We start from the raw sequence: 57,671 nt of genomic DNA, 5'->3' as shown, positions 1-57,671 counted from the left end.
CATGTGGAATATGTGAAGCTAAAGGGACGTGTAGACATGATCTGCCGGGCGGCCGCTGATGCGGAAGTGCCGGTGATGATCGACGCCGAGGAGTCGTGGATACAGGATACCATTGATAAGCTGGCGCTCGACATGATGCAGCGCTACAACCGCGATGCCGTGATCGTGTACAATACTTACCAGTTGTATCGTCACGATAAGCTGGTGTCGTTGCAAAAGGATGCGGCGCGGGCAAAATCTTCCGGGTTTATCCTTGGCGCGAAGCTGGTTCGCGGCGCTTACATGGAGAAGGAACGGAAACGCGCCGAAGAACGGGGTTATCCTTCGCCGATCCAGCCGGATAAAGCCTCCACCGATCGGGATTACGACCTTGCACTGCAGTTCTGCCTCGATCATACCGCACAGGTGGCCATTGTGGCCGGTACTCATAACGAAGAAAGCTGCCGTTTACTGTGCCAGTTGATGGCTGAGCGCGGTATTTCGCCGGGAAACAGGCATGTTTTCTTTTCGCAATTGCTCGGCATGAGCGATAACCTGAGCTTTAACCTCGCCGATGCCGGGTACCATGTGGCTAAATATGTTCCATACGGTCCCGTAGAGGCGGTGCTGCCTTACCTGTTCAGGCGTGCGCAGGAAAATACTTCCATTGCCGGTCAAACCGGCAGAGAGCTAGGGCTGATCGTAAAAGAAAAGAAACGCAGGAAGATCTGAGCAGGTAGTTAAACGATCTTATCGGCACTGTCTAACCCGCCTTCGCCGGGAGTATTAAGCTTCTTTAAGAGGTCTTCAGAAATTTCGTCGGCATACACCCCGTAAGCACTCACCAGCACGCCTTTTACGCCATATTTATGTGAAGTGAGGGCGTATACGATCGCGCTGTCGGCAGGGTCGGTCATGCCCTCGAAGCGGTACAGCTCGGTGATCTCGAAGTCGTCGGGATGCAGGGTGATATCTTGCGTGCTGTTGTGCAGCGAATCTTTTGCCAGGTTAAAATCTAACGTATATCCTCTTGATTTAAGATCATTGAGGGCTTCGACCATAGTTTGGTAATTTTTCATAACAACAAGTAATAAGGAATGATGAATAGTTAAGTAATAAGGTTCCGGTGTTTTAGAAGGTGTAACAACGGAGGTAGGTGTTTGTTTATTAAATACCTATCAATTGCTTATGGTTCCTGCTCCAGCAGGCCGCTGCGGTAGAGGAATTTTTCCAGTGAGTCTTCGGCCGTAACCAGGTGCGTATGCAAGCCGAGGCCAACCGCAGCTTTAAGGTGCTGCGGACTATCGTCTATAAACAATGTTTCCGCGGGATCTAGACCGTTTTCCTGTATTACGAGGTTGAAAATGGCCGGATCGGGTTTGCGGAGACGTACCAGGTGAGAGTAATATACCTTTTCGAACAGGACATCATTTGACGTAATATGGTATTCCTGCTGCAGGTAACCGGTAATGTAGTTGAGGTGGATCTCGTTGATGTTGCTGAGCAGGAACGTGCGGTACCGGTGTTTGCATTTCAATACCAGTTCGTGGTTTACGCGGGGCACGCCGATCAGCAGACTGGTCCATGCGTTATCGATGCGTTCGTCTGTTAATTCCGGCTTTCCCGTGATGCGGCGTATGCCGTCACGAAATTCCGCGGAAGAGATGTTGCCTTTTTCGAATTCATCGAACAACGGATCGTGCCCGGCATGTGCAAAGAAGCGGTCTACGTTCTCGATACCAAGCCCGGTGAAAGAATGTTGTGTGCGTTTAAAATCGATCAGGAAAATAACGTTGCCGTAATCGAAAATGATGTTTTTGATAGAGGTCATTGGAGGGGCTAATTTATGAAGTTTTTTGAGGTTTGATGTTGCCCGGTCCGTTGTTAAATGCCTGCTGTCATTGATTTTCCAATCAATGGAACCTTGTTTAGATGAAGTAATCCATAGCCAGTTATTGTACCAAAAAAAAGCTCCGGGTGCCTGTAAACGCACCCGGAGCTTTTTTTAGCTCACTTTGCAAGCTGGGCTCAGATAGTGGTTTCCTTGTTCAATACCCTGACCAGGTTCCTGGCGAGCACCTCGTTCATGGTTTTGGACTCGGCAAGAAATGCTTCGGCAAGTTTCAGATCTTCGCCGGAGAGCGATGATAACAATGCCTTTTTGTTGAGTTTCACTTTATCTGCCTTGCCCTTCTTCACTAAAAAATATTCGGTCTTTTCCGTAAACTTCTGGCTATGGTCGCCGGATGAATTTGCCGCATAATTGTTACTGATCTGCTTATCAGCTTCTGCGGTAACCAACTTGAGCAGGCTGTACTTTTCGGCAGGGTCGGTAGCAGCGCTGCTTAACACTTCAAAGAAATGTATTTCATCTACTGCCGGTTGCCGCGCGAATACATGTGAATCACCTGTTTTCGGATCGATGAGCGTAAATGTTTTAAGCGAAGCGCTATTGATAACGATCGCCTGGTCTTTCCATTTCATGCATAGCTCATGCGACAGTTTGTCGAAGTTGAATTTATACCCGGATGATACCTGCTTACCGTCCATACCGGTAGCAGAGCCGCTCAGCCAGGCATCTGAGTAAAAACGTCCCGTTGCGATCGTGCTGAAGTCGGTCAACTTCGTATTGATCATCTCATTTTGACGGGCCTGCAGTATGGTATTGGTAAAATTACCGGCTATCGTCCCTTGTTGTGAAAATGCGGCCTGGGTGGCGAATAACCCTAAAGCTAATAGATACGTTCTTTTCATGGCTCTAAAATCAAATTATATTGACAATTACTGATTAAAATAAAAGAGAGGTGAATCCTGTTTGTGGTTCACGGTGTATTATTTACATAGCTAACGATCAGATCACTAAGTAAATATAAGCATATGGTAACGATAAAGAAAGCTTCCTGCCTGGAAGCCTTCTTTATCGTACCAATTATCGCGTGAGTATCACTTTTTGGCGCTTAATAAACCCTCGCAGCAGAAAACTGGTATATTTCACTGAAAGTCACTTTGTCAGCTCCATTTACAGTCATCGCATATTTGACGTAGATACGCCTGATCGCCGTGCTTCCGGAACCGGTTACAACGTACTTATTGTCGTTAGTTCCGGACGAAGCGATCAGCCTGGCCCCGACACCGCCGCTTGTTGGTTGCCCGTAATAATTAGTTACCGCGATCACTTTGTCGGTGGCAAGATCAAACTGGAAAACAGGGGCGAAATTAGCATAAGACCCGCCTGTGCTTCCTATGGTGTAATAGTGCAGGTAATCGTTCAGTGTCGGATCGAACAGAACCACTTTATCTGGCGCCAGGGTATTGATATGATACAGTCTTGGATATTCACCGGTTGCTGTTGGATTAGCAGGGTCGGTAAGCTTTGACTGAAGTGTGACGTCGGTGGTTGAGTTTAATGCCAGGTAGTTACCATCATACTTGTTTTTCACCGTGAACGGCATGATGAAAGTAGCAAGGTTAGTTGCGATCGGTTCGCCGCTTGCATCAGTGATAGTCATTGCAAACATGTGCCGTTTCGTCAGATCCAATGTAGACGGCAGGATAGTTACCGGGATGTTAACATTGGTGGTTGTTTTCTGACCGGCAGGAATGGTCACCTTAAGTGAGGGCATAGTATATGAAGCAACGGGCATCAACGTAAACTTCGTTTTAAACAGTGCATTATAATCGTCTACGGCTTTCTGGCTTGGCGCAAAAGTGACTACAACATCCTTATCAAGCGGTTTGTCCCAGGATACGCGAACCGGGAGATCAAACTTATACCCGCCGGTATACTCCGCCGACGTGGAAAGCACAGACGTGGTAGATAAAGTGGCAACCCTTGGCCAGTTAGCATTCGGGATAAGAATAATCTCCTTGATCTGGCTGTAATCCGTATATGCGTCATCTTTGACACATCCCGTCATTATTGTCGAGAAGCATCCGAGTAAAAATATATATCTAAATAATTTCATATCTTTTTGTTTAAATTATTAATAATCAGGATCACGGCATCCACCAGATCTTATCGGTGAACTGATCCCCGCTTGAACGGCCTTTCAATGGTACGTTAGCAGTGTTATAGTTAATCTCTGCCTGCGTAAAGAGCAACCGGTTTGGAATTCCGCCTGAACGGCTGGTGTTCTGCGACAACGGGATGTTCGGGTAACCGTTTCTGCGGTATTCGGTCCACATCTCCATAAAGTCCAGTGCCGATAAACCCAGGTATTTCTGGAAAGCGATGAGCTTCAATTTATCCGATGCGCTGACCCAGCTTACGTTGGTATTTCCGGCAGTAGATTGCTGCGCATAAAAATAATCGAATGCGGTAGCGGTTAAGTTCGCACCGCCGGCCGGGTTCACGTAGTTAACGTTAGGAACCGCTAAAAAGTTAAATGACTCTTTCACGGCATCTTTATACGCCTGCTCAATGGTAGTACCTGCAGGAGGCGCAAGATAGCCACGCTGCATAGCTTCTACCTGTAAGAACTTGCTTTCTACAGAAGTCAGGATCCAGAGATCCATTGCATATCCTTTAACAAATCCCGGCGCACCGCTTGCCGTACTCGCTGAGGTAGCTCCGGCAAGACCTGAGAGGAAACCGTTAGTTTGCGAAGGGTACAATGCATTTACGATAGCCAGGCCATACGTACCACCACGGTAGAGGTTATAATCGGTAGCAACGGTGGTGGCGGTAGCAACCGGTACGGTACCTGTAGTGGGAACGTATATAAAACCGGTGGGGGAATTTGTCAGCGTCGGCTCCGGTTCAGAAACCACGGCGGTGGTAGTTAAACGGGATCTATATAAATAGGGAAGCCGGAGATCCTGGTTTGATTTGAAGTAATTTAAAACGATCGCGTTGGCCCGTGTCTGAGAGGCGGCTGCCGCGCCGGCCAGTGTAAAAGCAAACGTAGTAAAAAACGGGTTGGGTTGCGCCTGGTTGTAACCCGGGTTAACAAACCCGCTTTCGCCGGCACCCAGGAATCCGGATCCCTCAGCTACGATCTTCGCCATCTCGGTGGTAATATAGCTTTGGCGGTCGGACCGGTTAGCCTGGTGCATAAGCAGACGCAGCTTAAGCGTGTTTCCAAACCTGGCCCATTTGGCTTTATCGCCTTTAAACATGATGTCAGCGGTAGTGATACGAATGTTCACACCCACATCAGCCCCTTTGATTTCTGCCATGCCCGCATCAATTTGTTTGATCAGGTCTTCGTAAATGGCTTTGCCGTCATCATATTTTGGTGTAAGGAAAGTAACGCCTTTTAAGGCTTCGGTATAGGGTACGCTTCCGTAGCAATCCACCATGCGCGCATAGTTGAGCGACATCATGATCTTGGCAATACCAGAATAAAAAGTCATGCCAGATGCGGCAGCTTTATCACCCATTACCTTATAGTCATAATTATTGTCCATTATCCCGCTGAAGGCACCGTTACCGAATCCGGTAGTGATGCCATATGACTCTTCTTCTACAGATGGAGCCACGCCGGAGGAGGTAACGAAGAAACCCATCCATCTCCCCAGGTAATCATAGCCCCTGGTCACATCGGTTGATGTGGTGGTCAAAGCAGCCGGCAGGAGCAGGTTAGGTGTGATATTTGCGTCGATAGCGCTATTCGGGTTCGTATTAATGTCGAGGAACGTCTTCTTACAGCCCGTGCCTGAAATGACCAGGACCGCCGCGAAAGATGCCGTTGTTAATAATTTATATAACCTATTTTTCATGTTTCTTTTAAATTAGTGGTGTTACTAGAAGGTAACATTAAGGTTCGCTCCGAATATCCTTGTCGGCGGAGTTTGGGAGATACTGGTCGTACCAGTTGGGTTACCAGTAGTAGTTGAGAATTCCGGATCAGTCCACCAGTTAGCTTTCGACTTGATGATCAAAAGGTTACGGCCGATAAGCGCGAACGTTGCTCTCTTCACATATTTAGTTTTCGCCAATAATTTAGCGGGTACCGAGTAGGCGAGAGTCACTTCTCTCAGCTTCCAGAAGTCTGCAGGAACATAGTAGTTTGTTCCCAGCGTGCGGAAGGTTGAACCCTGCAGGAAAGCGTAATTTGCGTTATTTACAGCGATGTCGGTGTTTGCTACGTAGGTCTTCCCCCCGTCAAGCGTATACGATGAATTGGGGAAAACGAACTTCTGACGGTTGTTGATGGCCGATAAACGGTCGATACCGGTAAAGGTTAATGATGAACCTACGTCATTGTAGATATAATTTCCACCGCGGTATTCGGCGACGGCGCTAAAGCTGAAAGCTTTGTAGTTTACTTCGGTATTCACACCGATAATGTGTTTAGGGTTCACACGGTCGCCGATAATAGTGGTAGCCGCCTTTGATGGAAGTCCTGTTGTCGAATTCACTACCACACGTCCTTCAGGATCGCGTACCCAATCGCTGATACGGTGGGTATAGGCCGGCAAACCGGTGATTACGTACGCGGTATTCCCGATACCCAACTGATCAACACCCTGGTAAAGTGATAATACTTTACTGTCATTGTAAGAGTAAGTGGCGTTCAGGTTCCAGGTAATGCTGTTTGTTCTTACGGGGATGAGCTTTAAGTCAAGGTCAAATCCTTTATTCCAGAATTTCGCGGCGTTTACCTTAGTTGAACCGAAGCCTGTTGCGGTCGAAACCGAGATATCGATTACCTGCTCGTCATTATTGTAGATATAGTAAGACCCTTCGAACCCTGCGCGTCCGTCAAAGAATGAGAGTTCCGTACCGACCTCCATCGATTCAACAATTTCTGGCTTAATATTCGGGTTCAGTAATGAACCGCTCGCGGTATAGCCGGCAAGTGACCCGTATGGGAACGAGCCGGATTGTCCGAACGTATTGTCGAGTGAATAAGCATTGATGTTCACGTTACCTGCTTTGCTCCAGCCTCCGCTGATCTTGGCATAGTTTAAGATCTTGTTGTCTACGATCGAAGGAAGCATTTCAGAAAGGATCAGCGCGCCGTTCACGCCCGGGTAAAAGAACGAGCGGTTTTCCTTTGCCAATCTTGAATCCCAGTCATTTCTGCCTGTAAACTGAATATTGGCAAAGCCTTTATAATTGAGATCGAACTGCCCGTACACCGCATAATTACGGGTTTGGCTGAACGAACTATTCGCACCGGGGATACCTGTTGCGGAGTTGATATTATACAAAGTAGGAATGGCAAGGTTGGAACCAGACACGTCTACCGACTTGTTGTAAGTGTCACGGATCAGGTTACCCACTAATAAGGTGGTTCTGAATTTTCCGAATTTCTTATCCATGTTAGCGATAAGCTCATTCTGAATTTTATTACCATAAGCTGAACCGTCAGCAACGCTTCCGGTTTTATCAGAACTGGCGAAATATGCGTTAGCTTTAGTAATCGCCGAATAGTAGATTGATCCAACCGTGCTGTGATCTGTCGAGTTGTTCAGGGTAAGGCCCGGGCGCTCGGTTAAAGTTAGCCATGAAGCTGGCTTAAACGTCATGGTAATGCCACCTACAAACTTGTCGTTTTTAAAATGAGTGCGCGACCTGTCGAGTGCTTCATAAGGGTTTTCATAGTAATCGTTAAAATAGCGGTCGTGATGTGCCCATGAGGTTGGGTCCTGGTAGTTTTTATAATTACTAAGCGGGATAGATCCGGGGCTATTGATGACCAGGTTATAAACACCAATGCTGGTTGTTTCATCTTTCCTGTTTGTGTATTGAATGTTGCCCGCTATTTTAAATTTACCGATCGTTTTATCCGCATTCAGCCGCAATGAGCGTCTGTAAGTGGCGTCTTTTGGTACGGTACCGGTGGTTTTGATATTTTGGAAGGAGAAAAAGTAGGAGCTGTTGTTATCCCCGGCGGTAAGGGAAAAATCTGTTTGAAGCGTCCTTCCCGTTTCAAAGAAATCCTTTTTTGCCTGTGAGTTATCTGAATAGATGATTTTTTGATAATCGGCACCCGCAACACCGGTTCCTGCCGGCTTTCCGTTTACGTCACGTCCGATACCCACTTCCAGGCCGGTATAGATCGGCCCCCAGCTTTGGTTCTCAATAGGATCATAAGCACCATCACCGAAAACGTCTTCCCCGGAACCGCTGCCGAATTTGGTTTGTAACTCAGGAAAATAAGCTACCGGTTCAAAGTATGCAGTTTGCCCGAACTGGATCTGGGGAGCTTTATTAGGCTTCCCTTTCTTGGTGGTGACCACAAAAACGCCGTTCACACCTTCAGGTCCGTAAAGCGCCGTCGCACTGGCACTCTTGAGAATGGTGACGTCGGCAATGTCATTAGGGTTAATGGAGTTGATATAAGACAGGTCCGTTTGTAAACCATCGATTACGAGTAAGGGCTGATTATTACCTGTAAGAGAACGAATGCCACGGATGTCGATACGCGTACTTGCGTTAACACCGTTATTAACGGTACTTACATTAAGCCCGGAAACCTTACCCACTAAACCATTCTGAAGGTTATTCGGGTGTGCGGCATTGACGTCCTCACCGGAAACTTTTGCTACCGAATAAGCCAGGGCACCCGCTTTACGCTCGATACCCAAAGCGCCAACCACTACTACCTCAGAAAGATTTTTTGCATCAGGTTCCAACGCGATAACGATTGGACCGTCCGTGATATCAACGTCTACCGACTTGTAGCCAAGGGATGTAATTGTTAACACTTTACTGCCTGCAGGAGCTGTGATGATAAATTTCCCTGCGGCATTTGTTTGTGAGCCCTGGCGGGTACCCTTAACTACGACGCTTACGCCAGGCAAACCGATACCATCGGCCTTGTCTGTCACCGTTCCGGTGACTACCCGGTCCTGTGCATACGCGTTAATTCCAATCATGCATAGGAATAGCATGACCATTCGTAAATTTTTTTTCATACGCTAATTTTTAAATTTTGTTTCGGTAGTAAAACTAAATGAAAAATTCGTGAATTTGAAGGCTGTTTTTTAATAGTTTTTAATTTTTCCTCTTTTATTTATTAAAAAGTATAAAATCACTGCCGTTAATGGTAAAAATCACCAGAAAAAATTGGTATACTCCGGTAAAAGAAACATTATATGGTGTTAATGGGCGACTTTGATATTTAATAATCGATTTTGATTTAAAATTTGGCTAATTACCGGTAAATTCAACGATTTGGTGTATATTATACATCCGTATAATGAATTTTCTTATGGGTTAGCGTATTCACCTGAACTTACTAAGGAACGGAGGCGCCGGCCCTCCACCGGCAGCCCAAGACGAAAACCGGCCGCTTCCCCCTTCTTGCTTTAACCTGATTTTGGCGTATCTCTCTTTTATTTTAAAAAAAATCTCATATTCCCTGTAACGAAATTCTGCAACCGCAGTTTCCAGTCATATAAACACATAAGCGACCACTGATTGAATACGCTGACCGACAACTCGATCATGCTTAAAGTAAAAGCCGGCGACCTGGATAAGATCGGGTTGCTTTTCGAGCGGTATAACCGTCCGCTCTACGGCTTCCTGTTCCACATGACCTACCAGCGGGAAACCAGTGAGGACATGGTGCAGCAGGTTTTTTACAAGATGCTGAAGTACCGCCATACCTTTACCGGAAGCGGTGAGGTGAAGCACTGGATGTATTCGATCGCGCGTAATGTGCTGAAAGACCAGGTTAGAAGAAAGAAATTAGCGATGTCTGGCGAAAGTGTGGAAGTTGTGGCAAGTCACGTCGCCGCAGGCTTAACGCCAGAAGAACACCTGGAAAAAAAACAGGCTAAACTCGCTTTACAGAAGGCGATGGCCCGGCTGAGCGAGGATTATCGCGAGGTACTTACGTTAAACAAGTTCCAGGAGCTTAAGTACCACGAGATAGCCGATATCCTGGGCGCCTCGGAAACCGCCATCAGAACGCGTGTACACCGGGCGATGCAGGAACTGAAAAGTATTTATGTACGGATGGAACAATAAACAGGAAAAAGATGAAATGTGCGCAATGTGAAGAACTGTTTACAGACCTGGTAAACCACGAGCTGGCCCCGGCCGAAAAGGAAAAGGTAGAACGGCACCTGGCGGGATGCCCGGATTGTACGCTGGAGCTGGTGTCTTTTAAGCAACTATGGGGCGAGATGGAAGCAGTAGAAACGCCCGTGCCTTCGGCCTACCTGAAGGTAAAATTCCAGGCGATGCTTGAAACCTACAAGGAATCGGTTAAAGAGGAAGAAAATACGGCGTGGGACACGCTGAAAGAACAATGGAAACGGTTATGGAAGGTGCAGCCCCGCTGGCCGATGGCTTATAACCTGGCGGTGATACTGGCCGGTTTTGCGATCACCTGGTGGGTGGCCGTTCCGCAGAAAACGGGCGACCAGGGACAGCAGCTGAAAGTACTCAGCGCCCAGGTTACCGAGCTGAAACAAACCATGATGCTTACCATGCTCGAAAATCCCTCGGCCTCCGAAAGAATGCGCGCGGTGAGTTATACCACCGAACTGAAACAGGCCGATGCCCAGGTGATCGATGCTTTACTGACCACCCTGGATAACGACCCGAACGTGAATGTGCGCCTGAGCACCCTCGATGCGCTCAGCGGCATGGCGGCTTACCCGGAAGTGCGTGAAGGACTGATCCGGTCCATTACCGGGCAGAAGGACCCGCTTATGCAGTCGGCCATTGCCGATGTGATGCTGAAGCTTCAGGAGAAACGCTCGGTAGGATCACTGAAAAAACTATTGCGACAAAAAGACCTCGACCACGGTGTGAGGGAGAAGATCAACCAAACTATCAACAGTTTAATTTAACCCGGTTTAAGATGAAAACAAACAAATGGATCCTGCTTTCGGCGGGATGGAGCCTCTGCTTTGCCCAGGTCACAACTTGTGCCCAGGACTCGAAACAAGAGTTTAAAGAACATATCAGCAAGCAGTTTACGCTGCAGAAGCCCGCTGCGGCAACGGTGCTGGCCATCTACAACATGCATGGAACAGTTAACGTAGAAGGCTATTCCGGCAGCACGGTGAGCATCGAGATCGATAAAACCATCGTGGCAGACAACGCCGAAGAAATGGCTGCCGCGAAAGCGGAGTATAAGCTGGAGTTTGAGCAAAAGGCAGACAGCATCCTTTCTTACAGTACGTCGCCTTATGAAACCCGTCCGCGCCGCAGCCGGAACTGGGACGACGGCCGCCGCAGGATCCGGTATCGCGTGGAACTGGAATATACGGTAAAAGTACCTTTCAACATGAATGTTTGTGCTTCTACGGTAAATAAAGGCTCGATCGGGATCAAAGACGTGTACGGTTCGCTCCAGGCGAACAACGTGAACGGCCCTATCACGGTAGTAAATGCCAAGGGAACCTCCAATATCCGCACCATCAACGGCAACGTTACGGTAAACTACCTCGCCATTCCCACCGAAGCCTCGTCATATTATACCATTAATGGGAAACTGGAGGTTACTTTTCCTTCCTCGCTGGCGGCCAACGTCCAATTCAAAAGCATGAATGGCCAATTCTACACCGATTTCCCGGATACGGAAGTACTGCCAGGTAAAGTGGAGAAATCACAAACCAAAAAGAACGGTGAGACCATGTACAAGCTCTCAAAAAGAACGGAAATAAAAGTAGGCGCAGGTGGCAAGCTCTTCACCTTCGAAACCCTGAACGGTAATATATATCTTAAAAAGTCTTAACTTAAAAATCATGAAAGCAATCAAATTCATACCCATGTTCTTCCTGGCCGGGTGCCTTTCGGGAGCACTTTTCGCGCAAAGCGATGCTAAAGAACAATTGACGGTGCCGTTGAGCGATCCTGCCAAACCCTGCAAACTGGTGGTTAACCTTACCTCGGGCTCTATTAACGTAACCGGTTACGCAGGCAAAGAGATCGTGATCGACGTACAAGGCGATGCGCCCCGGAAAAATGAAAGAACGGCCAATGGCATGAGGCGTTTATCAAGCGGAGGCAGCGTAGACATCACTGCCCGCGAAGAACATAACACGGTAACAGTGGGTTCCGGTATACCGGTAAGCCGCCTGGTGCTGAACATCAAAGTCCCCATATCGGCCACGAATATTAAACTGAGAACGGTAAACGGCGGAACGATCTCCGTGAGCAATATCGGTGGCGATCTCGAGCTCTCCAATACGAACGGGGGCATTAAGGCAGAAAATGTATCGGGTTCTGTGGTTGCCAATACGGTTAATGGCAGCGTCAATGTGTCCTTTAAGTCTGTGGACGGCACGGCACCCATGGCGTTTACCACCCTGAACGGGAATGTGGATGTCACCTTTCCGGCTACCCTTAAAGCAAATTTGAAGTTGAAGTCTGACCGCGGCGACGTATTCAGCGACTTCGACATGGCCACCGACAGCTCACAGCCCAAGTCAACCAAAACCAGCACCAACGGAACTTACCGCATCATGATCGAGGACTGGATCAACGGCAAGATCGGCGGCGGCGGCCCGGAAATGCTGATGAAAAATATGAACGGGAATATCTATATCCGCAAAGCGAAGTAAAAGATATCGCTGCGCCCTACGTGAGCTTCGTGGTTTGATTACCCGCCGCTTTACTGCGGTACATGGGAGCACGGAGCTTTCTTTTGCGTAGTCCGGCATCCTGAGATTCGTGTTTCTGCGAACCTGCTTATCCCAACCAACCACATCATGAAAAAAATAATGGCTGGCCTAACCGCTGTGTGGTACCTCTTTGCTCCTTACGGAGCGAATGCGCAGGGTAAAGCAGATACCAGCAAAACCAGCACCACCAACCTTAAAGAGATCGCCGTTACCGGGCAAAAGTCTTTGATAGAGCAGAAGATCGACCGTACGGTGGTAAACGTAGGCGCACTGATCACCGCCACGGGCGCTACGGCGCTTGAAGTGCTTGAACAATCGCCCGGTGTAATGGTCGACGAAAACGGGAAGATTTCTTTCAAGGGCAGGCCGGGCGTGATGATCCTGATCGACGACAAGCCAACCTATCTTTCCGGCGACGACCTGGTTGCTTACCTCAGGTCGCTTCCGGCTTCGTCGCTTGACAAGATCGAGCTGATGCCAAATCCGCCGGCCAAATACGATGCGGCGGGCAATGCTGGAGTGATCAACATCAAAACAAAAAAATCAAAGGCGAAGGGATTCAACGGCTCGGCGGCTGCGAATGTGGGGAAAGCGAAGTTCTGGCGCACCGGCGAAAGCATGAACCTGAACTACCGCGTAAATAAGGTGAACGTATTTGCAGACATCGCCTATAATAAACAGAACAACTACCGCAAAATGGAGATCAGCCGCAGGTATTTTAACAACAGCGGCAACATATTGTCGGTATACGACGGCGAATCGTTCTTCCAATCCTCTTCCGATAACGGTAATGTAAAGCTCGGGGCAGATTACTATGCATCGGATAAAACCACGCTGGGTATCGTGTTTACCGGCTCCGCCACTTCCGGCCGCACACCTAACCAGACCACTAGTTGGCTGTATGGAAGTGACCGGGTGATAGATTCGACCATCGCGGCGGATAACCTGACCAGGAACAGGTTCCGGAATCTTGGCGTGAACCTCAACTTCGGCCGGCAGCTAAATTCCCGCGGAAGGATGCTTACTGCCGACCTGGATCACCTGAAATACAGGTCGCGGGGCAGCCAGTCGTTCCTGAACAACGCATTTCTGCCTGATAACAGCCTGAAAAGTACCCAGCGGATCACCGATAACTTGCCGGCTGACATTGCGATTTACGCGGTAAAAACAGATTATGTACACCCGTTTACCCGGCGCACTAAAGCAGAAGCCGGGTTAAAAACCAGTTATGTAAATACAGATAATGCGGCTAACTATTTCAATGTCGTGGACAATGTAAGTACACCCGATTATAACCGGACTAACCGGTTTCTTTATAAAGAACATATTCATGCAGGCTACGTTAATGTTAGCAAAGAACTAAAACGGCTGACGCTGCAAGCCGGGCTAAGGGCAGAAAACACGAGGCTGAACGGCCACCAGCCCGGCAATAAGCTGCGTACGGATTCTTCATTCACACAGCATTATACCAGCCTATTTCCCACTGCTTACCTGTCTTTGAAAATGGATAGCAGCGGCCGTCACCTGCTCAACCTCTCTTACAGCCGGCGGATCGGGCGGCCTTATTACAAAGACCTAAACCCTTTTGTGACCATTCTCGACCGGTATTCATATATTTCGGGAAACCCGTTCCTGCGGCCGCAGTTCTCGGCCAACTACGAAATCTCGTACAGCTACAAGAACCTGCTTACAATCACGGCGCTCTTCAATTTCACGAAAGATTACCAGGTAGAAACGATCACGCAAAGCGGCGGCAACTTTATCAGCCAGAACAGGAACCTCGGGCAAAGCGTTTATTACGGCGTTAATGCCACGCTTGCGTTAAAACCGGTGAGGTGGTGGAGTTTAAATATATATAGCGAGGTTTATTACAACGGCGATAAAAGCGTGTTGAACGATAGCTATCTCCACAATCACCAGGTATACTTGCTAAGCACCGTAAACAACCAGTTTAGCCTTGGGCATGGCTGGACGGCAGAACTCTACAGCTTTTACGTCACGCCTAAAACGGACGGCCAGTTTAAACATTTCACCCAGGCCCAGGTAAATACTGGGTTACAAAAAAAAGTGCTCTCGGACAAAGCCTCGCTGAAAATCTCTGTACGTGATGTGTTTTATTCCAACCTGCCGGGAGGCACCATTACCAACGTAAAAAACACGGAGGCTACTTACCATAACGATTTTCATAACCGCGCTTTCACCCTTGGCTTTTCCTGCAATTTCGGCGCTGCCATTAAAAATGCCAGGAAACGCGATACCGGCAGCGCAGGCGCTGAACAAAGCCGGGTAAGGAATTAATTGCCTCCGCCAAAAACGCTTTGATAAATGGCCTTCTGTAACGCATCCGGGGCAAGTAACGGCGTAATGGTAAATGAACGCGTTTTCTCCGCAGCAGCGGGCTGTTCTTTCCAGGCATCATCTATTGCCAAGCCTGCATAAGCGAAATAGGTATGGTAATCAATCTCTTTAACGGTGGTTACATATTCAAAAAAATCGGTTAACGGAACGCCCGCCGCCTTCTCACATTGCCGCCTGAACTCGGCCGGGGTAAACCCGCGTTTCAGTTTCCGGTAATATTGCTGGTATACGGCACGCATCACATCGTCGAGGCTCCTTTTATTATTCGTTTCGTGCCGGATCTTCAGGTCGAGCATCAGGCCAAGTACGGGGCCTTTGTCATAATAAGAGATGGTCTTATTCACTGCATCGCCGGTACGGCCAAAGGGGCCGTCGGACCAGGTTTCCCAACTTGCCTGTGTAACCGATTGGTATAAGCGTCCGGGTTTGGTTTCGTATGCCAGCAGGTTGGTGCGAAGCTGGTTGGTAAACTCATCGGCGGTAGAGAGACCCGCCCGCCGCAGCATGATGTACTCGTAGTACACACTGAGACCTTCGGATACCCATAATGATTCGGTGCGGTTCTCTTTCTGGTAATCAAACGGGCCCAGCTCTATGGGCCTGATCCGCTTTACGTTATAGTGATGAAAATATTCATGGGCCAGGAAACTATATAATTTGAGCCGCCCGGCGGGTGTATTCAGCCCCGTACCGTTAAAGGAGATCGCCGCGGAGTTAAGGTGTTCGATACCTCCGCCGCCGGGACCGATGGCTACGAACGTATAATGCTTGTAAGGGATGTCGCCAATCACCGCAATTCCCGCCTCGAGGATCTTACGGAGGTCGGCCATAAACTGTGCCCGGTCAAAATCACCCGCTTTATACGCGATAAAATTATGCGGAATCCCTTTGATGCGGAATCCGGGAAGCGTTTCCAGTTTCCCCAGGAGGATGGGACTGTCGAACAGGATATCAAAATCGGGAGCGGTGAGCGTGTTAGGATCGGCGGCAAGGTGGTCCATCCCGGTAGCGATATCACTCCACCCTTCCGGCTGCTTAATGGTAACGGTAACCGGCTGTTTTATGCGTTCGGGCAGGTATAGAAAGATGCCCGCGGGTGATAAGAACCCATGTTCCGCATCGAGAAAATTACCTGCCACAAAGTTTCTTGGCGCTTTTATATCGTACTGCAGGGTGATGGATTTCTTACCACCGGTGTTTACTTTCCAGGCATCGGCACCAGGTTGTTCCCACGTAAGCGATGCACCCCGTTCATCAGCGGCGTTAAAGCCGGAAAGGTTTTTCGCATAGTTCATAAGCTGGTAGTAGCCGGGCGTCCATGCAGCCATGCGAAATACCAGCGGGTCCGGAAGGCTTCCTGCCAGGGTTAAGCTTACATGCACATTTTTTGCAGCCGGGTCGAACGACAGCGTGTAATGCCATTGTTGTTTACCGCCTTGCTGTCCAAAAGCAAACGATATACTTAACAATAAACCGGTAAAAAACAGGATAAAAGGATGTTTGGGGGCCATCCCACTAAAATAAGGATTCTGTTTTATTGATGCACGACAAAAATAACGGTCCCTGACATCATACCTAAAACGTAGGAAAGGGATTGATCCGTTCTGCGCGCCTGCAGACGGCCGTGGCCCACCGCTTCCGGGTGAATCCGGAGATTCCTGCCAGGCCCTTTGCTGTGGTGCAGGGCCCGGCAGGAAAATGGCTATTTAATGATCAGCCAAAGGATAAACAATACGGCTACCACTACCGGGATCACCCATTTCATGGCTTTCCCGGCGCCGTCCTCGTCTTGTTCTACCACGGCTTCTTTGGGAGGCGCGGGATCATCGTGATGTGCCTCGTAATCTGTTTCAACGGGTTGCGAGGCCTTCAGCTCTTCGTCAACGCGTTCCGCTCCGGTTTTATGATCGTCGTTCATGGGTCTCTTTTATGATACAACCCGTTTGAAGCCGTTTTGTTGATCGCGTTCGCTGTTTGTCTTGCTTATCTTTTTTAAAAGCGTCTCCGGCTTCTTGTTCTGCAGGCCGTTTTCTGCCTAAGGGCCGCAGTCTCCTTACGAAAAGCGTGCGTAAGTAATCTCCGCCGAAACTATCTGTCTGTGAATCGCCGGCTTAAGCCGGGGAACCATAACACCGAACCTTAAAAACGGCGGCAGGAACATTGGCCTGGGGATGGCACATTTTCAGCGTTAACCGGCTGGTGGTAACGGGTTGGCCGGGCACGATCTCGTTAAACGCCTGGTGGTTGTCTTTTTCATGCAGGATCATGTTGCCGTGCTCATCTAGCAGCTCGTACTCGCGCACGCAAAAGGGCATTATATTTTCCGGGTGACCCATCAGTGAAGACTCCATTGGGTGATCGAAATCGGCATCGAATAAAATGCTGATCTTATTTATTATTTGCGGCGCTGCCCATTCGAACGAAAGCCGGGGCGTTTCTTCATACGCCGCAATCCACGCATTGGGTGCGTTTACCGGGCGGCCGATCCCCGACACTACGTTCGAAGCAGCAAAGCGATGCACCGGCGCCGAAAATTCCATGCCGATGTTGTGCCCCGCCGGCCGCCGTTGCGGGCACCAGAACTCGAAAGTGTCTACGCCATAATCTTCGGTCGGCTCCTGCTTCCCGTTATTGGAAACCGCTTTATTTGAGCCGTTAAATACGGAAAGAATCCCTGATAACCGCAGGTTACTACCTTTCAGCGATACCGCTTCATTTTTCAAAAAGCAGATAAAGGCATATTGATCCACTTCACCCGAAGGATCAAACTCCAGCACGAGCCTTTGTTCGCCGGCCTTTAGCGCATATGATCGTTGCCGGAGGATGACATCGGGCGTATGGTTCCCGGGTTTGCTGCTGATCCGCAAGGTTACTTCCAGCATGGTGTCCCGGCTGGCGCTCACCAGAACCGTGGTCTGCGGCAGCACCCCGTTAAACGGGACCATCTGGGCTGCGGAGATCGTGAGGGGGATCCAGGGACCGTCGAATGGCAGTTGCCGCAGCGTAAAATCTCCCGCGGAGGAAACGATCGCGCTTTGCGCCAGGTCGAGGGGGTCCCGGAGATTCAGCTCCGGGATATATTGCCCTGTTTTAAGTAATTCGCGCTGGAGACGCGTAATATTGACGGGTTCTGACAGCTGCCTCGGCGACAAATTCCCGTGTACGCAAAGTACCGCCGCCAGCCCCACGGCCTGGGCCGCATGTGCGCAGGTAGCCATCACCCTGGTAGAGGCAAATGCCACATGGCTTGCGCTGATAATGCGGCCGGCTAACAAGAGATTACTGATATTGCGGCTGTATAACGACCGGAACGGCACCTGGTATACGCCCTTGGAATGCCATTGGTTACACCCTGGCAGGTCGCTGTAAACACCATCAGAAGGATGCAGGTCGAGCGACCAGCCGCCAAAAGCCACCGCGTCATAATGTATGCGCTGCTCAACCACATCCTGCTGCCGCATCATGTAGTCGCCTTCAAAACGGCGGCTTTCCCGTTTACCTGGGATAGTGCCTACCCACTCGAGCGTAAGTGTCGCTGCTTCGGGAAACCGGCCGGAGTTTTTTATGTAGTTCCAAACACCGTATACCACTTTCCAGAGTTCCCATTTAATGGTTTCGGTTTCGTGTACGGTATCGAGCCTGCCGCCATATTCGAGCCACCAGAGCCGGCATCCTTCCTCGCCGACCTTAAAATTGCGGTGACGCGGGATCTGGGTGATATCCGTTAATGCGTAAGAAGGCGGAACAAACTTCACCGGCTTCCCGGTATCTTTGGTATAAAAGTAAATGGAATGGCCAAGCAATTCGCCGTAAGCCGCCCGGGGGGCGAACTTTTCACCGAACTCCTCCCGGCTCTCGGCGCCCTGCCTGAAAGCGGCACCGGCTAAGAAACCCAGGATCCCATCGCCGGAGGCGTCGCAAAAAATGGGCGCAAGGACGCGGTATGTTGTAGAATTCTGGCTGCAAAAACCTGTTACTGAGCGGATCTTATGCTCAATAACGTCCGCATCGTATACCGAAGTATTGAGCAGCAACGTGATATTCTTTTCGCTGATCACTTTTTCCAGGATCACGGTATCGAATATGAGCGGGTTGCCTTCCGGGTTGCGGTACATATTTTCTACCAGCAGTTCATCTATCACGCCGCCTTCGCGCGCCCAGCGGTTGTTATTACCCATATGCGAGGTAGAGCCAAGCACCCAAAGACGCACCTCGCTCGAGGCGTTACCGCCCAGCACGGGGCGGTCCTGCACGAGCACCACTTTCAAACCCTGGCGTGCCGCCGTAATGGCCGCACAAACCCCCGGGAGCCCGCCGCCCACGATGGCCAGCTCCGTATTAAATTCCACCAATTTTAGCGCGCGCTTTTTGCCGCCTTTACTGTTTAGCATCTTAACCGTCCTGACTTTGTATTAATTTCCTGGTATCTCGTCCGCTTTGCGGGCTTTTCGCGATGCGTGGTAAGGGATATATGCCGATGCCAGTATCAACACGGCGATACCGGTTACCAGCGTTGTGCTTGTAGTTGCCAAAAACGACAGGATGAACAAGAGCAGGGCGATAAATGTGAGCGAAAAGGCGATCACTTTTAGGCCGAACCTGTTTTGTTTTTTTATCTCCGCCGCCTCCCTTGCACTTATCTCCAGCGCATCTTCCTTACGCTGCGCGCGAAGTGCCTGGTAGTGTGTATATTCCGGGCTATAAAGCTGGTTGAAATAAGCATATGCTTCGTAAGCGGCTAACATGAGGAAGGGCAGACCAACTCCCAGCATCATTTCCTGGGCACGGTCGAGCTTCAGATCGAAGATCTGCGGCAGCAATACCTTGAAAAACAGGTTCACCAGCAGGCTTATCAGCGTAATATAAAGGGTAGCCCTCCCGGTAAGCCGCTTAGAAACCAGGGCCCAGATGGGCGGGGCCAGCAGCGGGCCGCCCGTAACGGAGGCGATGCTTAACGTAACCTCCACAATACCGCCGATATAAGGCACCACAAGGGCAATGACGATCATACAGCCCCCAAACACCCAGGAGGAGCCGCGGGCCATTTTCATCAGCTGTGAATCGGATGCCGCGGGGTTAATGGAGCTTTTATAAATGTCGTTGGTAAATACCGCAGATACCACGTTAAGCGCCGTATTGGCCGAAGCCGAGGTAGAAAAATACATGCCGGTAAGCATGAGGCCCATTAGCCCTGCGGGCAGTACCTGTTTGCAGATCATAAGATAAGCATTTTCGGTTTCGAGCCCGGTAAGCCCCGGGTTAATGGTCTGGTAGATCATGGGCGGCAGCATCCACAGTACCGGGCTGACGATGTAGAGCCCCGCGAAAAGAAATGCCACTTTAGAAGCCGATCGCGGCGAGCCGACACTCGTGTAACGCTGTACGAACGTCCAGTTACCGCCGATATAAAAGATATGGTACATGGCAAAGGCGAGGATGAATCCCCAGGAGTATTCGCCGTTTATGACGTGAAAAAAGCCGTCGGGCGCCTTATCGATAAAACCGCTGAAGCCGCCCGCAGCGTTAAATGTAAGGGGGATGATGATCACTACAGCCGCCGTAAGGATCACGAACTGGAGAATATCAGTCACCATTACGGCCCACAATCCGCCAACGGCGGTATAAGCGATCATGAACACGCCGAGCAACAGCGTGGTAGGCACCAGGGGAAACCCCAGTGAGGAGCCAACGAGCCTGGCCACAGAATATAATACCGATGCCTTGATAAAGATAGACACCAGCATAAAAATGTAGATATAACATTTTTGGACGTTAATGCCCAGCCGCTCTTTAATGAACTCGGCGGCGGTAAGATTGCCCGTAGCTTTCCATAACGGTGCGATAAAAAAACCGGTAACGAGGCCTCCGATACACATCGTCCACTGGATGGTGATGGCCACCCACCCGTATTTATAAGCGATGGAGCCCCAGGCCACGAAGGTGCCTGCAGAAAAGAAACTCATAAAGAGCGATAGCCCGCCAATAAACCATGGAACTGCCTCGCCGCCCGCAAAAAAGGATTTGAGGTTTCTGCCGGTCCGCGAAAAAAGGAAGCCGATCAGCATAATAAACACCGAGAAAACAACAATGACCGAGGTATCTGTTAGCGAGCTCACGAGGAATTACCGGGATTAAAACATGATTGGTTAGCAGAATAATTTCAGGCTAATATCTGTGAAACCTTCGGATGACAGGTGGGTACCTGTATTTAAATTTCCCTGGGAACGATCCCAACACCTGGGAACGATCCCAGGGAATAATCACCAGGTCGTTGACTTGGTTTAGCGTAGCAGCGAAGATTGATCCATCCGGTGGGTTTAACACATTCACCGCCGTTCACGTCCGAGAGGGGGCGGCGTATGTTCTTATTTTGCGGCTACGCCGTCTGTCATTTTTATGGGCTCTATATCTCCCGTTTTCGTGAACCGGATCTCTTCTACGGCTGTTTTCCTTGCCCCGCGGTAAGGTCCTTCACCTGTTTTTTCCCAGCGGTGATACACGATGTACCATTTCTTCCCGGAACGGTCGGCGAGAAATGAGTGATGGCCCGGGCCCTTATGTGTCGAATCACTGGCCAGTACCACGCCTTTGTAATCCCACGGTCCGACAGCCGATTTCGAGGTAGCGTAATGTACAGAATAACTGGAGTTGTTCCAGCTTCCGTGGCTATAGGAGAGGTAATAAATGCCGTTCCGCACATGCATAAACGCGCCTTCGGTGAAAGCCGGGGGTTGGGCAACCTCCACTTCGTGATCGATCTCTACCAGGTTGGCCTTTAGCTTGAACACCCGCAGTTTCGCTCCCGCGCTTCCGCCGCAATAGAGGTAGGTATTTTTTGTCCTGGGATCTTTAAACACCATCGGGTCGATGGCCTCGAAGCCGTTGCCGCCGGTAAGCAGCTGTTTGCCTGAATCTTTAAATCCATGTGCGGGGGAGTTAGAAACAGCTACGCCTATCCTGCTTGGGGTAGGGTTCTGAGGTCCCACAGAATAGTACAGGTAATATTTTTTGCCTTTCCTGAACATAGCAGGAGCCCAAAGAGAATGGCTGCGGGCGCTATCATCTTTTATCCATGCAATGTCATCCTGCAGGATCAGCGTTCCGCGATTCTCCCATTTCACCAGGTCGCGGGATGCATAGCCAAAAAAACGGTCTGCACGGCGAAAGACGCCCGTATCTGAAGAGTTGGTAGGGTATACCCAATACTCTTTCCGGATGCGGATGGCATGCGGGTCTGCACCCGTTATAACGGGGTTGGCCGGCGTCTGTGCCAGCAACGCCATAGCGTTAGCCAGCAGCGGCAGAATGATAAACAGGATCTTTTTCATTGAGAGGCAAATGAGATCTTACTACCAATAAATCGTATATAGCGCCGCCAGGATCCCGGAGATCACTAAGGATAACAGGACGAATGACCAGGAGACCTGGAAATCCGCCTTTTCCGGCGGGATAATAGTCGACGTGCTTTTAGTTGGTTTCGCCAGGCTGATGACCACCATCAGGATCACGATAACCACGAAAGTGATTTCCATCCGGTTAAAAAACGGAAGTGCCGGAAAGTTCCCGCCGGTCCAAAGGGGGAGGAATTTCAGGACTACCGAGATTAGGATGGTGGAGATTGCGGCCGTTAGGGCGGCCTGGGCCGATGTTCGTTTCCAGAACAAGCCAAGCAGGAAGATGGCCAGCACGCCAGGCGCAAAAAATCCCACATATTCCTGGATGAACTGGTATGCCTGGTCGAGCGCGCCAAGCTTACGGGCCACAAAACCACCCAGCACCAGCGAAATTACCACCGCCCAGCGCCCGGTAAGCACTACTTTGCGCTCCGAAGCATCCTTGTTAAAATATTTATGATAAATATCCAGGGAGAAGATCGTTGAAATACTGTTTGCCTTACCCGCCAGCGAAGCCACAATGGCTGCAGTGAGCGCGGCAAAGGCAACACCTTTAAGTCCGGCGGGCAGCAGGTTCATGAGGGTAGGGTACGCCTGGTCGGGTTTTACGGAACCGGCCGGTCCCATCATCTCCTGCCGGAACATACCCTTTTCATGCAGCACGAACATCACGATACCTGGCAGCACGGCAATCACGGGGATCAGCAGCTTGAGGAAGGCGGCGAACAGGATACCGGTACGCGCGGTTCTGAGGTCGGCGCCCAGGGCGCGCTGTACGATATACTGGTTGCAGCCCCAGTAAGCCAGGTTATTGATCAGCATTCCGCCGATGAGCACCGAAATGCCGGGCAGCTCCATGTAATGGGGGCTCGATTTATCGAAGATCATGTGTAGATGGTCCGGCGCCTCATCCCGCAGCACGGTGAGCCCTTTAAGGATGTCGTTCCCAAAGCCAAATTGTTCGGCCAGCAGCGAAAGGGCCAGATAAGTAGTCACCAGTCCGCCGATAATGAGCACCAACACTTGGATCACGTCGGTATAGCCGATCACTTTCATCCCGCCGAGGGTAACCACGGCCGAAAAGAGGCACAGGCCTATTACCACCACATCGAAAGAAATCCCGGTAATGGCCGCAATGGCCAGCGCGCCGAGGTAAATGATAGAGCTCAGGTTTACAAACACGTACACCAGCAGCCAGATAATGGCCATGGTGGTACTTACCAGCCCGTTATACCGTTCCGCGAGAAACTGCGGCATAGTATAGATCTTATTTTTGAGATACAGCGGAATGATGAACCACGCTACCAGGATCAGCGTAGCGGCCGCCATCCACTCGTAAGTAGAGATGGCCAGGCCGATGGCGAAACCCGAGCCCGACATCCCGATAAAGTGTTCCGCAGAAATATTCGACGCAATAAGGGAAGCCCCGATGGCCCACCAGGTAAGTGAGCCTTCTGCCAGGAAAAAATCGCGTGAAGTATCGGTTTTCTTCTTTTTGTGATAGATATAATAGCCATAGCCGGCAATTACCAGGAAATAAAAGACAAAAACAATGTAGTCTGCAGTTTGCAGTTGGTTAACATTCATGGTAATTGGTTAGTGCAGGGAGCGAAAATAAAAAAAAATCCCAGCAACGGCTAAGCACTTTCGGCCACCCGGACCACAACCTCTTCTGTAGCCCGGGTATAACGGGCGATCATCAGTACGGAAACCGTAATATTCAGCGCAAATAACGAAAGTCCAACGTACAACAACTTCTGCGCCGGCGGAGTAAATGCAGGGAACTCGTTAAACTCGGAGAGCAGCGCCAGCAACATGTACAGGTTGCCGGCAATAAAGAGCCCCGCAATGGTCAGCCCGGCCGCTTTGTTGTTATAGATGACCTGGAGTACCAATATCGCCAATACCGTGATCGCAAACGGGTTGATGCCGAATGAAAACGGCGGCGTGTACACACTTAACACGGTTAACAAGATCAGGTAATACTCCGGGAAATGGCCGAGGATGGTTTTAAGCGCTTTCATTGTTGCAAACTTTTTGGTTCCCCAATATAACGACTATCAATAAAAATAAATGACCTGTTTATTAAAATGCTATTTTTTTATGCCCTGCTGCGCAAAATAATTAACATGGGGTTTCATAAAGCTGAGCGAGTTGCCGGGGTGTACATGTGCAGCAGCCTGATGCATGCGTGCTGATCCATTAAATGTACAACGGCGCCATCTTCCGCCAGAAATAGGGCCTGTGCGCATCGTCTCCCCAGATATAAAACTCATTGGCGATGCCTTTTTGCCATAGCAGGTTACTCAGGTATTGGTTACCCGGCAGGAAAGGATCGGCTTCGCCAACGGCGAGAATGATGGTCATTTGCTTTAAAGCATCGATCAGGCTGCCGTCCGAAAGATTGGCCAGGTACTGCGCGGGCATATTAAAATATACCTTATCGTTGTGGAACCCGTTCAGCAGGTCCCTGAAATGGCCGGGGGCATCCGTAAGGTCGTACCTTCCGCTAATACCAACTGCCTTTTTAAAAATCCAGGGATATTTCATAGCCAGGTTGATGGCGTGGTAAGCACCCATGCTGCAGCCTGCCGTTTCGAGGTAAGCGCCCCCGTTCTTTTGATGAATAAGCGGCATCACTTCCCCGAGCAGGTACCGCTCATATTGCAGGTGGCGTTCGATACGGACCGACGGAAATACATCATCGTTATAAAAGCTTTCGCGGTCTACGCTATCTACGCAAAAAAGCTGGATCTCGCCGTTCTCTATTTTATATCTTAACGATTCGATTATTCCCCAGTTCTCATAGTCGTAAAACCTCGCCATACGGGTGGGAAAGAACAGTACCGCGCGACCGGCATGACCGAAGATCAACAGTTCCATATCCCGCTGGAGGTTATCGCTAAACCACTTGTGGTATTCCCTGTTCATTTTATTGATATTAGCGAAAAATGGGCAGGCGTTGTTAATTACACATTAATTAAAGGTAATGATTTGGCCAACTTCTCCCCGATGATCTCTTTCCACAACCCATAGCCTGCTTGACTGAGATGAAGGCCGTCCGGGTCGTAATAAGCGGCGTCAGGCATCCCGTACTTGTCCAGCATTCTTTTAAATACATCTACAAATATCCAATTTGCGTTTAATTTAATGATCTCGTTTTCTATCAGGTTGTTGGTATAACGGAACCTGTCGGCTATATTCCACCTGGACTGGCTTGGCTTGAGTGAAACGAAAAAACAGGGCAAGTCGCCGAATCTTGCGCTCACGTGAACCATCAGCTGCTGAAAAAAAATGAAGATCTCTTCCGGGTTTCTGCCATCGCCGAGGTCGTTATCTCCTGCATACACCACAAATGCCTGCGGACGATAACCGGTCATAATGCGATCAAAAAACCACACACATGCGGCAAGCGTAGAGCCGCCAAAACCAAGGTTGGTTACCTTTCTTTCTGAAAAATCTTGCTGGAGGCCGTTCCATAAACGGATGGAGGAGCTGCCATAAAAAATAATGCCCGGGTCTGCCCTGTCATTGAGATGCGCTTTTTCAAGCATCCTCACCTCTTCTTCGTACCAATACATATATGGTTAAAGATAGAAGATATTTAGCGGATGTTGAATGGTGTTATAATAATACCCGGTCGATAAGCCGTCAGACAATTATTGCACATGAATTGAACGAAAATTGCGTGCAAGCTATTCACCCGGGAATTAGACTTCGATGAATACGTTACCCGCCTCATAACGCTCGCTGGGAAATTAAGAACCGAAGATCTTTTCCAACGATATGACATGTTTTCCGGCCCCGGTAACGTGTGGGGCTTTGGCCATTTTTGCGACCAGTGTGGAGGTTGGCATCGGCCGGAATTTGCGGATAATTCCCAAACCATTCAGAAACCTGAGCACACCTGCCATGATGCGTTCGCCCAGGCGGTCTGAATCTTTACGCAGCAATAACCCCGGTCTGAAAATAATATATTGCTCAAACCCCAGGCCGGCGATGTAGTCTTCCAACTCACCTTTAATTCTTGAATAAAACACATTGCTCTTAGCAGAGGCACCATAAGCAGATACCAGGACCGTACTGCGCACCCCGTTCCTTTTGGCGATACCGGCAAATTTAGCAGGAATTTCGTAATCGATATGCCGCTGTTTTTCCTGGGAACCTGCCGCTTTCAGCGTAGTGCCAAGGCAGGAAAACCACACATCGCCCCGGATGTATTCGGAAACCGCTTCAAGGTTATCGAAATCGGTCATTACTTCAACCAATTTTGGATGTACCAGTCCCGTGAAACGCCGGACAAACAAAACGATCTCTGTATAGCCCGGATCGCTCAACAGGATCTCCGTAAGGTCTTTTCCCGTGGCGCCGGTGGCGCCGATAATCAATGCTTTCATGTTTTGCTCTACAAAATAGTTAAATATAGTTGCCTGGGTGTAGTCATACAAACCTAAAAACGTAGTGCAGGCGGCGGCTAAGCGGATTTAGTTCCCGGTGTACAGCGCTGCTCCGCTGGGAAGAGAGTAAGATGCGCTTTTTGAGTGAAAGATATCCTCCGCGTCACCTGAAAACAGATTTGGTAATATCTGAAAATTGGTGGAAATTGCCCGAAACGTACAGCGATATGAAAAAAGTAACAGGTCTTGGCGGCGTATTTTTTAAATGCGATAACCCGAAAAGTATGAACGAATGGTACGCCAGGAATCTTGGATTGGCTACCAGCGAATACGGAACCACGTTTGAATGGCGGCAAGCCGATGACCCGTCGAAACAGGGATCCACATCCTGGTGTACGTTTCCGCAGGATACAAAATATTTCGACCCGTCGGCCAAGCCGTTTATGATCAATTACCGGGTTGAAGATCTCGCAGCCCTGGTAGAAGAGCTAAAAAAGGAAAACGTGACCATTATTGATGAGATCGCGGAATATGATTATGGCAAATTCGTCCATGTGCTCGATCCGGAAGGGAATATTATCGAGCTTTGGGAACCGGCCGGTGAAGCAGCCGGGGACCAGTAATAAATCAGCCGCAGGCTAACATATCCAGGCGATCATTGTATTAATATACATCAAAGCCGCCGCCAGATGTCGAACCGTTTTGCAAACCGTATCCTGTATGGCCTGATCACCTCCGTGATGATCCTTGGTTTCCTGATCTTCCTGTTCTTTTATATCAAACACCAGTTTACCACCTCACGGACGGAGATTACGGAGACGGGAATGGTAGAAAAGATCACCAGCATGGGGAAACTGGAACTGGTGAAGTACACCATGAAAGATGTCGTAGAGCAGAAAGAGGTTTACCGCATTCTCCCCGACCGCAAGGTGTTGCTGTTGGCTGTGGGTGAAGTGACGGCTTGTATCGACCTGACGAAAGTTAAACGTGCTGATATCGTCCAGGATGGCGACTCGGTTACCGTTTACCTGCCGCAGCCAGAAATCTGCAGCGCCAGCCTGGATCACGACAAGTCGAGAGTCTACGATATCAGCGGGGCATGGTTCCAGCAGGACGCCAAGAACATGGTGGAAAGCGTTTACAAGATCGCGGAACGAAAGATCCTCGAAAACGCGCGGCAAATGAACGTGACCGGCATGGCACGCCAAAATGCCCAGCTGATATTTAAACCGCTGCTGGAAAGCATCTCCGGCAAAAAAGTAACCCTGAAATTCCGGTAGCCGGTGTTTAACATCCGGTTAATCGCGGGTTAAAAACTCCCCGACCAATTGTATCCACTCTTCTTCCAGGCTTACGTTCGGCCTGGTTGCCGCGGCACGACGGTACCAGTAATCAGCATTAAAAATATCGCCTTCTTTTCGATGCAGGTAGGCGTGGATACGTGCGGCGCTTTTCCCGTTAAGGTCCTGCACCAGTTCGTGCGCTTTGTTCCAGTCGCCTTTGCGGTCGTACCACAGGGCTTTGAGGGGAAGGCTCAGGCGTTCGCCAGGATGGGGGTCGGTAAGAGACTCTTCGAACTGTTTATAATTCATGTTCAAATATACGACCGGGATGATCCGCGCGAAAGCCGGAAAGGTTGCCGCGATGTCGTCTCTTTAAGTTATTATTATAGCTGCATAGGTAAACTCGTACCCTGATACCCAGGGGTAAGCTATATATTTTAATTGCCAGGAGTTGGTTTCGGGATGTATTATTGCCTCACTGATCGTCTTACAACCAAAAAGCCCGGGGTTGACCAAGATCGCAATCAACTGGTCTGTCTTTCGGTGCGCACGGGGTTCGACCTGGTGCTGGGCGCATTAAACTTTCCGCCGGGTGCTGAAATGCTGGTCACCGGAGTTAATATCCCGGATATGTTTTCGGTAATTAAGGGGCATGGGCTAACGCTTGTTCCTGTTAACAAATACACCTTAATATTTCCGCGGCGCAAGTAGAAACTGCTGTTACACCGGTTACCAAAGCGATATTGATCACCCATCTTTTCGGCGGCATCGCAGAAACTGAAGCCATAATTGCGGTAGCCCGAAGGCAAGATACCGTTAAACAGGAGAAACTCCCACCGTGAGACATTTTATTTACCTTTAACATTATTACGCTCATTAAGTACTTTATCGCTTATGTCTATAAATACCATTGAAGAACAATCAGGAATGCAAAAGGTAAGTGAGGCGGTAGCCCTCACCCTAAAAGCCATGCGGGAACATTGCCGCGTGGGAATGTCTGCAAAAGAGCTGGATGATTTTGGCGGAAGCCTGCTCCAAAGTTTTGGCGCCCGGTCGGCTCCCATGCTCGCCTACCAATTTCCTGGGCATAGTTGCATAAGCGTTAACCACGAAGTTGCGCACGGCGTTCCTTCAGCGGACAAGATTTTCCGGGAGGGGGACCTCGTCAATATTGATGTTTCGGCGGAGCTTAACGGGTTTTGGGCAGACAATGGCGGTTCCTTTGTGCTAGGCGAAGACATCCACGGACATGCGGCGCTGGTCAATTCCTCTAAACAGATCTTAAAAGAGGCCATCTACCAGATAAAAGGCGGCGTTAAAATTGCGGAGATAGGCAGGCTGATCCAAACACAAGCAGCCAAACGCGGCTTTACCGTTATTAAGAACCTGGCAGGTCATGGCGTGGGACGCAGCCTTCACGAGTCGCCAAGCGATATTTTGAACTGTTATGACCGCTATAACCAGGAGCGGTTTAAAAAGAACTCGGTGGTGGCGATTGAAACGTTTATCTCTACGAAATCCACTTACGCGCAAGAGATCGGGGAAAAATGGAGCCTTAAAGGTAATAAAGGAGGCTATGTAGCACAACATGAACACACGATCATTGTTACCAGCGGTCAGCCCGTTATTTTAACGGGTGATAACGGGATATGGGATTAAGATAATAGCCTGTCGGGATAAAAGTTGGCCCAAACCTTGCTGCCTTCATTATATACCTGTAATATAAAAGCAGCAGTACCTTATAAGCCGGATGTCTGACCTTAAATTATTCATGGTGCTGCTTGGCTCGAAAGCCCCGCAGCGTAACGTAGAGCAACACGATTATTTCTTCGGAATTGCGGCCCGGGTGGAGGACCTTGTTCCCCGGATGAAGGCTTTCTGGCCCGAGGCCGGTTCGAGTCTTCACATGGACGGTTGGCGGGAAGTGACCGCCGTGAACCAGTTCGCCGTAGAAGTGATTGCCCGGGAAGCGTCTGACACATCACCGGCGCATAAACTATTCTTCATCAATCTCGGCGGTTACCAGTCGGGCAAACTGGAGGAGCAACACTACACGGTGCTCACCGTACAGCAAGACCGTGCGTCTGCTGTACAGGAGGCCAAGAAAAGCGTATTCTTTAGGCAAAATTCAATAAAAGGAGCAAACTCGCATATCGATGAGAAATACGGCATCGATGTAGATGACATTTACCGCATCGAGGAAATTTTATCCCCCGGTGAGAAGGAGAAATTTCACTTAAAAATCACCCTGGCAGAAGGTCATACACCCGACACCATACACCTTGGATATTTTAAACTTGATAAGCTTAAGTAGATGGAACCAGCAGAAAAATTACTCGCCTGGGTGAAGGAACGGCACGCCGGACAAAAGATAAAACTAACGAATGAGCCCTACATCAACCACCTGCTGAACGTAGCCGTGATGGCTGCGCCGGCTGCGCACCTGGGTTACGAGATCGGTCTTTGCCATGATCTTTTCGAAGAAACACCTGTCGCCGGTGATGACCTTTTAATGGCACTGGAGAGCTTTGGCTATGCTAAGAAAGAGGCAACCGCGATCGTCTCCGCGGTAAAGGAGCTCACAGACATGTTCACGGCAGACGCCTATCCCGATATGACGAAACATGAGCGGAAAGAAAATGAAGCAGATCGTTTGCTCAACGCCCGCCCTGAGGTGCAAACCGTTAAATACTGCGATTTGCTGGACAACATTCAATGGATGATGCGCTACGACCGTAAGCATGCGAAAAAATACCTGGAACGCAAGAAGTCGCTGCTTGGCAGCCTGACCAAAGGCGACCCGGCCACCTGGCGGAAGGCGATGGTAGTGATAGAGCATCATTTGACGCAGATGAATTCAGGCGAGGCCTGAGCAGCCGAACCAGCAGGGATGTAAAAACGATATAAAATTGCCGTTCCCCTTATTTCCGTTCTTTTCCCTTTCGCTTTCCCTGTTAAACAACTATATTTGCAGCCGCGAAAACCCATTTTTCGTATTGCGCCTATAGCTCAGTCGGTTAGAGTAGAAGACTCATAATCTTTTGGTCCCTGGTTCGAGCCCAGGTGGGCGCACTGCTCAGGAAAAGCTTAATCTTAGTTGGTTAAGCTTTTTTTGTGCCCTCAAATGGCCTCTAAATAGCCTGTATGGGCTTTTTCATTCACAAACACATCGTGATTAATAAATTATTTCGATTTGTACTAAAATACTGAAAATATAGGGTAAGTGACGCATTTACTGACGCGTTTTGACACGTTTTGAAGCTAAATCATTCCTTCATCGGCAAAGCTAAAGTAGCCTTCACTTGTAAGTATTAAGTGATCTAGCACTGCAATGTCAAGTAAAGCACCGGCACTAACCAGTCGGTTCGTATATTGTATGTCCGCCTTACTGGGCTTTAAATTTCCTGATGGGTGATTATGCGCTAGTACAATCGAACTGGCACCAGCTTTTAGCGCGACTGCAAAGATTAACTTAGGATCGGCTATTGTACCACTCATACCACCACTGGACGCATTATATATGCCCAAAACCCGATTCGCTCGGTTTAATAATAGCACCTTGAAAACCTCCTGTAAATCGATCAAAGAGTTCTCCCAATGAGCTTTTAGGATTTCATAAATATCTCGTGACTGTGCAACTTTGGGTCGATCTGACGGCCTGATTTGGGTGTTGTACGATAACTGTACTTCTGCAACGGCAAATAAAGGATTGTGATTTTGTACCATAACTAAATAGCTTTAAGTATAATTTGAATTAATTATGGGTGCCTCATCGGCTTTAAGATGAACTAAGCAAAGGAGGAACGGAATAAATGGGTGTGTGATTTGGCATTGTGGGTTTATGCCGGAAATTCCTTTAGGCGTGTTCAGATTACAAGCCTAACTTGCACCTATACATTAATGAAAACCTACCCGCGATAGTAGCACTGAACCCAATCTTGTTTGGCTTGTAATTGATTGAGGCCCTATCTTCACACTTATTCCGATCGGAAATTTATGTTTTGGTGATGATTATCAATATCCTAAAAATATTCGATTTATAAGTTATAAGGGGGTGCTAAAAACTTGGATATGCAAATGGGTGATTTGGTCGCCCCGCTTACAAAGTGAGTTGCTGCCTTCTCAAGCCATTATAAGCTAAAAAGGGGGCAACAATAATAATTAATCTTGCCGACTGTAAGAAATGGGATTACTATTATCCTCCAAGCCGATGTAGTGATTTGAATCGACAATCCGTAATGAATTATAGGCTTTTCGCTTATCGTTACCGACACCGACTTTCCTAAAATTTATTATACCATTCTGCTTATCGATCAAAACAGAGTCCAGGTTAAAGACATGATGCGGCCCGATATGATATTCATTAATATTTTTCACTTCGAAAATCTCAGTACCTGTCCTGCCGTCACCAATTGTATAATCATTTCTCCATCTGCCCGGAAATGCTAACTCGATGTTGTTTTGCTCGTCGATCTCATTCTTTATGCCGTCACACAATTCTTTGAAAATGTCATTCTCCTGATAAAGGTACTTTTCTACGGAACTATCTGCGCCCCAAAACTCTCCCTCAGTATTCACCAGCTGAAACTTAGCAACCAGTCTTTGCTTAAAATCTAAGTCTGTCCTTTCGTCATAGTTCATCATTACATCTTCAGTTCCCACTAAGTAAGCCTCTTGAAAGTATGGCCTTAACGCGTTCGGAGGGCAGATATTTAAAAGCCTAATATTTACTATATCGTGTTCGGAGTTAATTGATATTCTATTTGTTATATATGGGAGCGCAAAAACATATACGAATCCGCCACTCGATCGATTCATTAAGGCAAAAGAACAAGCAACCCTAATCGATTGCGTTAAATCCAGCAATGGTGTATCGCACACCTCGTAGTGTTGTAGAATGCTCCAGCGAATGTACTTTCGTTTCTTTAGCTCTCTGATACCGCCATCAAGGTCTTGAACGTTTTCGAGCCTATTTATTAGTAAGTTAGATGCTTGCTCTAGCTTTTTAAACCTAATGCTTAGTAATTCCTTGGAAAGATTTTCATTACTGGTTCGGTAAATGCTAGGGTAGAAGCTAGAATTGCCATTCTTATTTACATAATCCTTTTCCTGACCTCTGAAGAATAATAAGTAGTCCTTGTGTTCAAACGAAACGGCAGCAATTGCCTTAACCAAGTCGATATATGAACTTACTAACTGCGCTTCTACTTTCGAACTTTTTTCTAATATTCTCATATAGCAGGGTATAAATCACCTATTTTGATCCCACGAATCTCGTCATTTCTATTATTGAGGGGTTCATCTCCCCGTCTTTGCCCTGAATATATCCCGATTGACCGGATTCGTAAATTGCCTTTGCAACCTCCATGAGTAGCGCATTTTTGGTGGTGGCATCGGATGAGTCCAGTGAAACGATGAAAAGCTTATACGAGTTTAGCGTGTTTTGCCGATGTTTATTCAGCGTATATAAGTGATTTTGAATGTTATACTGTTTAATTGCAAATGAGATTAAGTAAATGGCAAAGCTCACAATTAAAACTCTGGTTATCATCTCCACAACGGCTATTTGATTTCCGTGACTAAAGTCGATAGGAAAAGCACTGTTGATGTTAAATATAAAGCCAACAAAGCCGCATATAAGGAAAACAGCCGTTATCAGCCACATCTGAGCTTTGCCTATTTTTAGATGCCAAGGCTTTTTGAATTTAAAATGGGAATACCGCTCTGCTTGCTTCTCAAATATTGCAGCATAATCTTGCACTGCCTCGCTAGATGCTTGTTGACGTAACGTTTCTATTAAGCTTTCCACCGTACTAAAAGCTTCCGTTGCTTTTTCAGTTAACTTATCTATCTCTGCCTTTGCATTTTGAAGGGCCTCAAGGTTAAGTAACTTGAGCGAATTGTAATTATCAAGGAAAGCATAGCTCCTGTAAGAATTACCGTCATTAATATTACCCTTAAATATCCCCGTGAACCAGCTTTTCACCGAGTCAATGAGCTTTTGATGACCCTCAAATCCATTTCTTGCATCCAACTCCATGTTATAGTTACGGATCCCGGTGGCGTAAGTGGCATAATCTTGTACATAACTCATAATCGCACTGATTTGCTCCTCCGGAACCTTTTCGTTTGTATCAGCTATAGAAATCATCTCTTCAAGCATATTTCTAATCCTTGTTAGAACCGGTTGTATTTCTTGAAAACTCCTTACGCCTAAATCACTTCTTGTTAGCGTAGCTATATCATTTTCAATAAATTCCTTGAACAAATTGCTATTCTTAATGACTCCCATGTTGATGAATTGGTCTTATTTCAGAAAATTCCGATACGCTAACTTAATGAATAAACCAGTAATAAAAGGCAAGGCAGTTTGCATTGATACGTTTGGATATCTAGCTCTGTAACTGTATTCATAAGACGTACGCTATCTAAAGCGAGCCGTCCTGCGAATGGAGGAGATGGTCCTTCAAGAGACAGCACGAAGTGCGGCTTGAAGGAATGCTTCACTAGCAATAGGCGCGACATTTGAAACTATAGACTGTGGTTCAGCCCTCAAATGGCGTAACGATTGTGAAGCCAGCGACGACCAAGCAGGTGAGCCAGACAAGACAAACGCCTGCGTGATCAAGGTGAGGCATCGAACTCTTGAGAGAACAGCGGGAGTTTGTATGACGAATGACTTTGCTTGCTCAAACTGTATGACAGATTGCGGAGCGGAAGCCAGCACATTTTCTTAACGTCCCTTGTATAGCTTATAAACTATCAACTGAAAATGTGCGTGCCCTTGTGCAAGATACGTTTACGTACCGTATCTGGCGGACTGTTTGAAAGGCTTAGGAATGAGGAATGCCTTATTTCCTCGTGTGTGAAAGGCCCTGAACGCAATGTCTTTAATTAAAGGGCACTGTCTTTAGTTCTCGTGTTAGCTAACGAAGACCGATCCTCACCTTTCTCCGTCTAAGCCGCAATAGGGAAAAGGTGAGTGATTGGGATGATAAATGCAGTATATTGTGTGATGGAAAATAATATAGAAGAATCTCTCTCACTTTCGATAGATAAGAACACTTTACTAGATATTGGCACCGATTGGGCAGAATTTGGTTTGGACACTTTATTAGATGGCCCTCTCAAAGATATTCCTGTGTTTGGCACCATCCTCAACTTTGGCAAAACAGGACTTGACATCTCCAACTACTATTTCACAAAAAAGGTAGCATCATTTCTCTTCAACCTTTCCAAAATATCGCGAGATAAGAGACGCTCCTTTGCAGATGACTTGAAAAACAGTGAAGGCAAGAAAAGGAAGGTTGCAGAAAGACTAGTTATAGTTCTCAACAAATACGATGAAACACAAAAAGCTCAATTATTAGCCAATGCTTTTGCCGCTTATATAGAGAACAAGATATCTCATGACGATTTTGTTTTGCTTTCGATGGCATTGGACGGCCTTGCTATGGTATACGTTAGAAGGCTCTACGAATATTATACTTTCGATTACCGCTCAAAAGATGACTCTTTTCTAGATGCCTTATTCAGAACCGGACTTGTAACATTAAAGAAGCAAAGTACATTTGATGGAGGGCGAGAGAAATATGAAAAGAATAATTTAGGTAAGAATTTTCGCGATCATGTTATTCCATCAGACCAATACAATACCATCGAAATTTTAACAGGGTTTCTTAGAAAACTCAAAGTAGATGAAGACTTGGACGATGGTTCTTCATTGACGGAAGATCAAGCTATTGAACTCCTTAAGACCATTGACATTGACTCTTACGACAAAATCATTTTCTTCGACAGTAATTTAAAGCTACCGGGAGGAAAAAAGATATTACGAGTCAAAGAAAATAGGTATCTCGCGTAATTGATTATCCGGCTAATTTTTATTCGATTGGGTAAAATCAGGACAGATGACGTGTAGCTATCCCTCAATACGAAGTTACCGATGTTTTAAAAGGGAAGCGAGGATGTCTTAAAGTGTTGAGAATGTGAGCTGATCTAAATAAGAAGGCCCCACTCGTCCCATCTTTCCATTTTGAGCAATGGTTTTGAAGTGACTCTAGTTCTTATTTCTGTTGAGTAAATGTCACTATCCCACCGCCTTAGGTTGCCTTTAGCTCCACCACTTATATTAGCTAAAATGAAGTAAGTCGCCAGTTGCCTTATACTCGGAAAATCCCATGCAAGCTTATTGAATATAGAGCAAATCATTGCTCCTATCGGCGTAAAACTTGGTGACTGCCTATCTTGTTCTTCATTAGAGTACTGCATATATCCTGATCCTGCTGATCCATTGGGGCCGTACATTTGATCCATACCTTCCCAATTAGGTATTTGCTTTGGGCCAAGAAAAACTGTTTTAGTGGATGACCAAAAAGCCAAATCTGCCACACAAACCAAATCCGGCATTTGGATAGGATGGGTGACATGTTTATGATCAGCTTGATCTAATTTGTTCATTATAGTTTCGACAGGACTTGGCTTTACTCCCTTCCATGAATGTGAATGTGCAAGCAAACCGTAAATTATGGGGCTTTGCAACTCTTTATAAGGCGTGCCATTTCGCACGACGCAATGAGATTTTATCTCAATTGAATTTCGTGTGAAACTGTCAATGTGACTAGATCGTAGGGTGGTTTTACACTCAAATGCGGCAACTACACCTTCGGCTAGGTATAGTTTTTTATCTAACAAATGTCTTGGATATTCAGGTTGCAAAACCAAAATATCAACCTGCGGGCCAGCAATTCCTTTATGGCTAAGTATCCTGCCTTTTGTTACTATCTGAAAAGTGGGAGGTAGCCAGTTTCTAAGAAGTGTTGCCCAATTCTCTTCACCCTGGTCGCCCGCTGTTCCCGGATCTTCTGTTGCCCTTTTTGAATTCGATTATATTCATCGGCCATCTGCTGGGTTGCAGAAGTCATAAAGTCTTCTAGGTCATTTGATGGCATAAGTATTGTTTTAGGCTGGAATAAAGATATCAATTATAAGAAAGAGACAGTTGTCAGCTGTCCCTTTAACTAATTGCTGATGTACTTTTTATAAAGCATCGCGCTAATTCCTTTATTCCTATGCCAGTAGTGCCAGTTTTCATATTTACTGAGTTCTGAGAGATCAATGTCGCCGATATAATCATTTGTGATCTTAACCTTGCCATACGAATCCGTGGTACTATTTAGCATGTAAACCCTGCACGAGCCTTGTTTACCTTCTAGGGCGTCAAACACTTTTTCATCGAGCTTCTCGAAATCGCCTGAGAAAGAGTTTATTGAAGCTGTACCGTATCCCCATTTGAATTCGCTGATAGTAAGATTAAGGGATCGATCATCCAGTTCAACGTACGGCTTTGACCGAAACAATGAATATACTTTAAGTCTCAGCCCATCATATTTGGATAACAATACTGTAACTAAGATCAAAGCAGTAATAAGCCAAATAAATGCTGAAACTATTTTGTCTCTCATATCATTTAACCTGGCGATGTATCATTACCCGATAATATTCCGGCGAAGTTTCGCTACGAGGAACAATCGACATTATAAACACATCTCCTTTCCTTGTGAAAACCTTGTTTACGCTCCCGTCATCTCGGTCTTCAAAGTTATCCACCTCTTGCGCGTCACCCATTTTCAGCTCTTCTGTAAACTGCTGATAGGACTTTTTATAGGGAAACTCGTAAACCAATTTTGGTAATCCAGTGCCGTCAGATAATTTTTGAATAACCCATCTGATTGCCCCGTACCTTTTTTTCCCAACCTCATAATACCACACCCAACTGATAAATGACGACGTTTGCTTATGGTCATAGTCCGTCCAACTTGTACTAGATTTCTTTATTATGTCGTCAAGCTTGGCGGTTGCATTTCTAGAGTCAATCATTGCATTGCTGTACATCACAAACAGTTCGGCAAGTGAGAGATTTTGCGCTTTGACGATGGAGGTGATAAAGACCAGGGAGAGAAATAATAATATTCTTTTCATGAGTTCGAAAAGCCGTAACAGTCCCCATTTAGGCGGTTTATAAACACAATAAGCGCAGGACTGAGCTAGTTCGTGTCCAAGGGGCTCGGCAAAGGGCCCGACAACAACAAACAAGTCAGCACCCACGCTTATCGCGCGGGCGTTGAACTCATTTGTTCTCGTTGTCTGTTAAAATTTTGCCGATTCCTTAGACAAGAACAATAAGCTAACGCTTATATCTTAATTATTTAAAAGTAAAACTGTTTCTTTTACTGTTTGGTTACCTCCATTTTGAATTGTTGCAAATTAATTAATTGTGGTCGCCCTTTAAAGTAGCTGATGAAATTTAGTTCACTTAATCCGGTGAACGTAACGCTCTGCCCTGGTATTAATGGCGATTTGAAAAGCAGTCCGGCAATTCCTGTTGTCCCGAAATATGACATTGTTCCTAAGATGGTCGTGACGGGCTATCTCTTCTCGAATCTCCTGCTCGAAAGGGCAATCGGTAAACGAGCAATGAACTTGGTAATTGAAGCCGAGCGGACAACAGAGATACCAATAGAAGTGCGGCGTCATAAAGATGTGCATAGATTCCGCGCTCTTACCGTCATTCATTAACCCCTCTTCGTAGTAAACACGATCCGGATTGTTGGGCAGCTTGCAAACGTGGCTCTTTGCCAAATCGGAAATTGAATTGTAATAGCTGGTGATCAGTTCGTTTATAATGCCAGCGGTGCCTTTATACGTCTTTTGGGCTTTGCGCCAGTATTTAGCGTGTGGTCCGCGATGTGGGCGATCTGTATGAACAGGTTGTTCTGTCTTTAGATTGGGTTTCGTTAGTCTTTCCATGTGAGTTTAGTTTAAGGCTGACCAGTTAGATCAGCCTGTTAATCAAAAAGTGTTTTGCTTGTAATAAGTCAGGGTTCATTGAATGGAATCCCTGTTTCCTCAAAAGTCAGTGGCGGATAATCTTCGTCAATCATCATTTCGAGCCAAAAACGAGGAACGAAGTAAGCGGTGACGTTGTTGATTTTGTCTGTAAAAGGATGCTTAACACATTCACTCTCAAACCAACCGAACTGTTTTAAGCAGTTTACTTCCGGTTCGGGAATCAGAACGAAGTGATCGTGTTGTAAGAGTGGATCATTAAATGATAATTTCATAGTGCGCTTAAGATTGAGGGTTAAAAGGTGTGTCGCATGTGTACATTTTGGCGTAGGAGTGCATACGCTCTAGGATGCGCTTTGAAATCGCGTGATAACGCACCATGTCGAGTGGGCATTCTTTAAGGCAGTTTTCAATGTTCACTTCCGTGTGATCGGACATTGTGGCCTTATAAATATTCCGGATCAGTTTGGTATAGGTGCTATCACCTAAGAAATCGACGATATCCGGATTCGGGCTGTAAACGATGTAAAGCCTGCGGTCTTCACACCTTTCGAGTGACAGAAATAAAAGCGGCGACAGCACTTCATGAATCCTGTCTTGAACGGGATGAACGGAAACATGATCAAGCTCGATTCGAGTACGGAAGGATTCCAACATGCAATTCTTTGCCACTTCAATTGTAGCACGGACAATCTCGTGGTAAGCTTTAATAATCGCTTCGTCGATTGCTTTCAGCTCCTGTGGGCTTTTCAGTTTGAGGGTCTTCATTTCTTGGGGTTTTGACGGTTATCGAATGGTTTGAAAGCGAATTTTACTGATAGATCGACGACAGATTGCTGGATAACTTCCTGGGTTTGGAAGGAAATGGGGCGCTGTTAAATAGTGATGGGCACTATTCTTAATAAGAATTTACAGCGAAATGAGCTTTTGGCTTTTAGAATGGATATATTAACTCTCAGGAACGGCTCGTCTGTCAATTCGCGAATTCAATTCACTTTACTTCGAGATCAGGATCGGGGGTAGATATCAGAGCTAGGTATCCGCTTAAACCTCACATTTAAGTTTTAAATGGCGAGATAAAATGCTAAAAAGGAGAACGATGATTGTATAGCTTAAGGGAGGGGGCCAAATATCTTGATTCGGTAAATTTCCGGAAGGCAGACAGATTAAGAAGTTTTTGGCTGGTAATACTATAGGCAATCAAGTTTTTGCCATAAAAAAGCCCCGAGTGGACGAACCGGCGCGGGGCTATCTAGATAATAGTGAGGATGCCGTAGCGAACCAAGTTTGTTCTTAGCAACCCCGAAGTATACTTTCAGAGAACCAAATCTTCGGTTTCTGCCAAGTTCGGTTTCACTAATCGCGCCCTTGATTTGTTTATCAATCATACCTTTCAGATATTGAGATCATTTTGTCTTTATCCCAAGCTCGCGAATGGATGTGAAATCCTGCCCTCCACAGGAAATGCAAATTAAGCAAAACAAACTTATATTAGCCAACAAGGATCATAGAATGAAAATCAACTTCTCCGCATCAAAACTAGATTTATCGAATCAAAATCTCAAAGAGGTGCCAGCTATAGTTTTTAAATATAAGAACCTTAAAAAGCTGAATCTCAGCAATAATCAGATCCAAGTGCTGCCCAAAGAGCTAGCCAAGTGTAAACGTCTCACTAATCTCGACCTCTCTGACAATTTCCTTAAGACATTGTATGCTAAGCACTTTGATTTGATACATTTGGAAGTACTTATATTAAACAACAATATGTTAAAAGGCCTCCCTAAGCAAATTGGGAATATTAAAAAGTTAAAAAAATTGAGTGTATCGGGAAACAAAATAAGCTCACTACCTAATGAAATTAGCAGTTTGCAATCACTCGAATCACTAAATCTGGCTGACAATGATTTCGTACATTTCCCCGATTCAATATTGGCCCTAAAGAGCTTAAAAAGGATATGGTTAAATAACAATCAATTTCAAGACTTTCCTACAGGCAATATTAAACAACAATTGCCTTCATTGTTGGCGTTATATTGCTTTAGTAGTTTAAATAAAACCTACTTTGGTATCGACCCGGATTACTTGACGTTACAAAAATATAAGGGTAACAGTATCGGTAAAATCAATCTGTTAGCTCTTAAAAGTGAAAATCAGCCAAAATTGATAGATGTGATGGGTATACAAAACGGCGAATCGAAGCAGAAAGCCCCTAAGACTTTGTTCATTAGTTACAGCCATCAAGACGAGGAGTGGTTAAAAAAGATAAATGTATTCTTAGATACGTTGCAATATGAGGGATTGCAACTAAATGTGTGGGACGATACAAGGATCAATACTGGTGATCGGTGGAAAGACGAAATTGAGAAAGCACTACTTCTAGCCGACATAGCAATTCTTATAGTGTCAAGTGATTTTCTACGCTCGCGATTTGTTAGAGAAAAGGAAGTTCCTGTGCTTCTAAAAAAGGCTCAAGATAAAGGGGCCGCTATTCTTCCAATTATAGCAAAACGATGCAGATTTACAACTAGCCCAATTGGTGAGTATCAATCTATAAATAAACCCGAAGAACCCCTAAATGCTCTTGAAGAGTACAAGCAAGACGATATTTTTTTCCGGTTAACGGAGGAAATCGTCAGGATTCTCAAATTGTAAACATCTAATCTTACCCACAAACCAATGAGGAATGTCCGTACTATTTACAAGCTAAAGACTTCTTGGTTCCCTGTTCCTCAAAAAATGAAAATCTTGTAAATCCCTTATATGAGATAAAATTTCGAAAAAAGAGGAATCCAATGTGATCCTCGAATCGTCATGTTCCCTTTCTATAAAAGCTTTGCCGTGAGCTTCAACAAAGCTATGTAAAGGCCATAGGACTTTTGAATAGTAGAGTAAGTAAAGCCTTTTAAGATTTATGGATTTGAATTTTCCACCTATTATTCCGTTCTCCTTGATTAAACCTTCATATATCTCAAAGGAAGTGATCACTAAGTTGAGGTTATCTAGTACGTTATTATCAAAGCCTGTCTTGATATTAAACGCAAAATAGGCCTCCACCCCCCTCTTCCCGTCATAAATTGCGTCATTTATGTCAGAAGTTAATACCGAATAGTACTTTTCAATCTGAGCTCGTTCACTCGATTCGCGATTATTAAAATAGGTTAACGAGCCAAATAAGATTCCGATCGTTGTGACAGCACTTGAAAACACCACAGGTACCATTTGCAAGTCAATTTCTCCGCGAATAAATGCGACAAGATATATCCCGATAACAGTGATTGGAAGAGCTACAATAAAAGAAATTGTAAGAAATTTTAAGATTTGAATTTTCATAAACCCAATAATAAAGTCGTGTTACCTGCCGAAAGTATTTGCATTCTAAGCTATGTAATTCAATCCACACCTCAATCTTCTATAAGCAAAACAAGCCGACAGCGAAAAATGCAACCATGAGATTTTGCCAAAATTTACGCTCAAGGGCAGTTTTAGCTAAAATTCGAGCATAAAGTGATTTTAAACAAAAAAACCTGCATAAAGCAGGCTTTTGTTTTCAAATGGGCTTGTTGTTCCTGAAATTTCGGTTCCGAGTGGTCAACCCTTATAAGAGGTGTAATCTCAACTTTTTAGGAAAAATGGTAATAGGGGGTTTTGACACTAGGCTGCACATCTGAGCTGAAATAATATTTTTTCGATTAAGAAACCATTTTCAGACTTCCCATCGGTCTTTATTTTGCACTCTTTAAGCAAGAACATGCCAAAAGTTTCGAGCTGAGAAGCAGTGGCTTTTTTCGTTGAGCCGTCTTTATTTCTGATACTGAATTTGGTATAAGCATCTTGTAATATCTTTTTAACTTCTGTTTTTAAGTATCTCCTGTTGAGCATAAACATCTCCGCTAGGTGTATGCGTAGCTTCGCTTCTGCGTTTCCGTTGCTTTTTGTAATTAATTCTTCTTTCATTGCTTTTTCATTGTACTGTAGCTGTTCCATGCCCCGTCTACCTAAAATGCTGTAGGCTTCGAAGGCAATAGCAAACTCCTCCTTGTACTTGGCGAGCGTCCGTGATGCTTGCCCATATAAATAATCTTGCTCGTTGGCCTGTAACTCCTCCATCAGATCGACCAGTTCTTTAATGATTTGCGCTCTGCTTTTATTTAGCCTTACTATTTCCGGAAGGTCGAAACTGACATTTTCAGTGTCGTAGTTACATTCTTGCCATGTTTTCATGATCGAATCGTGGCTGTTAAAATGTTCTTTACACGCGTCCCTGCAAATGATTTGATCGAGCTTCATGTGATCTAATGAGGCTGTCTCTCCTTGAAATTCGGCATAGCCGGTTATCATCTCTTTGAAATGATTTAATGGGGCGATCCGATCTTGGATGCGTTTTATTTGGAACAGGTTGTAGTGGTTAATATAATCTGATGCGTGGTAAAGCCATGCCGCTCTGATTTCCTCTTCTGTTCGCATGCCGTGGTTATTAAATGTGTTTGTGATATGATATATCCTATGTGGTCGTTTCTTTCTTAATCTACCTATAGCCTGAAAACCTTTATAGGGGACACTTAGTAATGAATGCGGGATGTGAATGTCCGACACAATTATTATTGTAGCCTCTCTAGAATCTTCTAAATCCCATCCCTCGTTATATCGCTGGCTGTAAAAGTTAAACTTTTTGTATTCACCTTTTTTAGGTGCTTTTTTGAAGTGAACCTTTATTTCTTCGAGATTCGCCATATTACGCTCGTCGTCTCGGCAGTAAATATTTACATCAGTGAGTTTGGCGTTTCTTATGGCGTTTCCGCTTTCTGTTACAGAATTAAAGAATATGTGTACGTTGCCAGGGAACATATCCGGGGTAGTTAGGAAATGATTTAATACCTGTTTTACATCCGGGAAGTTCACGATGCTTATCTTCCCAAACTTCTCTTTGTAGGTAAGCTCATAATGTTGTAACGCATTAAATCTCGGGTCGCTGAACTTGAATAAGGTCGCGGAAGCGATAGTTTTTTTGTCGAAATTCCAGAAGTAGCTGAATGGTGTTAAAATATCCTTCCTGAAAGCATCTGCGGCGTAAGCGTGTGCTTCGTCAAGGAAAAGAAAGAAATTCTTATAAAGCCAGGACAGCTTCTTCATTTCGAATGCAGCTTTAATGATCTTTCCGAAACTCTCAGGTGTGCAGAGTATTTTTTTGTAGGGGACGTCTTCCCTCTTAAGGTAGTCCTGCACCATTTGCCATGTTGTGCCTTCGTAAACTACAAGTAGCTGTGAGTAATCTTTATGTTCCTCGAATTTTGCATCTATGATACTTACGCTGGTCAAAACGGTTATCGTGTCTCTTTTTTCTCTAATCTCGCGGTAGGTCATGCCTAACCCGCATCTTCCTTTATCTACTTGCGCGTTCACGGGAACACCTTCAGGGAAGGCATGCGAGAAAACGTCTTTAAGGTTCATCGGGATGTAAATTGTTGGTTTTGTCATTTCAGTTTGTTATCCGGCTGAGGGACTTATCTTTTGCTGAAGGTGATCTCGAAAAGGAAGGGGGATATCTTATAACAGGGACAGAACTTTTAGGAAGGATGGGATAAATAAAAAAGATCAGCACGAATGCTGATCTCATATATGTAGTACTTCCCGGTACCAGTTCTGAAATGTTATATAAATATACTAAAAATCAACGACTTAAACAAAAATACTTCGTAATAGCTGTGAGCGGTATTGTCATGAATAAGTCGTATTAATTTATCTTAAAGGTTTCAAGCTGGAACTTTTTAACCTTTGTAGCATAATTAATTCGGTAGCCGCAGATGGAGAATAGGTATAGCACCATATTCAGTGCCGATGGGGGGTAGTGTTGTTGCTAGCAACTTGTGGTGGACGAATTACTCTTATAATATTATGGCTCCGCGATGGTGCCTTAAAGATATGTTCTTTGACATGTTGGCAATATTTGTGACAAGTTATCCATGAGAAGAGATGTTTTTAAGTGATTGAATAAATTGATTTTACAACAAATAATTAATTTTTATTCATTTTAAAAGCAAAATACAATGTCAAATACAAATTTTTTAACTGCTTTAACACCTCAACAACTTGAACGTTACAATGCTCTACACCATATCTATGGCGAGCGTGCAGCCGAATTGGTCAGCTATGTAAAGGGGCGTGGGAAGCGTTCATGGAGAACGGTGCAGGCGAATGCACAAAGGATTAATAATCCTTCTTCAATGAAACAGATACAGTATGATGTCGCTATAGATCAAAGTTTTGATCTCAATGAAGTCTATTCATTCGCGGAAATTACGCAGATCATCAGCCAAGTGCGGTTTAGTAATGACCTTCCACCCTTCCACACGCGAATTGAATCGTTGTGCGAAACGGAGTTTTTGATGTACTTCATCGCTGATGACGTATATGACGCACCGAAAGAACTAGGTGGTAAATTGATAGGCTATAAGCCTATCTTTAGGATCAAAGCATAGTTTTCTAATATTGCCAATGTCAAAGAATATGAACCCTATCCCTTAAATAAGGATAGGTTTTTTTGTTTTATAACGGTTTAGCGCATTTATTATAAGCAAAACAAGGGACGGCAAGACACACTAAGTATCCTGCCGTATGGATATATCATAATTCAGGCATCGAATGTTTCAATTGGTCAGACGTAAGCTCTCCCAACCCTCGCAGGTATTTAAGAGTTACAATCATATCAGAGTGACCTAAAAGTTGCTGAAGAATATAAATATCCTTGGTTTTATGATAAACATTTACAGCTGCCGTGTGCCTGAAGGAGTAGATGGTTTGATCATCGGTCACCATTTTCAGTTTGTGCATCTTATGCCAAATCCGTGTCCATGCAGTGTTAAAGTATGCATCATTGAATGGCTCGGTCAGTCCTGTAAAAAGGTTTTCATCAGGTTTGAGCTTGTTAACCCTATCTAGTATTTCCTCTCTTACGTAAGAAGGTATATGAACCACACGAATTTTACCTCCTTTATTTTCGTCCCCCGACAGGTGTATTTCTGTAACATCTTTTTTGAAATGATGACCATGCAGGTTCCGAACCTCCTCATGTGGCCTGAGAAAACAGCCATAGGTGATCAAGCAGCATAAATGTAAATTCGGATGATTTGCCTTTAAGTACTCGAGAATCGGTTTTACTTGGTGCAGTTCATAAATCTTGTGAAGCTTTGCCTTGCTGCGCCTTCTGTCAGTGTCTTTAACTACCGCTAGTTTGCGCTCGATCTGTTTGCCGACTGTTGAGAACAAGACACCGAGATCACGGCGCTTATTCATATAATAGGTGCCTGAGCTACCAAACTGACTGAGAAATTCTTCAATTCTCGGGACGCGAATATTCTCAATATTGCCGTTTAACTCGTCTTGGTTTAAGAAAGAAACGAAGTTGTTATATATGTATCTTAAATTCCTCTTGTAAAACTTGCTTAACTGGGATGATAGCTTCTTCTCTAAAGCATTTTTCAGAAGCGTGCCGGTAGTAAGGACATTGACTTGAATAGCCTCTTTTGGCTTGGCCTCTTCTTTAAGTTCTTTTACTGGATAAGTACCTGCTTCGAGTGCCTTTCTTAATTCGAACTCTAGCTTTTTAAGAAGCTTAGTGCGTTCATCAATCGAGGAAGCATAGTTTGGCTGAATCTTCAACCCGACATTCTTCCCGTTGTACTCCCGCTTGCGTTCGCCGTGAAAGTAAAAGCAAACATAACTTCTGTTGTTTAGGTCATTGCTTGTGACAATTCTTAACTCTGAAAACATAACTGACGCGTTTAGTGACGCGTTTGCGATGAAAAAGACCAAAAAGGGCGTTTAAACGCTCAGGAGGGTAGAGGGTGCAACACTCATAATCTTTTGGTCCCTGGTTCGAGCCCAGGTGGGCGCACTGATAATCAGGCAGTTACACAGAAATGTAGCTGCTTTTTTATTTTTGGTACGGAATAGGTACGGAAAAATAAGACTGTTTTTTGGTTGTGAAAAGTTGTCAAAGTTTTCGCCCTTAGTTCCTCCATGACTATTTCTAAGCTTTACAGTGGTGAGGGATTCTCATATTTGTATGTCTTACAAGCAGAGGGTCACCGGTTCGAACCCAGTAGCTCTTTCACACTGGCAAAATTGCCAGACGTTACAAAATCGGTTTTGGCGTTTCGCTGGATGGCATTGGCGCGTTTCACGATGTCACCCGGCAATTTAGTTCCGGGGCAGGATCATTCGGGGTCGTGGATGCAAATATTAAACGGCTGATCACTGAACACTTGCCAGTGTCGATCAATATCGTAGTCACCAATCACATCTTGCCAGATTACCGGAGCTGACCCGGTATCTAATCGAGCTCTCTAGCACGACGATACGTGGCAGGCATAAACATAGGGGAGCGCATCAAGAAACTGCGCACGAAAAAGAAGCTGACACAGGCCGAACCGGCCGCAAAGGTGGGGTTAACGTACATCCAGGTGGGACGCTACGAGAAGCAGAAGTCTGCGCCTTCCTCGGACGTATTGCAGAAGCTCGTCCAGGCGCTCGATACTACCACGGACTTTCTCATGATGGGAAGCCAGGACGAAGCCGTGGCCGCGCAACTCACCGATAAAGAACTGTTACGACTCTTTAGACAGGTAGAACAGTTAAGCCCAGAAGATAAGCACCCGGTCAAGACGTTTATTGATGCTTTCCTGACCAAACGACAGATATAGGAACTGGCTAAATAAGCAAGACCCGGAGCGACGCTCCGGGCCTTGCTTATTTATACTTGGAAACAATTTACCTCATAGACAAATCGGTCCAAATCAAACTTAAAGCTTGTTATTTCTTCAAGCTTCTTTGCTTCCTGGTTATAAATTGTATAAGCATCATACATTAACGGATCTTCTTTTTTAGGGTTAAAGATTTGTTTTAATAACTCCAGCTCAATATTATCAATGTTATACTCTCCCTGGAATTCCTCTGTTCTCTTGTCAAACCAACTAATTACTCGTTCTATTTTCATAATTATTTCCAAGTTGTGCGCCCAGGAACCGGGGGCTTTGTCATTTGCCCTGTATTAGGGTCAGCACTTCCTTCATGTTTACCATTTCTGTCATAAACCTCTACGTCTCCATGTCGCGAATCCCATTCTAAAACCTTGCCCCTAGGTGTTTTCCATCTCACTCGCCCTCTACTGTTGGGAACTTTTACTGCATCTGGAAATCCAGGTAATGTTTTTGGAGGAGGCGTGTAGGTAATAACGGGAGGTACAAGAGGGACTGTCTGTGGCAAGCCATAATCCCTGTATTGCCAGGTCTGGTGATAATTACTGGGCAATAACATTGCTCCAACAAATGTACCTACTCCAGCCACTCCAGCAGAGATCCCCGAAATAACATATTTTGCACCTTTATGCAGTGTTTTTGCCGCAGTTATTACGATTTCCGTTAAGGTAATACTAGGAATAGGAATTGGAGGAGCAACAGTTGCACTTTTAGCTGTATCGGCAGCCATTCCATCAGGATCGATCATTAAGATCGGGTTGTTTAAAGCATAATTATAAGGTGAAACATATTGAACGTCTTCTGCTAATGAATCGATACTTGTAAAACGCCCTACCACCGGATCATAAAACCTGGCCCCGTAATCATAAGCTGCCCCTTGCGCATTACCCCAGTCTTCCTGTATCTCTTTTCCGTTATAAAGATACTTATTTGCGGGCGATACGGTAGAACCTATCGACTTGCGCGTTCCGAATGCATAGTAATCGTCCGATTGCAGGCGCTCCACAAGGCCGGTAGAATTATTCCTTCTGAAGCTGTATCGTACATTACCCAGGTGATCGGTCAGGTTATACTCATATACGTAACTGCTGCCGCTTTTCCGGGCGATGCCTTCTTCCGTCTGGATAAAGTCGATGCCGTATCCGCTGCCGTTATCAGCGTACTGGATTCCTTTAATATAATCAGTGGTGCCGGTAGTATTGCTCTCCTTGCGCAGCTTGCTGCCTGTAGCGTCGTACGTATAGGTGATGTTGCTGCCGCCGCCGTTGGCTGTTACGGGCAGGTTGAGGAGATTATAGCTGATCGTCTTTCCTACCCGCCCATCGGTGCTTGCATTCCCGTTCAGGTCATAGTTCCAGTTCCCGGCTGTAGTGATGCTTCCCGAAGCGATGCTTTGCAATTTGTTCGTTCCCGGGAAATAGTTATAACTGCTTTCCGTGCCGTTATCCCTGAGCAGGGAACTGATATTCCCCATGGCATCGTAGGTAAGATGCTCGCGCATGGTCGAATCCGATTTTACGGCTTTTACCAGTCGGTTTAGCTTGTCGTACCGGTAGATGAACGTATTCGTCAAACCTGTACCCCAGAGCTGATTGGCGATATTGCCGTTCCATTGTTTTACTGTCCCGTCCTCATAATTCAGCTGCATGGAAAATTCCGTGGAGGTGGTATTCTTCAGCCAACCCCGCGGGTTATAGGAATAACCGGTGGTTTGCAAATTGTCGTGCAGGCTTTTGCTTTTAAGTTGCCCTATCTCGTTGTACCGGAAGTCGGCCAGCGTTACCTCACCACCGGTACCGATCCGCGAGAAACTGCTTAACTTGCGTCCCCAGGCGTCATAGGCGTAGCGGTTAAAGACTTTTACATTTCCGCTGCTGCTGGTATGCACACGTGTTTTGCTGATGACTTCACCGCTAAAGGCATACACCATCGTATCGATATCCATGCCTGCAAGATGGTTCTCCGAGCGGATTTCCTTAACACGACCTTCATCATCATAATAGTTCACCGTCAGCAACATGACGTTATGCGGCAGGATCTTTACCTTGATGCCGGTAAGCAAGCCCTGTACATGGGTGCTTCTCCCGGCCGGAGGCCCGGAGAAGGTATTATCGTAAAAATTATAATCGTCGTAATAATTGATCGTCAGGTAACGGTCGATCCCGCCTGTGGGCAGGCTGGCCACCGTATAACCGGATGTGTCTGACATCGAGCGGCTCTCCCAAAAGTTGGTCGTCTCGGCATTGAGGCTGTCCTGCCGCTGCGCCCGGGACTGGCTGTTGTTAAGCAGGCCGGTCAGTATCGTTCTCCCTAGGGCGTCATACTTGGTAAATATCCACTTGTTGCCCGCGCGCTGAATAGAATCCTGCGTCATTACCATTTGGTCGAGCTTGTTGTACACCATATGGTCCCAACCTTTACCGGGCACCCGTTTCTCGATCAGGCGCCGCCTGCCATCGTAACGGTACTGGTAGCAAAGGTTAGTGAGCGCATCAGAGCTGACACTTCCTGCGTCCGGGTCGACCCCGGGCGGCAGCACGAAGCTGAGATTGCCCAGGTCGTCATATACATAATAGGTGGAATAGAACGTGCTGTCGTCCTTCCATACACGTTTAAGCACCACGCGGCCTTCCTTATCTTTATACTCATGGTTGATGCCGCCCTTCCCGCTTACCCAGTTTTCATCTTTAACGATCGATACCGTAAGCTGGCCGGCGGCATAGTTGCCCGGCGTATAAAGCCGGCGGTGGTGGGAAGGCCCGCCGGTAGTCGTAGCGAGCCAGAGCCGGGCGGTCATGTCCCCCGAAGATCCATTGACGCCATATTCACTAATTACCGTGTGACCAGCCGTATCGCTACGTGCCACTGAAGGTCTCCATGGCTGACCCGGCGCTCCCTGTTGTTCGATGCGGTTAAGAGGCGAAGGCTCGAACACTGTGCGGGCGTAGGGAGCTATGGTGCTCACATGGTCGGAGCTACCCTGGTAAAAGCTGTATTGGGCGCTGCCGATGTAGCCGCCCGTTCCGGTAAGGGCATCGCTCCGGTAACTGCCGCCGGTACCCGAAGCGGTGGAGTATGGCAGATATTTAAGAACTTCCCGGCCGTAAGCGTCGTAAGCCACAGGCTGGACCACATCCTTCTGGCTCGGGCTGCCCTGTACCTGCACTGTTTGCATCGGGCGACCCAGTCCGTCCAGGTACTGGATCGTTTGGTTCACCTCGCAAACCGTTTTTCCGGACAAGCTGGTGATGCCGGCCTTCCGCATGGTGTTTGTAACGACATAGTTCTGACCGGACGATGGCGTTGAGGCGAGAATGGGGCAACCGGCTGCATTTGACGTAAGGCGCGCCCGGAAAGAGGGTACCGATCCCGTACTGAATCCCGGCAGCAACCGGATCGTGTCTGTGGCGATGATCTCCAGCTCACCAGAGAACACGCTTTTCACCACTGTTTGCTGTGACAACGCAATGAACGGACAGACGGCCGCGATCAGAGCTGAAACCAGATTCTTATAAACGACTGAATATGGACGCTCCATGCCTTTAATTTTTATAGTGATAGCTGAAGGTTTTGACCGGGTTGCCGTCCTGGTCTTTGATGGCAATGAGGCGCTGGAAGGAATCGTAATCGTAATAAGTCGCCTTATTGCGTCCATCGCTTTGACTGGTCATACCCACCAGCGGTTCATAGGTATAGGTCGTCATCTCAGCATCGGCAGGGCACATTCGCAGGTCGTCGTACCAGACCGTGCCGGCTGAGTTATTGTCCACTCTCAAATTGAACTCTGCAGCATCGGAAGGCACATCGGCCACTCCTTCTAAAAGCACCCATCTCCCTGTTACCATACTACCCGTATTGTGAAAGTAGGGGGGATAGCCGAGTTCCCCGGCTCTCTTCATCATCAGGAATATCTCAGAACTTGGTCCTGTGCTATATACCCACACCGAGTAACGCATCTTTTTAATGCTTCCAGCGGTGAAAGTTAGCCAGGTAGAACTAAAGATATAAACTTCTCCTGAACCGCCGTTTTCGATCTTACCGGAGTATTTTCCGGTATGGCGCCTGGTCGTATCCCGCACCATTCCGCTGCCAAATCCGAGGGATTCTTCGAAGTTGTGGTGGTAAAACTGATCATTTGCGGAATTCTTGGTTTCGGCAATTGGATATTGGTCGCTATAGCCCCACTGATAGGAAGTGGGTGGCGCATCCACCGGTGTAACGTTCAGCACTTTTCCCCTACTGGTATATGCATTGAATTGAACACGTGATTCATACCGGCTATCTTTACTAAACGAGCCTGCTGTGGTTGAAAAGGGGAGCACCCCTGCAGCGGTATTGGAAAACTTGAATCCGGAAAGCGGCGTTGGTGCATCTATTTTCGCCACCCAGATTTTATTGATAAGGCCTTTGCCGCCGGCATTGTACTCAGTAAGTTGACCTGACACTGCAAAAGTGCCGGATCCATTCGTTACACAAGTCACCTGCTCAATCGGCAAAGCAGTCTGGTGGTTCGTTATCATGTCATTGATAAAGGTGGTGCCGGCGGCATAATCCCCCGGATACAACGTGTAAGAATTATATTCATTTCCTTTGCTGTCCACAGATTGTTCACGGGTGACATTTCGGTGAACTGTATTGTTATAATAGAAGTTCTTCACAGTTTCCGTGTACACGGAGGAACTACCGGTTGCCATGGATCGTTCAGTGGTTTTTTTCAATGTGACCCATTGTGAATAAATGCCAAAGGAAGTAACGGCTAGTAGATCGTATGTGCGGCCTAAATTAGTCGCATCCCAGCAGGTATAATCTGTGAGAAAGCCCGCCTTAAATCCATAAACATGGCTTCGTTCTGTTACGTCATATTCATTAATAATAGAATGGATAAGAATTGACGATGCAGAGTAAACCTCCTCTTTAAGTAGTAGGCCCCCTTGTGCGTCTCGCACCGCACCCGGCGCAAAGGGGAAGCCGGTGCCGCTAGACACTTCCGCTTCGGTAAAATAAGAAATGGTTTTTCCCTTCTCGCCTGATTCGCCGTCGTAAGTGATCACTTTGCCGTACGCAATGAGATCGGATCCCCAACCTCCGTACGAAAAATTATTGCCGGATGTCAACACTGTATAGGTAGTAGGTGTAGACGATCCGACGCAAGAACCGGGTACCGTTGTGTAGGTATAAGAGTAAAAAGCTGCCCCGTTCGGAATGGGCTGATAAACGTATGGGTTTAAATATTCATATCTCTTTGTCTGGATGGTACCATTGCCGTCATCTATCTTGATACGCTTCACACGGATTCCACCGATGAATATTGAATCTAATGAAAAGCTGTCGACGTAACTATGCGCCTCATACTGATATTCTGTAGACCCACCCGTAGGGTATACTATTTTGATCAGTGATTCGGCGGCTATAACGGCAGGGTTTACATTACGATTAGCGCAATGAATGCTATCCTGGAATGGGTATGCCAGGTAAGGGATCAGCGTTAAATTGCTTGCGCCGTTGTAAAAGCCATAGTGATCCTGCGCAAAAGAATCGAATTCTGGCAAAGCGGTTGCGTTATAGTATAATTGGTATTTTTTGCCCGCGGCGTTGGAGGCTGAATATTCTGTAACTTCCGTGAGCTTAAAACGGCCTGTGGTGGAGTAAGTGAATTGAAATGATTGTATGTCCTGGGCGGCCGATTTAGAATATCGCGCAATTTTTGAAAGATACTTACCTCCCCGGACAGCGGAGGTGCTGCCATAAGTAAAGTTTATCGTTTCGTTTGGAAGGTCGATGGAAGAAAGCACAGGCGAAATAACTCCCTGGGTGATCGATCTTGTCACCAACCCATTGAAAGTCGGCGACGATGTTGAAACAATGTAATTTGTCGTTTGCTGCACGGACAGTGTAAAACTGTAGGACAAGGGCGAACTATAAGAAAAAGTTACATCGCTGCTTCCATCTGCAAACTTAATCTTTGTCAGGTACCAGCCTGTAGGATAGGTCAGAAAACCATGAACATCTTCTACCGTTGTCGACGAAAATTCCCTGGAATTGCTGGTGCTTCCAAAGTAGTAAACAGTTCCTTTGTTGTCCGTAACCGTCCATTCATCACCTGATTCTGTTAATGGACTGGTAATCTTCAGGTCAGCATTGTTTGTACATTGCCAGTTTCCATCCTCATCGTAAAAAAATTTACCAGAAACTCCCATGAAATTAAAACTATACACATCCGGTTCAGCATCAAGCTGACCCCAGGCTATCTGTTCGACGAAGGCATACTCACTATCGGTAAGGCCGCTTGTCCAACCCGCCTTTGCCATCGGGAATGCGGCACTGGTAGAAAAATATCCCCATCCACTTTCATCCGGAAGGCCACGAACTACACGAGTGATGGCACCGCCTGCATTCAGTGTAAAACCAAGTCCGACCCTGCTCGGTTCCTCACTCACGCGGATGCCTGTGCCGCTATAGCTCAGACTCACAGAAACTGGGTGTGATTGATTTTGGGTTGTGAAAAGCGGAATTCCAATTCCCGGATTGCCGGTATAAAGCGAGGTAGTGATCTCTGAATACTTCCCCAGAGATGCTGTTTCCGGTGAAGGTGGAATTACTTTTGGCAGCATGTTTTCCTGTGCGTGGGCGACAACGGCTAGAACAGTCAGCGCTGCAATGAATTGGATTTTCATTGTTTGATAGTGATGATTGTTTATTTAAACTATTTCTTTATCTGTTTTTTTAGCACTTCCACTTCTTTTTTCAATTCAATCAAATACAACGTCAGTTCCTCCACCTTCTGCAGCAGCTTAATATTCATCTCCCCCAACTGCAGCCCGTTTTTCTGCATATCGGCTGCCGGGGCGATCTCGGGCAGATGCTTGTTCTCTTTAACGTACTGCTCTACTTCATGCAGCGGCTTCAGTGCATAATCGTCGGCAAACACAAAGTCGGCCCCTGCCGTTGCGGTGATTATTATCTCCCTGGCGTGAACTTTTCCTGCCACGGTCAGCTTTTCATTGGGCGCGACGGTCCCGATCCCAACGTTTCCATTACTGCGTTTCAAATAGAGAGTTTGTATATCGACATTGTTATTTTCACCTGCGATCGAAAGATCACCATCCGTAGCGCGTTCATAGAAGTTCCACCCGTAGGCATTATTAGGAGCCAGGCGAAGAGTAGGAAAAGTATCTGAACTTGTAGTAATTACCAGTTTTCCATCAGGACCTGATGTCCCGATCCCCACATTCCCTCCCGGCAGAACGGTAAACCGTTCAGTTTCGAAGCCGGAACCATACACACCGTCGCCCCCGTCTTCCCATATGCCAAAGCGGGTAGTGTTCTGCGAACCGCCGAGCGACCATTGCTTGGCGCCGCCGCGGTAACCGAAAAGCAGCCGCGGATCGTCCGTACCTGGCATATCTGTTGAAAGGGTAAGTACATGCCCCCATGCCTGGTTGCCCGCTAAACGGAACAATCCGGAAGGGCCACCCGCAGCCGGCGGGCCGACCTCGAGGCGTGCCCGCGGGAGCGGCTGTCCCATGCCGATGCTCCCGTTAGACTGGATGACCATCTTCTCGTTGTTGTCGGTCAGGAAGTGCAGGGACGTTCCATAAGGCGCATCGAAACCCAGGCCGTTAACGTCTCCCCATATAACGCCCTTGCGGTTACCGCCCTGCATAAAATCTATCGTTGAGGATGAACTCCCGTTTATTGCCAATCCCTTGTAACCGCTGCCGTAATAATAGGGAGTCGTCGTCCCGATCCCCACGTTTCCTACTTCATCTATGCGCATCCGCTCAGATAAACCGCCGCCGTGTAAATGGGTACCAAATGCCAGGTACCCGCCAAAATGACCGGATGAACCGTTGCTCTTTCCTCCTTTGATCATGCCGAAATCGGCGAAGCTATCGCCTGAATACTTTCCGCCAAAAGAGAGCGTACCACCCGCATCGGCGGCCTGGGAAGCATTGGAAAGAATTCCGACTGTTGAATTCACTGCCGCGCTTACGGTGGTAAAATTGGCGTTCGGCCCCTCGAACATCCCCGCAAACGGGATATTGTCAGAACCGGTGGCAGTGACCCTGGTGCCGCTTGGAAGTACATGAAATAGCGCGAGCGGCGTTTTGGTACCAACGCCAGCGTTACCTGTGGAATCCAGTTTGTTTTGCGAGCGGGACGAAGAAACCAGTAGAAATGAAATGATGATGGTTAGGTAAAGTCTCATAATAATCTGTTAAGGGACTGCGTAAATGCCAATTGATACAATGGAGGTTAAAAGAAAAGAGCGTGCTCAACTTATTCCGGTCTGGACTAGGTGGATATAAGCTGTCGAAATGATAGTAATATATATGTTACCGGCGGTTGCCTGGCTGCCGTGTAATGGTGCTGTCTGTCTCGGCATAATAGGCGCCTCTGCGTTTGGCACTATATGCTTTCAGCTCCTGCGGAGTAAGGATTGTCCGGAACTCTGCTTTGAGCGAGGCGATCAACGCCTGGGTTTGCAGTGATGGTGCATTTGTGTCTCTTGCATGAGCAAAGGCCGTTTCTTCTTTTTGAAAAAACGTATACAGGGCGTTTATCTTAGTCTCGCTGATGGTAATGACCGAGGTAATGTCTTTGACTTTCATTACTACGGAAAGGGAATAAACGGGCGGTTCTCCGGGAGGAGTTTGTGATCTGGCGATGGCTACGGAAAGAATAAAGAAAAGCAGCGTAAAAACAATTTTCATAGGAGAGTTGTTAGATATAAGGTTAAACTTCAAAGCATCATCTTGATTGTAAGGTACCACTTTGCATCCACGAGTAAACCATGACCAGATAGATTGTTGACTTTAATATTTCAACAAGCGTTGAAATATTAAAGTCAACAATCTATTATTCTTTCAGCAATTTTCGCGCGCGAAAACCTTAACAATCCTTTGTAATAATTGAGGCGCTTTCATATACTCTTTTTGTAACGGTTTAAAGGCTATTTCATAAAAATTTTGGAAGTGAACCCGGTAAAGTCATCTACGTTCTGTAACCAAGACCTCCCGCTCTCTTATTATTTTTCGCATTACTAATCCAAGCAATTGGTGATAACGATGCCCAAAGCGTCGTCGCTATATCGTTCTCATAGTCTCGCTGGTCATCGCCATTCTATGCGCTTTGCTGATTCCAGTCGCTTTTTTCAACCGGCCTGAAAGTGATACCCTAATTAATCAACCTTCTAGCCTGTAACCAATCCAATTACGTTCAACAACAATCCTGTTGTCGTAGATGTCGCGGCCTTCGACTTTGAGTTCCATCGCTGAAAGTTCCCGCCTGAGCTTTACGACACATTCTTCCGTATCCTGTTCGCTGAAGCGAACGGAAAAGACATCCAGATAGCCATTCTGCAGTATTACCTTTTTCACGGTGTCGGTAATGGATATGTTATGATAGGATTGAGATCAAGGCTGATGCATTCCCTGATAGAGCTTCTCTCTAAAGCCTGGAGTAGGATGTCGTTTTTGATTGTCTGCTCATCTGCGGCGACTCCTGAGGTGTAGCCTGTTTGTACATCGACGGTATAATTGGTTATTGCGCCTAGATATGGGGCTTCATCTAAATTTATCACTGTTACGTAATCAGTAACATCACCACCCTTAGTTCCAGTCATAGTCGTGCCCTGAACTTCTCCGTTCTGAACCACCACCTCGTATTCATTGCAATTGCTCCAGCTATGTTGATATTGAAGAAAACGACATGCTGCTTGACAATGATTGAAAATACCAGAGGTAAAGGTTATCTGAACGCGACCACCGTTGATGTCAATTGCGACTGTGGAACTTAATACTATTGAAGATGACTAAAGATTTAGTGCCGCGTAGATCGCCAGAACTGCTTTCCGGCCTGATCAATGACGATTACGGCTATACAGTCAATTGTTCATATCCGCACTCGTTTCGGGTATTGAACAGGCGACAGTATGAAATTTTGCAAGGAGTGGACGGAGTGGCTGATCTGACAGCCATTGCCGACCGACTGGCTATCACCCAGGCATTGCTGGAAAAGTTTCTGGCACAATTAGCCCGGACGGAAATCATTCGCTTTGACGGTGCATTCAGCAGGCCGCAAAAACCAATAAGCCCGAAAGCCTTGAATTTCTGGATACATACG

General features: G+C 46.6%; 50 protein-coding genes, 1 tRNA gene and 2 pseudogenes (1 of these 53 running past the window's edge). 18 read left to right on the top strand and 35 right to left on the bottom strand.

The annotated features are described in order from the left end of the window. Nucleotides 1-711 carry the 3' portion of a proline dehydrogenase family protein gene (locus tag GS398_RS20820; RefSeq protein ID WP_160908771.1) on the top strand. The gene continues 483 nt to the left of window position 1, outside the view, so 711 of the gene's 1,194 nt are visible here — the last part of the coding sequence; the start codon falls outside the window, past its left edge; it ends in the stop codon at nucleotides 709-711. 8 nt (nucleotides 712-719) lie between these two features. Here GS398_RS20820 and GS398_RS20815 read toward each other — a convergent pair whose 3' ends face one another. The 6 genes from GS398_RS20815 to GS398_RS20790 form a co-directional block, all read right to left on the bottom strand. After that, the gene (locus GS398_RS20815) at nucleotides 720-1,058 is read right to left on the bottom strand and encodes a phosphoribosylpyrophosphate synthetase (RefSeq protein WP_160908770.1); all 339 of its coding nucleotides are present in this window, start codon (nucleotides 1,056-1,058) and stop codon (nucleotides 720-722) included. Between the two features lie 107 nt (nucleotides 1,059-1,165). Then, nucleotides 1,166-1,810, bottom strand: a complete 645-nt coding sequence (locus tag GS398_RS20810; protein ID WP_160908769.1) for an HAD family hydrolase — start codon at nucleotides 1,808-1,810, stop codon at nucleotides 1,166-1,168. 197 nt (nucleotides 1,811-2,007) lie between these two features. Then, a complete protein-coding gene (locus tag GS398_RS20805) occupies nucleotides 2,008-2,733 on the bottom strand; it encodes a hypothetical protein (RefSeq protein WP_160908768.1) in 726 nt (241 codons plus the stop codon). Nucleotides 2,734-2,936: 203 nt separating this feature from the next. Next, nucleotides 2,937-3,944: a DUF1735 domain-containing protein gene (locus GS398_RS20800; RefSeq protein ID WP_160908767.1), complete on the bottom strand. Its 1,008-nt coding sequence runs from the start codon at nucleotides 3,942-3,944 to the stop codon at nucleotides 2,937-2,939. 31 nt (nucleotides 3,945-3,975) lie between these two features. Further along, nucleotides 3,976-5,700: a SusD/RagB family nutrient-binding outer membrane lipoprotein gene (locus GS398_RS20795; protein WP_160908766.1), complete on the bottom strand. Its 1,725-nt coding sequence runs from the start codon at nucleotides 5,698-5,700 to the stop codon at nucleotides 3,976-3,978. A gap of 24 nt (nucleotides 5,701-5,724) precedes the next feature. Then, nucleotides 5,725-8,847, bottom strand: coding sequence for a SusC/RagA family TonB-linked outer membrane protein (locus GS398_RS20790; protein ID WP_160908765.1), 3,123 nt, complete (start codon nucleotides 8,845-8,847; stop codon nucleotides 5,725-5,727). Between the two features lie 505 nt (nucleotides 8,848-9,352). Between GS398_RS20790 and GS398_RS20785 the strand changes: the two genes are divergently transcribed. The 5 genes from GS398_RS20785 (at nucleotide 9,353) to GS398_RS20765 (ending at nucleotide 14,811) form a co-directional block, all read left to right on the top strand. After that, the gene (locus GS398_RS20785; protein ID WP_202406165.1) at nucleotides 9,353-9,904 is read left to right on the top strand and encodes an RNA polymerase sigma factor; all 552 of its coding nucleotides are present in this window, start codon (nucleotides 9,353-9,355) and stop codon (nucleotides 9,902-9,904) included. 11 nt (nucleotides 9,905-9,915) lie between these two features. Next, nucleotides 9,916-10,734, top strand: coding sequence for a zf-HC2 domain-containing protein (locus GS398_RS20780; protein WP_160908885.1), 819 nt, complete (start codon nucleotides 9,916-9,918; stop codon nucleotides 10,732-10,734). A gap of 11 nt (nucleotides 10,735-10,745) precedes the next feature. Continuing rightward, nucleotides 10,746-11,624: a DUF4097 family beta strand repeat-containing protein gene (locus tag GS398_RS20775; protein WP_160908764.1), complete on the top strand. Its 879-nt coding sequence runs from the start codon at nucleotides 10,746-10,748 to the stop codon at nucleotides 11,622-11,624. Nucleotides 11,625-11,634: 10 nt separating this feature from the next. After that, the gene (locus GS398_RS20770; RefSeq protein WP_160908763.1) at nucleotides 11,635-12,453 is read left to right on the top strand and encodes a DUF4097 family beta strand repeat-containing protein; all 819 of its coding nucleotides are present in this window, start codon (nucleotides 11,635-11,637) and stop codon (nucleotides 12,451-12,453) included. Between the two features lie 147 nt (nucleotides 12,454-12,600). Further along, nucleotides 12,601-14,811, top strand: a complete 2,211-nt coding sequence (locus GS398_RS20765; protein ID WP_160908762.1) for an outer membrane beta-barrel protein — start codon at nucleotides 12,601-12,603, stop codon at nucleotides 14,809-14,811. On the opposite strand, the gene GS398_RS20760 is transcribed toward GS398_RS20765, so the two are convergent. From GS398_RS20760 to GS398_RS20715, 10 genes are all read right to left on the bottom strand, one after another. Further along, nucleotides 14,808-16,382 carry a M61 family metallopeptidase gene (locus GS398_RS20760; RefSeq protein ID WP_160908761.1) on the bottom strand — a complete coding sequence of 525 codons (1,575 nt, stop codon included), beginning with the start codon at nucleotides 16,380-16,382 and terminating at the stop codon, nucleotides 14,808-14,810. The genes GS398_RS20765 and GS398_RS20760 overlap by 4 nt on opposite strands. A 191-nt stretch (nucleotides 16,383-16,573) precedes the next feature. Then, nucleotides 16,574-16,789, bottom strand: a complete 216-nt coding sequence (locus tag GS398_RS20755) for a hypothetical protein (protein ID WP_160908760.1) — start codon at nucleotides 16,787-16,789, stop codon at nucleotides 16,574-16,576. A gap of 193 nt (nucleotides 16,790-16,982) precedes the next feature. Continuing rightward, nucleotides 16,983-19,262 (bottom strand): FAD-dependent oxidoreductase, encoded by a 2,280-nt coding sequence (locus GS398_RS20750; RefSeq protein ID WP_160908759.1) that lies wholly within the window; start codon nucleotides 19,260-19,262, stop codon nucleotides 16,983-16,985. A 21-nt stretch (nucleotides 19,263-19,283) separates the two neighbouring features. Beyond that, on the bottom strand, nucleotides 19,284-20,987 hold the full coding sequence (locus GS398_RS20745; RefSeq protein WP_160908758.1) for a sodium:solute symporter family protein: 1,704 nt from the start codon (nucleotides 20,985-20,987) through the stop codon (nucleotides 19,284-19,286). 249 nt (nucleotides 20,988-21,236) lie between these two features. Beyond that, a complete protein-coding gene (locus GS398_RS20740; RefSeq protein ID WP_160908757.1) occupies nucleotides 21,237-22,199 on the bottom strand; it encodes a family 43 glycosylhydrolase in 963 nt (320 codons plus the stop codon). Nucleotides 22,200-22,220: 21 nt separating this feature from the next. Further along, on the bottom strand, nucleotides 22,221-23,852 hold the full coding sequence (locus tag GS398_RS20735; protein WP_160908756.1) for a sodium:solute symporter family transporter: 1,632 nt from the start codon (nucleotides 23,850-23,852) through the stop codon (nucleotides 22,221-22,223). A 50-nt stretch (nucleotides 23,853-23,902) separates the two neighbouring features. Next, nucleotides 23,903-24,289 (bottom strand): hypothetical protein, encoded by a 387-nt coding sequence (locus GS398_RS20730; RefSeq protein WP_160908755.1) that lies wholly within the window; start codon nucleotides 24,287-24,289, stop codon nucleotides 23,903-23,905. 178 nt (nucleotides 24,290-24,467) lie between these two features. Beyond that, nucleotides 24,468-25,196: an esterase family protein gene (locus GS398_RS20725; RefSeq protein ID WP_237488271.1), complete on the bottom strand. Its 729-nt coding sequence runs from the start codon at nucleotides 25,194-25,196 to the stop codon at nucleotides 24,468-24,470. Nucleotides 25,197-25,234: 38 nt separating this feature from the next. Then, entirely contained in the window at nucleotides 25,235-25,846 is a 612-nt protein-coding gene (locus tag GS398_RS20720) for a GDSL-type esterase/lipase family protein (protein WP_160908754.1), read from the bottom strand. Nucleotides 25,847-26,023: 177 nt separating this feature from the next. Beyond that, nucleotides 26,024-26,662 carry an NAD(P)H-binding protein gene (locus tag GS398_RS20715; protein WP_160908753.1) on the bottom strand — a complete coding sequence of 213 codons (639 nt, stop codon included), beginning with the start codon at nucleotides 26,660-26,662 and terminating at the stop codon, nucleotides 26,024-26,026. A gap of 227 nt (nucleotides 26,663-26,889) precedes the next feature. Here GS398_RS20715 and GS398_RS20710 point away from each other — a divergent pair, with 227 nt between their 5' ends. Continuing rightward, nucleotides 26,890-27,285: a VOC family protein gene (locus tag GS398_RS20710; protein ID WP_160908752.1), complete on the top strand. Its 396-nt coding sequence runs from the start codon at nucleotides 26,890-26,892 to the stop codon at nucleotides 27,283-27,285. Between the two features lie 66 nt (nucleotides 27,286-27,351). Then, the gene (locus GS398_RS20705) at nucleotides 27,352-27,942 is read left to right on the top strand and encodes a DUF4230 domain-containing protein (RefSeq protein ID WP_160908751.1); all 591 of its coding nucleotides are present in this window, start codon (nucleotides 27,352-27,354) and stop codon (nucleotides 27,940-27,942) included. Between the two features lie 18 nt (nucleotides 27,943-27,960). Here the strand turns inward: GS398_RS20705 and GS398_RS20700 are convergent, their stop codons facing one another. Continuing rightward, a complete protein-coding gene (locus GS398_RS20700; RefSeq protein WP_160908750.1) occupies nucleotides 27,961-28,254 on the bottom strand; it encodes a hypothetical protein in 294 nt (97 codons plus the stop codon). Between the two features lie 371 nt (nucleotides 28,255-28,625). On the opposite strand from GS398_RS20700, the gene GS398_RS22915 reads away from it, so the two are divergent. The 5 genes from GS398_RS22915 (at nucleotide 28,626) to GS398_RS20675 (ending at nucleotide 31,017) form a co-directional block, all read left to right on the top strand. Continuing rightward, complete coding sequence (locus GS398_RS22915) at nucleotides 28,626-28,787, top strand: DegT/DnrJ/EryC1/StrS family aminotransferase (RefSeq protein WP_160908883.1); 162 nt, start codon at nucleotides 28,626-28,628, stop codon at nucleotides 28,785-28,787. A 52-nt stretch (nucleotides 28,788-28,839) separates the two neighbouring features. Further along, complete coding sequence (gene map / locus GS398_RS20690; protein WP_160908749.1) at nucleotides 28,840-29,604, top strand: type I methionyl aminopeptidase; 765 nt, start codon at nucleotides 28,840-28,842, stop codon at nucleotides 29,602-29,604. A 91-nt stretch (nucleotides 29,605-29,695) separates the two neighbouring features. Further along, entirely contained in the window at nucleotides 29,696-30,259 is a 564-nt protein-coding gene (locus tag GS398_RS20685; RefSeq protein ID WP_160908748.1) for a DUF1543 domain-containing protein, read from the top strand. Continuing rightward, nucleotides 30,260-30,817 (top strand): hypothetical protein, encoded by a 558-nt coding sequence (locus GS398_RS20680; RefSeq protein WP_160908747.1) that lies wholly within the window; start codon nucleotides 30,260-30,262, stop codon nucleotides 30,815-30,817. A gap of 126 nt (nucleotides 30,818-30,943) precedes the next feature. Next, a tRNA-Ile gene (locus GS398_RS20675) sits at nucleotides 30,944-31,017 on the top strand. 189 nt (nucleotides 31,018-31,206) lie between these two features. Here the strand turns inward: GS398_RS20675 and GS398_RS20670 are convergent. The 3 genes from GS398_RS20670 to GS398_RS20660 form a co-directional block, all read right to left on the bottom strand. Then, nucleotides 31,207-31,671, bottom strand: coding sequence for a JAB domain-containing protein (locus GS398_RS20670; RefSeq protein WP_160908746.1), 465 nt, complete (start codon nucleotides 31,669-31,671; stop codon nucleotides 31,207-31,209). 435 nt (nucleotides 31,672-32,106) lie between these two features. Further along, a complete protein-coding gene (locus GS398_RS20665) occupies nucleotides 32,107-33,180 on the bottom strand; it encodes an FRG domain-containing protein (protein WP_160908745.1) in 1,074 nt (357 codons plus the stop codon). A 19-nt stretch (nucleotides 33,181-33,199) separates the two neighbouring features. Further along, nucleotides 33,200-34,237 carry a hypothetical protein gene (locus GS398_RS20660; RefSeq protein WP_160908744.1) on the bottom strand — a complete coding sequence of 346 codons (1,038 nt, stop codon included), beginning with the start codon at nucleotides 34,235-34,237 and terminating at the stop codon, nucleotides 33,200-33,202. A 723-nt stretch (nucleotides 34,238-34,960) separates the two neighbouring features. On the opposite strand from GS398_RS20660, the gene GS398_RS20655 reads away from it, so the two are divergent. Beyond that, nucleotides 34,961-35,809 carry a hypothetical protein gene (locus tag GS398_RS20655; protein WP_160908743.1) on the top strand — a complete coding sequence of 283 codons (849 nt, stop codon included), beginning with the start codon at nucleotides 34,961-34,963 and terminating at the stop codon, nucleotides 35,807-35,809. Between the two features lie 134 nt (nucleotides 35,810-35,943). On the opposite strand, the gene GS398_RS22360 is transcribed toward GS398_RS20655, so the two are convergent. The 7 genes and pseudogenes from GS398_RS22360 to GS398_RS20625 form a co-directional block, all read right to left on the bottom strand. Continuing rightward, a complete protein-coding gene (locus GS398_RS22360) occupies nucleotides 35,944-36,405 on the bottom strand; it encodes a hypothetical protein (protein WP_202406164.1) in 462 nt (153 codons plus the stop codon). 132 nt (nucleotides 36,406-36,537) lie between these two features. After that, nucleotides 36,538-36,813: pseudogene (locus GS398_RS22910) on the bottom strand (DUF6602 domain-containing protein); the annotation flags it as partial. 152 nt (nucleotides 36,814-36,965) lie between these two features. After that, entirely contained in the window at nucleotides 36,966-37,409 is a 444-nt protein-coding gene (locus GS398_RS20645) for a hypothetical protein (protein ID WP_160908742.1), read from the bottom strand. A 1-nt stretch (nucleotide 37,410) separates the two neighbouring features. Beyond that, nucleotides 37,411-37,926 carry a hypothetical protein gene (locus tag GS398_RS20640; RefSeq protein WP_160908741.1) on the bottom strand — a complete coding sequence of 172 codons (516 nt, stop codon included), beginning with the start codon at nucleotides 37,924-37,926 and terminating at the stop codon, nucleotides 37,411-37,413. 330 nt (nucleotides 37,927-38,256) lie between these two features. Continuing rightward, complete coding sequence (locus GS398_RS20635; protein WP_160908740.1) at nucleotides 38,257-38,754, bottom strand: hypothetical protein; 498 nt, start codon at nucleotides 38,752-38,754, stop codon at nucleotides 38,257-38,259. Nucleotides 38,755-38,822: 68 nt separating this feature from the next. Next, a complete protein-coding gene (locus GS398_RS20630; RefSeq protein WP_160908739.1) occupies nucleotides 38,823-39,068 on the bottom strand; it encodes a hypothetical protein in 246 nt (81 codons plus the stop codon). A gap of 7 nt (nucleotides 39,069-39,075) precedes the next feature. Next, nucleotides 39,076-39,561 (bottom strand): hypothetical protein, encoded by a 486-nt coding sequence (locus GS398_RS20625; protein WP_160908738.1) that lies wholly within the window; start codon nucleotides 39,559-39,561, stop codon nucleotides 39,076-39,078. A gap of 666 nt (nucleotides 39,562-40,227) precedes the next feature. On the opposite strand from GS398_RS20625, the gene GS398_RS20620 reads away from it, so the two are divergent. Further along, on the top strand, nucleotides 40,228-41,445 hold the full coding sequence (locus tag GS398_RS20620; protein ID WP_160908737.1) for a leucine-rich repeat domain-containing protein: 1,218 nt from the start codon (nucleotides 40,228-40,230) through the stop codon (nucleotides 41,443-41,445). A gap of 51 nt (nucleotides 41,446-41,496) precedes the next feature. Here GS398_RS20620 and GS398_RS20615 read toward each other — a convergent pair whose 3' ends face one another. Both GS398_RS20615 and GS398_RS20610 read right to left on the bottom strand, forming a co-directional pair. Beyond that, the gene (locus GS398_RS20615) at nucleotides 41,497-42,123 is read right to left on the bottom strand and encodes a hypothetical protein (protein WP_160908736.1); all 627 of its coding nucleotides are present in this window, start codon (nucleotides 42,121-42,123) and stop codon (nucleotides 41,497-41,499) included. A gap of 321 nt (nucleotides 42,124-42,444) precedes the next feature. Beyond that, nucleotides 42,445-44,268 (bottom strand): hypothetical protein, encoded by a 1,824-nt coding sequence (locus GS398_RS20610; RefSeq protein ID WP_160908735.1) that lies wholly within the window; start codon nucleotides 44,266-44,268, stop codon nucleotides 42,445-42,447. A 569-nt stretch (nucleotides 44,269-44,837) separates the two neighbouring features. Between GS398_RS20610 and GS398_RS20605 the strand changes: the two genes are divergently transcribed. Next, the gene (locus GS398_RS20605) at nucleotides 44,838-45,269 is read left to right on the top strand and encodes a hypothetical protein (protein ID WP_160908734.1); all 432 of its coding nucleotides are present in this window, start codon (nucleotides 44,838-44,840) and stop codon (nucleotides 45,267-45,269) included. A 145-nt stretch (nucleotides 45,270-45,414) separates the two neighbouring features. On the opposite strand, the gene GS398_RS20600 is transcribed toward GS398_RS20605, so the two are convergent. Further along, nucleotides 45,415-46,560 carry a tyrosine-type recombinase/integrase gene (locus GS398_RS20600; protein ID WP_160908733.1) on the bottom strand — a complete coding sequence of 382 codons (1,146 nt, stop codon included), beginning with the start codon at nucleotides 46,558-46,560 and terminating at the stop codon, nucleotides 45,415-45,417. A 590-nt stretch (nucleotides 46,561-47,150) separates the two neighbouring features. On the opposite strand from GS398_RS20600, the gene GS398_RS20595 reads away from it, so the two are divergent. Beyond that, nucleotides 47,151-47,492, top strand: coding sequence for a helix-turn-helix domain-containing protein (locus GS398_RS20595; protein WP_202406163.1), 342 nt, complete (start codon nucleotides 47,151-47,153; stop codon nucleotides 47,490-47,492). 50 nt (nucleotides 47,493-47,542) lie between these two features. Here the strand turns inward: GS398_RS20595 and GS398_RS20590 are convergent, their stop codons facing one another. From GS398_RS20590 to GS398_RS20570, 5 genes are all read right to left on the bottom strand, one after another. Further along, complete coding sequence (locus GS398_RS20590; RefSeq protein ID WP_160908732.1) at nucleotides 47,543-47,785, bottom strand: DUF7683 domain-containing protein; 243 nt, start codon at nucleotides 47,783-47,785, stop codon at nucleotides 47,543-47,545. A 2-nt stretch (nucleotides 47,786-47,787) separates the two neighbouring features. After that, nucleotides 47,788-51,009, bottom strand: a complete 3,222-nt coding sequence (locus GS398_RS20585; protein WP_160908731.1) for a DUF6443 domain-containing protein — start codon at nucleotides 51,007-51,009, stop codon at nucleotides 47,788-47,790. Between the two features lie 79 nt (nucleotides 51,010-51,088). After that, entirely contained in the window at nucleotides 51,089-54,220 is a 3,132-nt protein-coding gene (locus tag GS398_RS20580) for a hypothetical protein (protein WP_160908730.1), read from the bottom strand. Between the two features lie 29 nt (nucleotides 54,221-54,249). After that, nucleotides 54,250-55,755: a hypothetical protein gene (locus GS398_RS20575; RefSeq protein ID WP_160908729.1), complete on the bottom strand. Its 1,506-nt coding sequence runs from the start codon at nucleotides 55,753-55,755 to the stop codon at nucleotides 54,250-54,252. Between the two features lie 127 nt (nucleotides 55,756-55,882). Continuing rightward, complete coding sequence (locus tag GS398_RS20570; protein WP_160908728.1) at nucleotides 55,883-56,260, bottom strand: hypothetical protein; 378 nt, start codon at nucleotides 56,258-56,260, stop codon at nucleotides 55,883-55,885. 1,096 nt (nucleotides 56,261-57,356) lie between these two features. Here GS398_RS20570 and GS398_RS20565 point away from each other — a divergent pair. Next, nucleotides 57,357-57,671 (top strand): annotated as a pseudogene (locus GS398_RS20565) (radical SAM protein); the annotation flags it as partial.

Source organism: Hufsiella ginkgonis (genome assembly GCF_009834915.1).
Classification (GTDB): Bacteria; Bacteroidota; Bacteroidia; order Sphingobacteriales; family Sphingobacteriaceae; genus Hufsiella; species Hufsiella ginkgonis.
This window is presented reverse-complemented; position numbering and strand designations above follow the sequence as displayed.

Bases quoted from the DNA above. Each gene is read 5' to 3' on its own strand.
- GS398_RS20665 (WP_160908745.1), bottom strand. From the start codon at position 33,180: ATGAGAATATTAGAAAAAAGTTCGAAAGTAGAAGCGCAGTTAGTAAGT.
- GS398_RS20775 (WP_160908764.1), top strand. From the start codon at position 10,746: ATGAAAACAAACAAATGGATCCTGCTTTCGGCGGGATGGAGCCTCTGC.
- GS398_RS20645 (WP_160908742.1), bottom strand. From the start codon at position 37,409: ATGAGAGACAAAATAGTTTCAGCATTTATTTGGCTTATTACTGCTTTG.
- GS398_RS20790 (WP_160908765.1), bottom strand. From the start codon at position 8,847: ATGAAAAAAAATTTACGAATGGTCATGCTATTCCTATGCATGATTGGA.
- GS398_RS20710 (WP_160908752.1), top strand. From the start codon at position 26,890: ATGAAAAAAGTAACAGGTCTTGGCGGCGTATTTTTTAAATGCGATAAC.
- GS398_RS20605 (WP_160908734.1), top strand. From the start codon at position 44,838: ATGTCAAATACAAATTTTTTAACTGCTTTAACACCTCAACAACTTGAA.
- GS398_RS20755 (WP_160908760.1), bottom strand. From the start codon at position 16,789: ATGAACGACGATCATAAAACCGGAGCGGAACGCGTTGACGAAGAGCTG.
- GS398_RS20570 (WP_160908728.1), bottom strand. From the start codon at position 56,260: ATGAAAATTGTTTTTACGCTGCTTTTCTTTATTCTTTCCGTAGCCATC.
- GS398_RS20730 (WP_160908755.1), bottom strand. From the start codon at position 24,289: ATGAAAGCGCTTAAAACCATCCTCGGCCATTTCCCGGAGTATTACCTG.
- GS398_RS20680 (WP_160908747.1), top strand. From the start codon at position 30,260: ATGGAACCAGCAGAAAAATTACTCGCCTGGGTGAAGGAACGGCACGCC.
- GS398_RS20640 (WP_160908741.1), bottom strand. From the start codon at position 37,926: ATGAAAAGAATATTATTATTTCTCTCCCTGGTCTTTATCACCTCCATC.
- GS398_RS20705 (WP_160908751.1), top strand. From the start codon at position 27,352: ATGTCGAACCGTTTTGCAAACCGTATCCTGTATGGCCTGATCACCTCC.
- GS398_RS20590 (WP_160908732.1), bottom strand. From the start codon at position 47,785: ATGAAAATAGAACGAGTAATTAGTTGGTTTGACAAGAGAACAGAGGAA.
- GS398_RS20600 (WP_160908733.1), bottom strand. From the start codon at position 46,560: ATGTTTTCAGAGTTAAGAATTGTCACAAGCAATGACCTAAACAACAGA.
- GS398_RS20810 (WP_160908769.1), bottom strand. From the start codon at position 1,810: ATGACCTCTATCAAAAACATCATTTTCGATTACGGCAACGTTATTTTC.
- GS398_RS20725 (WP_237488271.1), bottom strand. From the start codon at position 25,196: ATGAACAGGGAATACCACAAGTGGTTTAGCGATAACCTCCAGCGGGAT.
- GS398_RS20715 (WP_160908753.1), bottom strand. From the start codon at position 26,662: ATGAAAGCATTGATTATCGGCGCCACCGGCGCCACGGGAAAAGACCTT.
- GS398_RS20655 (WP_160908743.1), top strand. From the start codon at position 34,961: ATGGAAAATAATATAGAAGAATCTCTCTCACTTTCGATAGATAAGAAC.
- GS398_RS20740 (WP_160908757.1), bottom strand. From the start codon at position 22,199: ATGAAAAAGATCCTGTTTATCATTCTGCCGCTGCTGGCTAACGCTATG.
- GS398_RS20795 (WP_160908766.1), bottom strand. From the start codon at position 5,700: ATGAAAAATAGGTTATATAAATTATTAACAACGGCATCTTTCGCGGCG.
- GS398_RS20780 (WP_160908885.1), top strand. From the start codon at position 9,916: ATGAAATGTGCGCAATGTGAAGAACTGTTTACAGACCTGGTAAACCAC.
- GS398_RS20615 (WP_160908736.1), bottom strand. From the start codon at position 42,123: ATGAAAATTCAAATCTTAAAATTTCTTACAATTTCTTTTATTGTAGCT.
- GS398_RS20720 (WP_160908754.1), bottom strand. From the start codon at position 25,846: ATGTATTGGTACGAAGAAGAGGTGAGGATGCTTGAAAAAGCGCATCTC.
- GS398_RS20635 (WP_160908740.1), bottom strand. From the start codon at position 38,754: ATGGAAAGACTAACGAAACCCAATCTAAAGACAGAACAACCTGTTCAT.
- GS398_RS20770 (WP_160908763.1), top strand. From the start codon at position 11,635: ATGAAAGCAATCAAATTCATACCCATGTTCTTCCTGGCCGGGTGCCTT.
- GS398_RS20625 (WP_160908738.1), bottom strand. From the start codon at position 39,561: ATGAAGACCCTCAAACTGAAAAGCCCACAGGAGCTGAAAGCAATCGAC.
- GS398_RS20630 (WP_160908739.1), bottom strand. From the start codon at position 39,068: ATGAAATTATCATTTAATGATCCACTCTTACAACACGATCACTTCGTT.
- GS398_RS20750 (WP_160908759.1), bottom strand. From the start codon at position 19,262: ATGCTAAACAGTAAAGGCGGCAAAAAGCGCGCGCTAAAATTGGTGGAA.
- GS398_RS20575 (WP_160908729.1), bottom strand. From the start codon at position 55,755: ATGAGACTTTACCTAACCATCATCATTTCATTTCTACTGGTTTCTTCG.
- GS398_RS20700 (WP_160908750.1), bottom strand. From the start codon at position 28,254: ATGAATTATAAACAGTTCGAAGAGTCTCTTACCGACCCCCATCCTGGC.
- GS398_RS20805 (WP_160908768.1), bottom strand. From the start codon at position 2,733: ATGAAAAGAACGTATCTATTAGCTTTAGGGTTATTCGCCACCCAGGCC.
- GS398_RS20815 (WP_160908770.1), bottom strand. From the start codon at position 1,058: ATGAAAAATTACCAAACTATGGTCGAAGCCCTCAATGATCTTAAATCA.
- GS398_RS20610 (WP_160908735.1), bottom strand. From the start codon at position 44,268: ATGACAAAACCAACAATTTACATCCCGATGAACCTTAAAGACGTTTTC.
- GS398_RS20735 (WP_160908756.1), bottom strand. From the start codon at position 23,852: ATGAATGTTAACCAACTGCAAACTGCAGACTACATTGTTTTTGTCTTT.
- GS398_RS20760 (WP_160908761.1), bottom strand. From the start codon at position 16,382: ATGGCCCCCAAACATCCTTTTATCCTGTTTTTTACCGGTTTATTGTTA.
- GS398_RS20685 (WP_160908748.1), top strand. From the start codon at position 29,696: ATGTCTGACCTTAAATTATTCATGGTGCTGCTTGGCTCGAAAGCCCCG.
- map (WP_160908749.1), top strand. From the start codon at position 28,840: ATGTCTATAAATACCATTGAAGAACAATCAGGAATGCAAAAGGTAAGT.
- GS398_RS20670 (WP_160908746.1), bottom strand. From the start codon at position 31,671: ATGGTACAAAATCACAATCCTTTATTTGCCGTTGCAGAAGTACAGTTA.
- GS398_RS20580 (WP_160908730.1), bottom strand. From the start codon at position 54,220: ATGAAAATCCAATTCATTGCAGCGCTGACTGTTCTAGCCGTTGTCGCC.
- GS398_RS22360 (WP_202406164.1), bottom strand. From the start codon at position 36,405: ATGAACAAATTAGATCAAGCTGATCATAAACATGTCACCCATCCTATC.
- GS398_RS20765 (WP_160908762.1), top strand. From the start codon at position 12,601: ATGAAAAAAATAATGGCTGGCCTAACCGCTGTGTGGTACCTCTTTGCT.
- GS398_RS20660 (WP_160908744.1), bottom strand. From the start codon at position 34,237: ATGGGAGTCATTAAGAATAGCAATTTGTTCAAGGAATTTATTGAAAAT.
- GS398_RS20800 (WP_160908767.1), bottom strand. From the start codon at position 3,944: ATGAAATTATTTAGATATATATTTTTACTCGGATGCTTCTCGACAATA.
- GS398_RS20620 (WP_160908737.1), top strand. From the start codon at position 40,228: ATGGATGTGAAATCCTGCCCTCCACAGGAAATGCAAATTAAGCAAAAC.